The sequence below is a fragment of the Streptomyces sp. NPDC055287 genome (assembly GCF_053646035.1).
The window spans coordinates 1-57,671 of sequence record NZ_JBSHNE010000011.1 but is presented as its reverse complement, the minus strand read 5'-3'; the positions used below and the strand labels follow the sequence as shown (position 1 = coordinate 57,671).

Here is a 57,671-nt window from a genome sequence, read left to right as displayed (position 1 = left end):
GCGCACGGGACGGGGATTCGATCGGAACCCCCGTCGCCTGAACCGCCGAAACGGCCTCACCGTATCCGAGACCGACCCCCGCCCCCAGGGGTAGCGCACGACGGTTGTGCGAGCGATCGGGAACGGCTTCGATGCCTCCCGTACGCTGATGATCCGGATACGGCGATCAGCCGTATCCGCCGATTCCGGAGTGGATGCGCCCAGTGACCAGCCCAGTGACCAGCCCAGCCGGCTCATCCGACGCCCTCTGCCCCACCTGCCGCTTCCCCGTCCACACCCAGTTCGCCTCCCCCGGTCTGATCGAGCGGATCGTGTACGGCGGCCTGGACCCGGCGGCGGACCCGGCGTGGGAGTCCTCGGGTGCGGCGACGGTGGAGGAGTACGCCCAGTGGTGCGGGCACCTGTGCGGCGTGACATGCCTGCGCATGGCCCTTGGCGCCGATGCCCCGTCCCTCTTCGCGCTCCGCGACGGGGCGCTGAAGTACGGGGCGTACACGCAGGACGCCGGGGGAACGATCCGCGGTCTGATCTACGCCCCGCTGGCGGCGTACGCGGAAGAGGCACACGCCCTGCCCACCACGGTCCACCGCCATCTGACGGCGCCCGAGGTCCTCGGACTCCTGGACCGCGGCAGGACAGTCATGGCATCCGTCCACTACGAAATCCGCAATCCCGACCGCGAGCCCCCGGCCAGGGGCGGCCACCTGGTCCTGATCACGGCCCGTACGCCCGACGGCGAGGGCATCCACTTCCACAATCCGTCCGGCACGACCGCGGCCACCCGGGCCGCGAATCTCCCGCTCGCCACCTTCGAACGGTTCTTCGCGGGCCGCGGGGTTTCCTTCCGGACGGAAGCGGGCCCGGGGGCGTAGCCGGCCCCCGAGCCCTGTTCAGTGCCGCCCGTCTGGCACGCCGTCCAGTAAGGGGACCAGGTCAGTCGTTATGTCGCCGCGTCATGCCTTTAGACCACCGCGGACCGAGCTCCACGGGCCGGAATTGAACCGGCATCTCGACGTGCATGGGCCTGGGCCCGGTTGAACCGGCGATCGGCGGCGAATGCTGAGTCTGGAGCAAGAGTCTGAGATTGATCGCGGCCCGTAGCCGGCATCCGGCTGCGTACCGCGACAGTCACGACGAACTTCAGTTTCAGCTTGCGCTCCTCGCGCACCCCGACCGCACGATGGCGGCCGGGGAGTCATTGAAGCTACCCGACCGGTTACCCGAACAGGTAGCCGAAAAAGGCGTCTCCCACCCGCTGGTCCGTGACCTCGGCGCCGTTCGCCTCTTCCCGCGCGAACTTCACCGCCTGCTGGAGCTTTTCCACCCGCTCGAGCAGCTCGTTCACACGGCGGGCCGTCAGCGCGCCGGAGAACTTCACGGTCGTCCAGTACCCGACCGGAATGTCCTCGTAGTACACCTCGACCTGCGCCGGGTGCTTGTCGGTCGCCTCCGCCTTCACGTGGTTGCGCGGCACCTTCTTCGTACGAAGGGTCCGCACCGCGTCGGTCTTCCAGTCGTCGGTCGACGGATCCAGCGTCCACGCCTCGGAGGCGTCGAGCACCGGCAGCTTCCGCACGAAGGCACTGATGTCGGCCAGCTGCTTCTCCAGGAAGAGCAGATAGGAGACCGGCGCCCCGCTCACCAGCACCCGCCCGTCGACGGTCACGTCGGCGCGGGCGGTGCAGTTGGCCCAGTCCTTGGTGGCGGTCACGTCGAACAGCCGGGTCAGCGTCTTCGCGGTATCGCGCAGTACGTCCTCGGCCTTGACCTGGACGCGCGTGGACTCGGGCGGCAGCTGCTCACCCTCCTCGTCCTTCGCCTGGTACGTGCGCGAGATGCCCGCGAGCAGGGCGGGCTTCTGGAGGCTGTGCTGAGCCGCCGTCAGGTCCTGCTGCGCCTTGGACTTGACGCCTTTCTCGACTGCGATGATCTGATTGAGTTTCGCCACGTCCATGACGCTAGCAACATCAACTGGCCGAACTCGAACGATTATTCACACTGCACGGGGAGACACACCGCCATGGGGACAGCCCTCATCGCCGTCATAGGCACCCTGCTCGGCTCGGTCGCCACGCACCTCTTCCAGCGCCAGACGGCAGAACGGACCGCCGCCCTCGCCCGCGCGGAACAGCTCCGCCAGGAGCGGATCTCCGCGTACAGCCATTTCGCCGGCGCGCTCGTGGACTACCGCCGCGCGCAGAACGACCGCTGGCACCGCAAGGCCGAGGCGCCGGACAGCGCCGACGCCAAGAACTCGCGCCTCGACTCGTATCCGCTGCGCTCGGCCGCCCGGCAGGCTTTGATCCGCGTACAGCTCGTCTGCGCGGACCGCGACGCCGTACGACTGGCCCAGTCGGCGCTGGAGTTCACCCACAGCATGCACGGCGCGGGGGACGAGCCGGAACGCGCCCGCCGCTCCGAGCAGGCCAAGGAAGCCCTGGCGAATTTCATCGACGCGGCGGCCCCCAGCGTGCGCTGACAGCTGGGTACGCTCCCCCCATGGACCTGGTGGCGATCGAACCAGAACCACACAAGCGGAGACACTGCGCGGAGTGCCGCCAAGGCCCTCTGCGCTTCCACACCCTCGAGTTCAACGCCGTCATCTGCCTCGACTGCGCGGACCTGGCGCACCTGGTCTATCTCCCGCGGGGCAACGCGGCGCTGACGCGCAGGGCCCGTGAGACGAGCGCGCTCTGGGCGGTGGTCGTACGCCACAACCGACGCCGCAGCCGCTACGAACGCCAGGGCCTCCTCGTCGAGGCCCCGGCCCTGGCCCGCGCCGAGACCGCCTGCCTGGCCGACGCGGAGGCCCGAGCCCGCCGCCGCGCACGCGACGCGACGCGCCGCGCGGCCGAGGACGTACGCTTCACGACCGCCCTGACGGCCGAGATCCTCCGGCTCTTCCCGTCCTGCCCACCGTCCCGCGCCGAGTCCGTCGCGGCCCACACCGGCCTGCGCGGCAGCGGCAGGGTGGGCCGCAGCGCGGCGGGCCGGGCCCTGGACGAGAGCGCGGTAACGGCAGCGGTGAGAGCCGCCGTACGCCACGAGGACACGCCGTACGACGCGCTGCTGATGAGCGGCGTACCGAGGAACAAGGCGCGGGCGCGGGTGGCGGGCGCGATAGAGGCGGTCCTGACGGCTTGGCGCACTGCGCCGCAACCCTGAGTCCGACTCCTACGCCGACGGCAACGGGACCGCCTGCGTACCGAGGGGTGCGGAGGCAGAGTCGATCACATCGTCGTTGCGGCCCGCCCGGCTTCCCCCGTCTCACGGCGGATCTCTGAGGACATGCCCCCACCCGCAGGAGTCACTTCGTGCTGCCTGGGTGGGCATCCCTTGCTGTTCCGCGACTCCGCTGCCGCGGTCGCTGCCGAGACTCACTCGAGCGCCGTGTTCCTCCGACTGACTGAGCAGTTCGCCGGCTGATGCTCCGGAGTGTGTCGCACCCCCATACCGGGTCGAGACAGTTCGTGCAGACATATGCCGTAGGAACAGGTTCGGCCGATACGCTCTCATTCCGCTTCCGTGGGCATCCCGGAAGCGTTCAGGGAGGGCTGTCCTGGCTCAGCCGTTCAGCCCTTGCACCGCCTGGGGGGCTTCACGTGCACGAGATGACCAAGGGCGCCAACGTCGGTCTGGCAGCGCTCAGCGAGAACACCGGATCTGTCACCGTCAGCCTGGGATGGAGCAGCCCCGACGGCGACGGGGACGCCGACGTTTCCGTACTGCTGCTGGGTCCGGACGGGAAGGTGCGCAGCAATGCCGACTTCTTCTTCTACAACAACCCCGCCGCGGCCAACGGCAGCGTGCAGCTCCTCGGCCAGACGCCGACCAGCAACGGCAACGAGGACCGCATTCAGCTGGACCTCACCGCCTTACCCTCCGACGTCGAGCGGGCCGTGGTCGCTGCCAGCCGTCATCAGCGCGCCGCGTTCGGGCAGTTGGAGAACCTCCGGATCACGCTGACCGACGCGGGCGGCGAGCGGCTCCTCGGCTTCTCGATCTCCGGGGCGAGTGTGGAGAGCGCCTTCGTCTTCGGCGAGATGTACCGGCGCAACGACGAGTGGAAGTTCCGGGCGGTCGGGCAGGGTTACGAGACCGGGCTGGCCGGACTGGCCACCGACTACGGCATTGAGATCGACGATGACGACGAACAGGATGCCGGGTCAGCAGAGGTCGCAGGTGCCGCAGAGGCCGCAGAGGCCGCACAAGAGGAGACGGAGGACGTCTGCGGCGCGGCGCCGGTCCCGGCGGCTGTTCCGGCGCCGAGGCCGGCCGCGTGTACGCCCGTCGTGGACGTTCCGGTCGTCGCGGTTCCGGTGGTCGTCCCGGCTCAGGCCGCTCCTGCCCCCGCCGCTTCCGCGCGCCGGCTGCGTACCGCCAGGAAGAAGGTCACACTCCCCAAGGCGCCCAGGAAGTCGCTGGCGGAGAACGACTCCTGGCGCAGCGCCCGGCTGTTCCCCGCTTCCTCGCTCAAGAACGACAGGGAACGCGAGATCCGGGCGACCTCCATCCTGCTGTCCGTCATGGCCCACGTGCCGGAGTTCGGCCGGCGGCTCACTGCCGGATTCGGTGCGCCGTCCGGCCACATCGAGACCTTTACGGAAGTCACGCTGCCGAACGGCGACAGCCCCAGGCGCCCGGACGGCATCATCCGCATCGAGCGGGCGGGCAAGCTCTGGACAGCACTGGTGGAGACCAAGACCAACGGAAATCCGCTCAAGGACCAGCAGGTCCAGGACTACATGGACATCGCTGCCCGACGCGGGTACGAGGCCGTGATCACGATCTCCAACGATGTGGCACTCGAAGGCAGTCCCCTCGTCGATGTCAAGATCGACGGCCGCCGGAAACACAAAGTGGCCCTATGGCACCTTTCCTGGGCCGAAGTCACCCACCAGGCGCAGATGCTGATCCGCCACGAGGGCGTACGGAACGAGATCCGCGCCTGGATGCTCCAGGAACTCCTCCAGTACCTCCAGCACGAGAATTCCGGTTGTCACGGCTTCCAGAACATGGGACCTGCCTGGGTACCGGTACGCAATGGCATCGACCAGGAGACCCTCTGCCCGGGCGACCAGCGCGCCGTGCTCGTGGTCGAGAGCTGGGAACGGCTCATCCGGCAGGTCTGCCTGAGACTGGGCGGTGAGCTCGGCGAGAAGGTCATGCCGGTCCAGCGCGCCAAGCGGGGCACCGACCCGCAATCCCGGCGCACCGCGCTCGCGGAACGCTTCTGTGAGGACGGACGGCTGGACGCCGAAATCCGCATCGACGGGGCGGCCGGAGTCCTGGCTGTCACCGCCGACCTCCGGCTGGGCAAGCTGCGTACGTCCATCGACGTCGTGGCTCCCGACCAGGTGTACCCCCTCAGCAGGGTCAAGCGCCTGCTGAAGCAGCTCGTGGAAGCACCGGCCGACTTGCATGTGCAGACCCTTCTTGGCGGTCAGGGCGCAGGCCCGCGCGGCACGCTCGAGAAGCTCCGGCCCGAACCTGGAGATCTCGTTCCGAGGAATGCCGGACAGATTTCCGGTTTCCGGCTGTCCCTCTCCAAGAGCGTCGGCAGCACGCGTGGCAACGCCGAGTCCGGATTCATCCGCAGTGTCGACGACGCGGTGGACCGCTTCTACTCGAGTGTCATCGTGCACTTGGAGCCGCGGGCCGGTCGCCGGTCACCGGAGGGCGCGCCGGCCTGAGGCCGACGGGGCAGCGGGCATGGCTGAGCTACCCGTGCCAGACGCAGGCATGGCGGTGGCGGGGCGGGGGATGGTCGAGGTCCTCGGCGGTGGAAGGGGAAGCCCGGAGTTGCTTGCGGGCTCGGGTGGTGAACTGGTGGAGGGCGGCGCGGGCTCGGGACTCGTGTTCGGGGCGGCCGTTGATCGGGGTGCCCGAGGCGCGGGGGAAGGTGCAGGACGCGAGGCTGTGGGTCATGCGCTCCGGGGTGGGCCGGCGGCCTGCCCGGTGGGCGGCGCGGAGTTCCGCAGTGGAGTAGCGGAGGTCCGTGAGGGCGTGAGCCGTCCACGACGTGGAGACGGCGGATCCGGTGGACCACCAACTCGAGCCGCGGTGCTGTAGTGGAGTGTGGTGGGCGGTACGGGACATGAGGGCCTCTGGCGACGGGCCGCCGGTCGTCCCGGCATGGCCGTGTCGGCGGCCGTGAAGCGGCCGTATCGCTTGGTGTGCTCGGGTGCAGCCTGGTGCTCGCGGCCCGATGCTGTCGCGTGCTTTTCCGTCGGCGGGCTGCGGCTCGCGGGGCCAAGTGGGCTCCCGCCCGGTTCAGGCGTCGAGCAGCGCCGTCAGGGCGCCCACCGGGTCTTCGTCCGGGGTGCCCGTCGGCCACCAGTCGTCCGTGCCCGGGTCCGATTCGTAGGGGTACCAGCGGTCGTCGTGGCCCAGGCGGAGCTGGATGCCGCGTTCCGCGTCGGTGAGGTGGTTGCGGTGGGGGCGCAGGCGGGGGAGGTCGGCGGCGGACAGGGCCGGGCGGGCCCGGTCGAAGGGGCCCGCCGGGGGGTCCCAGGGCGTTTCGAGCACGGCGAGTCCGGTCAGGCCGCCCTGTTGCCAGGCTGCCACCGCGCGTGCCAGGTCGGTGGGGCTGCGGTCGTTCGCGGCGGCCAGGGTGGCATACAGCTTCCGGGTCGCGGCGGTCAGGCCCGAGCCCGGCTGGGCGGCGGCCAGGCGGACCGCGTCCTGCCAGGCGGTGAGCGTGGCGATGGGGTCCGTACCGGTGGTCAGGAGCGCGTGGGCGCGGGCCGCCGCGTCCGTCACCAGGAGGTCCAGCGAGAGGGGGTCCGGGGCGCCTCGCGTGCCCGGGTACGCGCCGGAGGCGTGACCGGGGTGCGGGGGAAGGGGAAACGGGCCCGGGAGCGGCGGGAGCGTATGCGGGGTCAGGGCGGTGTCGGCCGGTACGCCGGGGAAGGGCGGGGGTGCGGGCTTCTCGCGGGCCGAGTGGGCGGCGTTGCGACGGGCGAGGTCGTCGAGGAGGTCGCGTTCCGCCCGGCCGCGCATCAGGAGCAGGACGAACGGGTCGGCGTCCAGAAGGCGTGCCGTCTCGTAGCAGAGTGCGGCCGCGTGCTTGCAGGGGTGGCCGCGGTCCGGGCACGAACAGGACGGGACCAGGTCGCCCGGGGCCGGCAGCAGGTCGACGCCCACCCCGGACGCCGAATCCACCAGGGAGTGCGGCATGTCCTTGTCGAGCAGCGCCGCCATGTGGGACGGATTGGCCGCCGCCATGGCCAGGAAGCGGTCCCAGTCGTCGTCGGAGAGCGTGCGCAGGCGGATCTCCGTACGGTACGGACGGGAGCGGCTGCCCCGTACGTACGTGATGATCCGGCCCGGCGTCACACTGATCGCGCCGACGTTTCCCTCACTGGCGTACGTATGGCCGCGCGCCAGGCGGGCCGGGTCGAGTGAGAGGGCTTCCAGTGCCTCGACCCACGCGTTGCCCCACCAGCTGCTGCCGCTGACGGCGCCGCCCCTGCCGTTCGCGCTCATGACGGCCTCCGCAGGGAGACCAGGTCGGCCAGCTCGCGGTCGGTGAGTTCGGTCAGGGCCGCTTCTCCGCCGCCGAGGACCGCGTCCGCCAACGCCCGCTTGGAGGTGATCAGTTCGGCGATGCGATCTTCCACCGTGCCCTCCGCGATCAGCCGGTGCACCTGTACCGGCTGGGTCTGGCCGATCCGGTACGCGCGGTCGGTCGCCTGGTCCTCGACCGCCGGGTTCCACCAGCGGTCGTAGTGGATGACGTGGGCGGCCCGGGTGAGGTTCAGGCCGGTGCCGGCCGCCTTGAGGGAGAGCAGGAAGACCGGAATCTCGGCGGACTGGAAGCGGTCCACCATCTCCTCCCGCTGGGCGACGGGCGTTCCGCCGTGCAGGAGCTGGGACGGGACCGCGCGGGCCGTCAGGTGGTCGGCGAGCAGACGGGCCATGGTGACGTACTGCGTGAAGATCAGGACCGAGCCGCCCTCGGACAGGATCGTGTCGAGAAGCTCGTCGAGCAGTTCGAGCTTGCCGGAACGGCCGGTCAGGCGCCGCGTGTCCTCCTTCAGATACTGCGCGGGGTGGTTGCAGATCTGCTTGAGGGAGGAGAGGAGCTTCATGACGAGGCCTCGGCGTGCGATGCCTTCCGACTCCTCGATGGCCGCCATGGATTCGCGTACGGACGCTTCGTAGAGGGAGGCCTGTTCGCGGGTGAGCGAGACGGGGTGGTCGGTCTCCGTCTTGGGCGGGAGCTCCGGCACGATGCCCGGGTCGGACTTCTTGCGGCGCAGGAGGAAGGGGCGTACGAGACGGGCGAGGCGCTCGGAGGCCTCGTCGTCCTCGCCGCTCTCGACCAGGCGCGCGTGCCGGGCGCGAAAGGACTTGAGCGGGCCGAGCAGGCCCGGTGTCGTCCAGTCGAGGAGCGCCCACAGCTCGGAGAGGTTGTTCTCCACGGGCGTTCCGGTCAGGGCGATGCGGGCGGGGGCCGGGATGGTGCGCAGCGCCTTCGCCGTGGAGGAATACGGGTTCTTGACGTGCTGCGCCTCGTCGGCGACGACCATCCCCCAGGTGTGGGCCGCCAGTTCGGGCGCGCTGGTGCGCATGGTGCCGTACGTCGTGAGCACGAAGCCCGCGTCGCCTTCGTTCGTGTCGTCGAGCGTCCGGTCCGCGCCGTGGAAGCGGCGGACGGGGACGCCGGGGGCGAAGCGCGTGATCTCGCGCTGCCAGTTGCCGAGGAGGGACGCGGGGCAGACGACGAGTGTGGGGGCGCTGCGGGCTCGGCGGAGGTGGAGGGCGATGACCGTGATGGTCTTGCCCAGGCCCATGTCGTCGGCGAGGCAGCCGCCGAGGCCGAGGGCGGTCATCTGGTCCAGCCAGGCAAGCCCGCGCAGCTGGTAGTCGCGCAGGGTGGCGTCGAGGCCGGGCGGCTGGGGGACGGGCGGAGTGCCGGTTCCTGTACCTGCCGTGAGGCGGTCCCGCAGTGCGGCCAGGGCGCCCACGGGGACCGCTTCGACCTGCTCCCCGTCTACCTCCGCGCTGCCGGTGAGAGCCGCCGCCAAGGCGTCCACCGGCTGCAGAAGGCCCAGTTCGCGCTTGCGCGCCTTGCGTACGAGCGCCGGGTCGACCACCACCCACTGGTCCCGGAGCCGGACGACGGGGCGGTGTGCCTCGGCGAGCGCGTCCATGTCAGCCTCGCTGAGCGGCTCGCCGCCGACCGCCAGCTGCCAGCTGAACGCGAAGAGCTCCTGGGCGTCGAAGAACGGTGTGCCGTCGGTCGCGGACCCGGGCGCGGAGCGTACGACCGCGGTCGCCGTGAGCGTACGGGCCAGCTCCCTCGGCCAGTGGACCATGACGCCCGCCGCGCCGAGCCGGACCGCCGCTGGACCCAGCAGCTCGTACAACTCGTCCTCCGACAGCGGCAGTACGTCGGGAACCGTTCGCTCCAGGAGACGGCCGAGCGGGTCCCAGACCCGAGCCGCGCGGCGCAGCGCCAGCACCGCGTCGATGCGGGCACGCGGGCCGAAGCCTTCGCTGCCGCCGCCCGACCACAGGGCGGCCGCGTCGATGATGTGCGTGGGGTCGGCCAGGCTGTGCACCTGGACCAGGGCGGTGGCGGCCCGGCGCTCGTCCCCGCCGGTGCCGCTGCCGCCGTCGTGCGTTTCGTCGTCCCGCGTCTCGTTCGCCGCGCTGTCGAAGAGCTCGAACTGCGACAGGTCGAGGCGCAGCGACACGCGTACCCCCGCGTCCATCCCTGCCGCGACCTCCGCCGCCCACTCCCGCAGGCCCGGGAGGTGCTGCGCGGCGCGTGCCGCGAAGGGGGCGCCGACCGCGTACGCCGCTGAGGGCGTCCGGGGCAGGGTGTCCACGGCCGAGTCGAGAAACGCCTTCACCAGGGCCTCGGGGGCGGGGAGCTCGAGCGGCGTACGTCCGGGCAGCGGGACGGCGTGGCCCTCGGGGGGCATGGCTGCGGCGATGGCCCGTACCTGCGCGACGTCGTCGGCGTCGAGTGGTCCTGCCCGCCAGGCGTCGTGATCCCCGGCGGTGAGCCCGGGCAGCAGCCGGCCCCGTGCGGCGAGGTGCAGGGCGTGGAGCGCCGCAGCGCCCCAGCAGCGGGTGGCGGGGTGCGCGGCCGGGTCGTGACGGGCTCGGACCAGCAGGGGCAGGGCGTCGGAGACGGACAGGAGGACGGCGGCCACGGTGTGGCGGCTCACGGCCGTGCCGCCGGGGCCGTGGCGGCGTACGACGGTGATTTCGGTGGACGCGTCGGGCAGCGGACCGCCCTCGGGGTCCCAAAGGGCGACCCTGCCTTCGCGCGGCAGCTCGGCGGGAAGAAACACCGCGGCACGGCGTCCCGTATCCGTCATGACTTCACCCCCGTCCGCGCTGGTCGCATGGTCGTGCTCGTGCGCTCATGGCGCTTGTGGCCTTGTGTCCCTGTCCACGTGCGAGTCTACGGGCGGGGTCTGACACTGGCCGTGGATCACGCCCGGCGCGGGCTGGGGGGCGGCGTACGCATGCACCATGGCGAGGGCGAAGGCGAGGGCGGGAGCAGGAGCGGGAATGGGGACGGGGACGGGGAGCGATAAAGGGGGGCGGGGAGCAGGGTGGGGCTGGTGAGACCAGGACCCAGCGACCCCGCCAGCCTCACCCCTCGTCCCCGGCGCCCTACCGGCGCGCCTTCACCCCCAGGACAGGACGGAGGTGGTGCCGGCGGGCCCACGCGATGGCCATGAGCGGCACCAGCAGGATCAGCGGCGTCGCAGCGTTCTCACCGTCGAACACACCGAGTTGGGTGACGAACGCCCCGATCATCAGCGCACCGAGGGCGAGCGCCGCCACCCCGGACAGGACGGGAATCAGCAACGCGATCGCGCCCGCCAGCTCCAGGCCCCCGACGAGGTACATGAACCAGTCGCCGAAGCCGATCTTGTCGAAGGCCTCCGACGCCGACGAGTGCCCGACGAGTTTGGGGGACGCGCTCGGGACGGCGAAGAACACGGCCAGCAGGATCTGAAGGACGCGTACGGTGATCCGCGCCGCGCGAGAGGTCTCGTTGACGGTGGTGAGGGTGGTCGTGGCCTCGGACATCGTGGTCTCCCTGGGAAGCGGTACGCCTCGTGCTTTCACAGATACAGACCGCGCCGCGCCCCGGAACTCATCGCCGGATCACGACCAACTCACAGCCGGAGCCAGCCTTTTCCCCCGTACCAGTGCCCGCCGGCCCGCAGATGGTCCCCGATGGCCCTCTCCACGGCAGTACGGCGCGGCAGTTGGTCCACCGGCAGGTCCGGATCGCCGAAGACGAAGCCGACGGGCAGCGTGTCGTCCGCTGCCGTCACCGGGTCCAGGGGACGGAAACGGTCCTGAAAACGCACGATGCTGGAGTCCTCCCGCAGATACGCACGCAGTTGCGGATCGAGGAGCCACGAGCGGCACACGCCGACACGGAAGTCCTCCTGCGGACAGTGCCGCGCGAAGAATTCCCGGGCGAGCGCCAGCGATGCGTCGCAGGCGCTCGGCGTCATCGGCCCCCGACAGTCCGGTATGTGCAGGTTCAGGGCGGGGTCGCCCACCTCGACCGGCACCCCTGCCGCCGCCGCCCGTTCCGCCAGGTGCGCGCCGACCCTGGTCCGCTGGAACTGGAGGCGCCCCAGCTGGTAGATCTCGCCCCGGAAGTGCAGCCTGATCCAGAACGGCACCAGCAGCCCGCCCGTTCCAAGCCGGCGCCGGTGCAGGGCCATATTGCGGCCCAGATCGGCCAGCGTACGACGGGAGATCTCGTGCGGCACGGCGTGCTCGCGGTGGTACGCCTCGACGTACGGCAGGGCCGCGACGAACACGTACACCGGGAACAAGCGCCCCGGCTCACCCAGCTCCGCCGGCATCAACGGCAGCTCCAGGCCGCCGCCCTCCACTCCCATGTCCCGCAGCAGGCCCACGACACTCCGCCGGAGCAGCCAGTGCCACTCGGCATCCCCCACCAGAGTGTCCCGCAGCGCGACCAGCGGGTTGATGTCCTCGTGCGGTACGGCAAGGTCCAGCAGCACATCGGGCAGCTCGTCCGCCCCCGGGAGCGCGACAGGACCGAAGCCAAGCCGGTCGAGCTCCTCCGGCTCCTCCAGCTCCTCGAGCTCCTTCAGCCACGCCCCGAGCTTCTGGTCGGCTCGCAGCGTCTGCAGCACGGCCCCCACCGACACCCCCCCCGACGGCCCCTACCACAACTCACCACGGCTTCCGCACTACGCGAACGCGCCGGGCAGGCTACGAGTGCCCCAGCCGGGTAAATATCCACTGGAAGAGGGCGATTGGTCATGATCATGCGTACTGGGAGTGAACCGAAGACCGCACGCAGTCCCCTGCGCCTCCGGCTCGGGCTGGCCCTGTGGGGCCTGCTCTGGACCGTCGGCGGAACGCTCGCCTTCGCCGCCACCGGCCGCACCGGCTGGGCCATCGCCTGCGGCTGCCTCGCCGTCGTGGTCATCGTCGACCTGGTGATGGTCGTACGGCACATGCACCAGGGCCCGCACTACCAGCCCGGCCGCGACATCCCGCCGTACGAGCCACCGCGCCAGTAGCCTCTCCGGCCCCCAGGTTGTTCCCGGTCAACCCTCAGGTTGTTCCCGGTCAAGGAGCGGCCCCCGCAGGCAGCAGTCGCGGGCCGGGAGGCCGCCCACCAGGTCACTCGTCCGCGTCGAACCGCGCCGCCGCCAGGTACTCCGGCTTCGGATCGAGCGCCGCCGCCAGCCGGAAGTGCCGCTGCGCCCGGTCGGCGCGCAAGGCACGCTCGTACGTACGCGCAAGGGCGAAGTGCGCGAACGCGTTGTCGGGCTCCCGCTCCAGCACCAACTGGAATTCGAGTTCCGCCGAGCGCAATTGGGCGGACGCGAAGAAGGCGCGGGCCCGCAACAGCCGCGCCGCCGTGTTCTCCGGGTGGGCCGCTATGACCGAGTCCAGGAGCTTCACGGCTCCGCGCGGATCACGCGCGGCCAGCAAGTGCTCCGCCGCGCGGTAATCGATGATGTGGGTCTCCGGGCTGCTTTCGGGCACGCTGGCATCCTTCCGCTCGCCTCATTCTTTCCAACGGCCCCGGCAGCATGCCGTATTCCGCCAGGAAGACGCCGAGCAGCAACCCGCCGGACACCAGGTCCGAAGCCGGCCAGCTTCTCAGCCGGACGGCCGGTCCGAACAGCCGGACATCCGGACATCCGGACATCCGGACATCCGGACATCCGGACATCCGGTCAGGCGGTCAGGCGGTCAGGCGGTCAGGCGGTCAGGCGGTCAGGCGGTCAGGCGGTCAGGCGGTCAGGCAACCGTCGGCGCCGCCCGCTCGGTCAGTTCCGCCCAGACCTTGCGCACCTGCGGCTCCAGTGCCTCCAGCGGTCCGTCGTTGTCGATCACCAGGTCCGCGATCGCGAGCCGCTGCTCCCGGGAAGCCTGGGCACCCATTCTGGCCCGCGCCTCGTCCTCGGTCATGCCGCGGAGCCGTACAAGCCGGTCCAGCTGGGTCTGCGGTGACGCGTCCACCACGACCACCAGGTCGTACAGCGGCGCGAGGCCGTTTTCCGTAAGAAGCGGTACGTCGTGGATGACGACGGCGTCCGTGCCCGCCCCGCCCTCCAGCTCCGCCGACCGCGCGCCCACCAGCGGGTGGACGATGGCGTTCAGCGTCGCCAGGCGCGAGGCGTCGGCGAAGACGATCGAGCCGAGCTTCGGGCGGTCCAGGCTCCCGTCCGGGGCGAGGATGTCCTCCCCGAAGGCCTCGACGACGGCCGCGAGCCCCGGCGTTCCGGGCTCGACGACCTCCCTCGCGATCTTGTCGGCGTCGATCAGGACGGCTCCGTACGTGACGAGCAGCCGCGACACTTCGCTCTTACCGGCGCCGATTCCGCCGGTCAGGCCCACTTTCAGCATGCGCGGAAGCCTAGACGAGGGGCCCGGAGGGGCCTAGACATCACCCTCCCGCTCGGCGAGAAAGCGTTCGAATTCGAGACCTATCTCGTCCGCCGACGGCAGATCGACGGGCTCGGCGACGAGATTGCCCCGTGTCGCCGCGCCGGCCACCGCGTCGTACTGGTGCTCAAGGCCCTGTACGAGCGAGACGAGCTCCTCGTCGCCCTCACCGACCTGCCGGTCGATCTCGTCCTGCGTACGCCTGGCCTCCGTACGCAGCGAGTGTGCGACGCCCGGCAGCACCAGTCCGGTCGCCGCCGTGATCGCCTCCAGGGCGGTCAGCGCGGCGTCGGGGTACGAGGAACGCGCGACGTAGTGCGGTACGTGCGCCGCGACGCCGAGCACGTCGTGCCCCGATTCCTCGAGCCGGAACTCGACAAGCGACTCAGCACTGCCGGGCACCTGAGCCTCGTCGAACGGGCTGCGGTGGCCAGGCATGAGGTCGGTGCGGTTGCCGTGCGGCGTGATGCCGACGGGGCGGGTGTGCGGGACACCCATGGGGATGCCGTGGAAATTCACCGAGAGGCGCACACCGAGCCGCTCGACGATCTGCCGTACGGCGAGGGCGAACCGCTCCCACTCCACGTCCGGCTCGGGTCCCGAGAGCAGCAGGAAGGGCGCTCCGGTCGCGTCCTGGACGAGCCGGACATCGATCTCGGGCGCCTCGTACTCGGCCCACTTGTCGCGCCGGAAGGTCAGGAGCGGGCGGCGGGCCCGGTAGTCCACCAGCCTGTCGTGGTCGAAGCGGGCCACGACCTGGTGGGGCAGGGTGTCCAGGAGCTTTCCGACGATCTGCTCGCCGGTCTCGCCCGCGTCGATGTAACCGTCGAAGTGGTAGAGCATGACCAGTCCGGCCGACTCCTGCGCGAGCGCCATGTCGACGACGGCGAGGCCCTTCGGCTCCCACTCATACAAATCCTGCGGATCCAGCACGATTACCGCTCCTCCTCGTGTTCCTACGGAAGAACGTGCCGTGAGGCACGGGCATTCCCGCCCCGTGCGCCTTCTCCGGCAGCCTTTCCGGCCGTTCCCGGGAAGCGATGCGCGCCGGCCACGTGCGCGTGCGACATGGGCGGAAGCGGACGTCAGACGACCGTGTACGACCGTGAAGAGGACATGAGCAAGCGGACATGAGTAAGGCCCGCCCCCCATCGGGGAGCGGGCCTTACTTTCAGCCAGTTACCAGCTGGTGGTCAGAGCGTCAGCTCTGGCCGCCCGCCAGCTTCTCGCGGAGCGCGGCCAGCGCCTCGTCCGACGCCAGGGCGCCGGAGTTGTCCGCCGACTCCGAGGAGTAGGAGCCGCCACCGCTGCCGCCGGAGGCAGCCGGGGCGCCGGCGGCCGGGGCAGCAGCACCCTCGGCAGCGGCGGCCTCGTCGGCCTCGCGGGACTTGATGACCTGGGCCTGGTGCTGCTCGAAGCGCTGCTGCGCCTCGGCGTACTGGCCCTCCCACGCCTCGCGCTGGGTCTCGAAGCCCTCGAGCCAGTCGTTGGTCTCGGGGTCGAAGCCCTCGGGGTAGATGTAGTTGCCCTGGTCGTCGTACGACGCGGCCATGCCGTACAGCGTCGGGTCGAACTCGACCGAGGCCGGGTCGGAACCGAACGACTCGTTGGCCTGCTTCAGCGAGAGGCTGATGCGGCGACGCTCGAGGTCGATGTCGATGACCTTGACGAAGATCTCGTCGTTGACCTGGACGACCTGCTCCGGGATCTCCACGTGGCGCTCGGCCAGCTCGGAGATGTGGACCAGACCCTCGATGCCCTCGTCGACGCGCACGAACGCACCGAACGGAACGAGCTTCGTGACCTTACCGGGAACAACCTGCCCGATCTGGTGCGTACGGGCGAACTGCTGCCACGGGTCTTCCTGCGTCGCCTTGAGCGACAGCGAGACGCGCTCGCGGTCCATGTCGACGTCGAGGACCTCGACGGTGACTTCCTGGCCGACCTCGACAACCTCGGAGGGGTGGTCGATGTGCTTCCAGGAGAGCTCGGAGACGTGCACGAGACCGTCGACGCCACCGAGGTCCACGAACGCACCGAAGTTGACGATCGAGGAAACGACGCCGGAGCGGACCTGGCCCTTCTGCAGGGTCGTGAGGAAGGTCTGACGGACCTCGCTCTGGGTCTGCTCGAGCCAGGCACGGCGGGACAGGACCACGTTGTTGCGGTTCTTGTCCAGCTCGATGATCTTGGCCTCGAGCTCCTTGCCCACGTAGGGCTGGAGGTCGCGGACACGACGCATCTCGACGAGGGAGGCCGGCAGGAAGCCACGGAGGCCGATGTCGAGGATGAGACCACCCTTGACCACCTCGATGACGGTGCCGGTGACGATCCCGTCCTCTTCCTTGATCTTCTCGATCGTGCCCCAGGCGCGCTCGTACTGTGCGCGCTTCTTGGACAGGATGAGACGGCCTTCCTTGTCCTCCTTCTGGAGAACAAGAGCCTCGATCTCATCGCCCACGGCGACGACCTCATTGGGGTCGACGTCGTGCTTGATGGAAAGCTCGCGGGAGGGGATGACGCCTTCGGTCTTGTAACCGATGTCGAGCAGGACCTCGTCCCGGTCGACCTTCACGATGACGCCGTCGACGATGTCGCCGTCGTTGAAGTACTTGATCGTCTCGTCGATCGCGGCGAGGAAGGCTTCCTCGTTACCGATGTCGTTGACCGCTACCTGCGGGGTGGTGGAAGCGGTGGTCTCGGTGCTGCTCGTCATGTGGGTAAGGGCTCCGGTACGGACAGTAAGTCGTAGGTACTGCTACGCCGGGAGCCCGTGTCGGCACCTGCTGAAGCCGGGCAGCCTAGGAGGCGCGATTCCGGGGAACGGAAACGCCTCGACAACCGAGGGGACATACAACCGGTGCAAGCGCAGCCTGCTCTGTCTGAGGTGCGCAGGCTCGCAGCGCAACTTGTAGCATACGGGGGCAGCCGGGCAGGGTCAATGCGCGAAGGCGCCCACCCGGGGCGGATCGCCCCATACCCGGCACAACTAAGGTTTGGCGAGGCCGCAACGGCCGCACCGCACTCTGCAGCTACAGGCTCGAGCGGAGCCTACGCAGACGAGACAGACGGGCGCAATGAGCCAGGGTAAAGACGCCACAGATGCTTTCGAGGCCCTCGACAGCTACGTCCCGGACGACGGGGACGAGGGCGAGGCGACCCGCCGCGAGGCCGGCGAGGCGGAGAGCAGCAGGGCGAGCCGGGGCTGGTGGGACCGGAACGCGGACGAGTACCAGAGCGAGCACGGCGCGTTCCTCGGTGACGACCGCTTCGTGTGGGGTCCGGAGGGGCTGGACGAGGCGGACGCCGGCCTGCTGGGTCCGGCGGCGTTCCTGAAGGGACTGGACGTTCTGGAGATCGGCGCCGGCGCCGCGCAGTGCTCGCGCTGGCTCGCCGCGCAGGGCGCGCGCCCTGTGGCCCTGGATCTCTCGCACCGGCAGCTCCAGCACGCCCTGCGGATCGGCGGTGAGGTCCCCCTGGTGCAGGCGGACGCGGGAACGCTGCCCTTCAAGGACGCGTCCTTCGACCTCGCGTGCTCGGCGTACGGGGCGGTGCCCTTCGTCGCCGACCCGGTGGAGGTCTTCCGGGAGGTACGGCGTGTCCTGCGCCCCGGCGGCCGCTGGGTCTTCTCCGTCACGCATCCCGTCCGCTGGGCCTTCCCCGACGAGCCCGGCCCCGAGGGCCTGTCCGTCGCCGCCTCCTACTTCGACCGCACCCCGTACGTCGAGCAGGACGAGGAGGGGCGCGCGGTCTACGTGGAGCACCACAGAACGATCGGCGACCGTGTACGGGACGTGACGGCGGGCGGCTTCCGGCTGGTCGACCTCGTCGAGCCGGAGTGGCCCTCCTGGAACACGCAGGAGTGGGGCGGCTGGTCCCCGTTGCGCGGAAACCTGATCCCGGGAACGGCGATTTTCGTGTGCGTACGAGACTAGGGGCGTGATCCGCACCGACGCCCTCGGGCAGCTTCCCGTACGCACCGCCGTGCCCGCCCTGGAGCGCGCCCTGGACGCGCACGGGACCGCGGTGCTGTGCGCACCGCCGGGGACGGGCAAGACGACGCTGGTGCCGCTCGTGCTGGCCGGGCTGCTCGATCAGGGGCGGCCCACGCGGAAGGTCGTCGTCGCGGAGCCGCGCCGGATCGCGGCACGGGCCGCCGCCCGGCGGATGGCGTGGCTGCTGGGCGAGAGCGTCGGCGTGCGCGTGGGCTTCACCGTGCGCGGGGAGCGCGTGGTGGGGCGCGAGACGGTCGTGGAGGTGGTGACGACCGGCGTACTCCTCCAGCGTCTCCAGCGGGACCAGGAACTCGCCGGGGTCGATGTCGTCGTCCTCGACGAGTGCCATGAGCGGCACCTGGACGCGGACACCGTCGCCGCGTTCCTCCTCGACGTACGGGCCACCCTGCGACCGGAGCTGCGGCTGCTCGCCGCCTCCGCGACGACGGACGCCGAGGGCTGGGCGCGGCTGCTGGGCGACGCGCCGGTGGTGGAGGCTCGGGGCGTCTCGCACCCCGTGGAGACGGTGTGGGCGCCGCCGGCCCGTCCGGTGCGGCCGCCGCACGGGATGCGGGTCGATCCGGCGCTGCTGACGCATGTGGCGGCCGTGGTGCGCAGGGCGCTCGCCGAGCGGGAGGGCGATGTGCTGTGCTTCCTGCCCGGCGTGGGCGAGATCGCGCGCGTGGCGGGCCGGCTGTCCGGGGTGGGGGCCGAGGTGCTCCAGGTGCACGGGCGGGCGCCGGCGGCGGTCCAGGACGCCGTACTGGCCGGCTCCGCCGGGACGCGCAGGGTGGTGCTGGCGACCTCGGTGGCCGAGTCGAGCCTGACGGTGCCCGGTGTACGGGTCGTGGTGGACGCCGGACTCGCGCGTGAGCCCCGCACGGACCACGCGCGGGGCCTGAGCGCGCTCACGACCGTACGGGCGTCGCAGGCGGCCTCCCGGCAGCGCGCCGGGCGGGCCGGGCGGGAGGCGCCGGGAGCGGTCTATCGGTGCTGGGACCAGGCCGACGACGTACGGCTGGCGCGTTTTCCCTCCCCCGAGATCAAGGTTGCGGACCTGACGGCGTTCGCCCTCCAGGCGGCGTGCTGGGGAGATCCCGACGCGAGCGGTCTGGCCCTGCTGGATCCGCCGCCGGGCGGCGCGATGGCGGCGGCCCGTACGGTGCTGGCCGCGATCGGCGCAGTGGACGACTCCGGCCGGGCGACGGACAGAGGCGTACGGCTGGCACGTCTCGGGCTGCACCCCCGGCTCGCGCGGGCGCTCGTCGACGGCGCGCGGGAGGTCGGCTCACGCCGCGCGGCGGAGGTGGTCGCCCTGCTGAGCGAGGAGCCCCCGAGGGAGTACGGCGACGACCTGGCCGCGGCCTGGCGGGCGGCCCGCCGCGGAAACGACGCCTACGGGGCGCGCTGGCGGCAGGAGGCGAGGCGACTGGCTTCGGCGGCGGGCGACTCCGGCGCCCGGGCCCCCGAGGGTGTGGGTGACGATGCCGCCGCCGGCATCGTGGCCGCCTTCGCGTTCCCCGAGCGGGTCGCCAGGGGGCGGGGGGACGGGACCTTCCTGATGGCGTCCGGTACCGGGGCCGAACTGGGCGAGGGGTCGCGGCTGCGCAGCGCGCCGTGGCTGGCCGTCGCCGTCGCCGACCGCCCCGTCCAGGCCGCCTCCGCGCGCGTACGCCTCGCCGCCGTCATCGACGAGGACACGGCGAAGCTGGCCGCCGAGCACCTGCTCGTCTCCGGCGAAGAGGTGCGCTGGGAGGACGGTGACGTCGTGGCGCGGCACGTGCGGCGCCTCGGTGCGGTCGAACTGACCGTACGGGCGCTCAAGAAGCCGGATGGGGAGCGCGTACGGGAAGCGCTGCTCGACGGTCTGCGGCGCGAGGGGCTCGGGCTGCTGCGCTGGACACGCGACGCGCAGGCGCTGCGGGAGCGGCTCGCCTTCCTGCACAAGGTGCTGGGGACGCCCTGGCCGGACGTGTCCGACGCAGCGCTGGCGGACCGTACCGACGATTGGCTGGAGCCGGAACTGTCACGGGCGCGCCGGAGGGCCGACCTGGGCCGGATCGAGGCGGCCCAGGCGCTGAACCGGCTGCTGCCGTGGGCGTCCGGCGACGGGGCCCGGCTGGACGAGCTGGCACCGGAACGGATCGAGGTGCCGAGCGGGTCGCGGGTCCGGGTGGAGTACGGCGGGGAGCAGCCCGTACTGGCGGTGAAGGTCCAGGAGATGTTCGGGCTGGCCGAGACGCCCCGTGTGGCCGGGGTGCCGGTGCTGGTGCACCTGTTGTCCCCGGCGGGGCGCCCGGCGGCCGTCACCGCCGATCTGGCGTCCTTCTGGCGGGACGGGTACCGCGCGGTGCGGGCGGAACTGCGGGGGCGTTACCCGAAGCATCCGTGGCCGGAGGACCCGGCGGCGGCCGTGCCGACGAAATACACGAAGGCGCGCCTCGGGCGCGGCTGAGTACCCACGCGCTGCTCGGGAACGGGCAGAGTTCGTGGCGGTTCCCGAGCGCGTCAGGCGCTGACGGCTGCCTCCGGACGGGGCGCTTCACCGCCGGCCCGCTCCCTCGGCCGGCGGCTCCGCGCCTCCAGGTAGAGGGCGAGCCCGAAAAGGGCCCCGCCCAGGCACAGGAAGCCCCAGGGGAGGTATGACGTGAGCATGAGGACCGCGACACGGTTCGTCCTGACCAGCTCGACAGTCGATTCGATGTAGTCCTCGCGCATCTTCACGTGACCGGCGAAAGCGGTGACCTTGTCGCGGCCGCCCAGGAGGCTGCCGCCGCGCAGCTCTTCCCGGTGGATCTCCTCGCCGTTCACGGGAGCGCCCGTAACGGGGTCGACCCAGAACATCCGCTTGGTGGTGTACCAGCGGGTCGTGCCGGTCTGCTTCTCCAGCTTCGTCGCGTCGATCCCCGGCATGGGCATCTTCTTCGGGTACTTGACCTTGGTCCAGGGGATGGTCTGCTCGAAGTAGTAGACGTCCATTCCGCGGAACGACCGTTCGCCCCTGTAGTGGATCGGGGCGGAGGTGCGGGTCTGCGCGTCGAAGTACTCGTAATCGCGCTTCTCCGTGAGGAAGGGCCATTTGAATTCGATGCCCTCGCGCCTGACCCGGTCGCCGTCGACCATCTCGCCGGTGGCGTGCACCGGGGCCTGGCTGTGCGCGTCGAAGATGTAGCGCTCGGGAATGGCCGAGACCATCTTGCCGTCGGGGCCCTGGACGTACGAAAGGGAGTCCCAGACGACCACGTCGCGGCCGGCGCTGCGCTCGATCTTCTCGGACTCCTCGACGTTGCCCTTGAGGGTCTGGACGATGGTGACCTTCTCGACTTTCTTCGCCTTCATCGAGCCGTACTCGAGAAGCGTCGCGGGTTTCGCCTCGAGCACCATCTCCTGGTACTGGCCGGCCGGGATCTTGGCGAGGCGCGGGAAGGCGTACCAGCGCAGCAGCGGGGACAGGGCGGCGAAGAAGACCGCGAACGCGAGCAGGACCAGGCTGGCTTTACGGCGCACGGCGGGGCCCCTCTACTTCTTCGGCCCGGGAACGGTTGTCAGCAGGGGCTTGGGCGAGGTCTCCCCCGGCGGGGCGCCGACGGCCGTGACGGTGAGGACGAGCGCGAGGGCGGCGGCCAGCCCGATGGCGGCGGCGACGAGAGCACGCATGCCCGGCCTCCCGGAATCTGATACGGCGTCAGGGCGAGGGCACCGTAGCAATGCGGCCGCGAGATGAGAACACGTCGCACCGATGCGCCGCTGCCCCGCCCGGAACGGTCCGGGTGGGGCAGCGGCGGCAGGCCGGTGAGAGGAGCGGGGTTACGCGGTGGGTGTGGGCGAAGGGGACGTCGACGAGTCGGCCGGCGGGGTGGTGGTGGCCGCGGTGACGGTCAGTTCGATGGTGAGGACCACACCGTCGGCGGTCGTCAGACGCAGCTTGTAGGTTCCCGTATTGCCGTCGGTGTAGATCTCGGGAAGCTTCAGCACCCCGTCGGCGTCGGTCTTGAGAGCGGTCAGGGTACGGACCGTCTTGCCGTCGGCGTCCTTGAAGTACGGCCCCTTGTCGTTCTCGACGGGCTTGTCCGCGTCAGCCGTGACCATCGTCGCGGTCACTCCGACACCTGCCGCGGCCTTGCCCTTGTACGTCGCCCTCACCTCGACCGTGTCGGCGAAGGAACCGCCGACGGAGGCCGTGAGCTCCTTGTCGGACGTGCGGGCCAGCGCGTCGGACTGCGGCGCGGGCGCCGGCTCGGCCTTGACGGCGGCGCCGAAGTCGATGGCCGGGGCACGGGTGCCGAGCGCCTGGACGTGGACCATGAACCGGCCGGGCCGGCCGCCCGCGCTGAGCGTGGGAGCGGTGGCGATGCCGTCGACACCGGTGGTGACGACGATGCGCGTTTCGGCGCCCGGGAAGCGCGCCGCCGTGTCACCGACGATCTGGAACTGGACCTTGGCACTCGCGACCGTCCTGCCCGCGGCGGTCTTGGCCCGGACACGCAGCCGGTCGGTGAATTTCTTCCCCTCGGTGGCGGTTACGGTCGCGCTGCCGAGTCGCTCGAGCGTGGCGACGGGCGACTGGGCCGGGGGCCGTGTGGGCGGCGGCGTCGTGGCCGGAGGTGTGGTGGGAGGCGGGGTGGCCGGGGGCTTGGTGCCGTCGCCGTCGTCCGGACTTCCGGGGCGGTTGGGCTTGCCGGGTCGCGGGGTGTCCGGAGCGGACGGCGGAGTTGTCGCACCCGGAACGTCGGGGAGGCCGTTGCCGCTTCCGCTCCCTCTGCCGTGGCTGTCGGGTTCGCCGCTGCCGGGCAGGACCCCGGAGCCGTCCGGCACCTCGTGGTTGCCGCGCCGGTAGAAGTCGAGCCACGACATGACCGTACGCAGGTACTCCCGCGAGCGGTTGTAGCCGAGGATCGCCTGGTCGAGATCGCCCTGGACCGAAAGGTCGCGGTTGTGGGCGCAGAGGTAACGGCCCGCGGCGAGCGCGGCGTCGAAGACGTTGTTCGGGTCCTTCCGGCCGTCGTCGTTGCCGTCCTGCCCCCAGGTCGCCCAGGTGGACGGGATGAACTGCATCGGGCCGACCGCGCGGTCGTGCGTCGAATCCCCGTCGTACGCGCCGTTGTCGGTGTCGGAGATGTTGGCGAAGCCGACGCCGTTGAGCTGCGGGCCGAGGATCGGTGTCAGAGTCGTGCCGTTGGCGTCGACCCGGCCGCCGCGCGCCTGGCCCGACTCGACCTTGCCGATGGCGGCGAGCAGCTGCCACGGGAGGCGGCAGCCGGGCTGGGAGCCTCCGACCGCCTCTTCCGCCCGCTTGTACGCGGCCAGGACAGTCGCCGGTATGCCGGCCTCGGCCGGGCCGGCCACGACGGGGAGGTCTATCGAAGTGCCCGGTTTGTTCGGTGTGTTCAGGGGCGGAAGGTCCGTGAAGTACGGCGAGTTGCCCGTGACCGGGGTGCCGGGCGGCTCGGTCGCCTCTGCGGCTCTCTCGTCGGCGGGCAACGACGTACTGCCCGGCGCCTCGGAGGCGGAGAGCGCTGCCACTACGAGCGCTGCCACCGTGGTGGCTGTGGCCCCTTTGCGCAGCCTGCGACCGAATTGCGCTGCCATACGTCTGGCCCCTCCCGTCAACGGCCGTCCGCGCTCCCCAGCGCGAGGACTCAGGTGACACTACGACAACTCCGGGCGCCGGAACACCGGCCGCTGTCGGCTTATTGCCGCTTGTTCACCGAAATTCAACTCGGAACCATCGACGGCATACTGATCGTCATTGACCAGAAGCGGTCCGAGGGGGATTTTTGCCGTTCACACTGAGCCATGCGGCGGCGGTACTGCCAGGCATACGACGCGACGGTACCGCGCGCGGACCGCTGCTCGCATCCGCCCTCGTCGCAGGGTCGTTCGCGCCCGACATGACCTACTTCGCGGCCACCGCCGCGCCGGCCGCGATGAGCTTCGGGGACGTCACCCACTCCCTCCCAGGCCTCGTCACGGTCGACGTACTCATCACGGCGGCGCTCGTCGGCCTGTGGCTGCTGATGCGCGAACCCCTGCTGGCGCTGGTGCCACGGCGCAGGCAGGCCCGCTTCCACGGCTTCGTACGCGGCCAGCACTGGAACGGGATCCAACTCCCTTCGCTGGCCTGGCGCTTCTCTCTCTCGGCCGCCATCGGCAGCTGTACGCACGTCATCTGGGACAGCTTCACGCATCTCGACCGGTGGGGCATGAGGGTCCTCCCGGTGCTCGGCGAGATCGTCGCGGGCTTCCCGATGTACCTGTACGCGCAGTACGGCGGCTCGGCGGTGGCTCTCGCGGTGATCGTGTGGTTCACGGTCTCCGCCCTGCGGCGCCGGCCGGACGGCCCCGCCCCCGCCTCCGTACCGCTGCTGGATACGCGGGGGAAGTGGACGGCCGGGGGGCTGCTCGCGCTGTGCGTGCTGGCCGGCGTCGTACACCGGTGCGTGCGCTGGTACGCCGCCCAGAGCGTGCCGCTGAAGCCGCTCGACTTCGTCCCGACGGCGTGCTTCGGCGCCGGCGCGGGGCTCGCCGTGGGGCTTGTCCTGTACGCCGTGGGCGTGCGGCTGTGGCTGCGCGGCGCGCCGCACCAGGGCGCCGCGGCCACGGACAGCGGCCCTCAGTCGCCGGGCGGGCACGAGGTGCCTGTCCGGGCCGGAGGGATCATCCGGCCCGGCGACTGAGGGCGCTCCCGCGGGAAGCGGGCCCGGGTGTCAGTGCGCGGCGGACTCCCAGTCGGAGCCCACTCCCACGGACACGTCGAGCGGGGCGCGCAACGACACAGCGCCGGCCATCTCGCGGCGGACGATCTCCTCGACCCGCTCGCGCTCGCCCGGGGCCAGTTCCAGGACGATTTCGTCGTGGACCTGGAGCAGCATCCGGGTCTTCAGGCCCGCCTCGGTCAGTGCCCGGTCGACATTCAGCATGGCGACCTTCACGATGTCGGCGGCCGTGCCCTGGATCGGAGCGTTCAGCGCCATCCGCTCGGCCGCCTCACGGCGCTGGCGGTTGTCGCTGTTCAGGTCCGGCAGGTAGCGGCGGCGGCCGAGCATCGTCGCCGTGTACCCGGTGGCCCGCGCCTCGTCGACGGCACGCCGCAGGTAGTCGCGCACCCCGCCGAACCGCTCGAAGTACGTGTCCATCAGGACCCGGGCCTCGCCCGGGTCGATGTTCAGCTGCTGCGACAGGCCGAAGGCGGACAGGCCGTAGGCCAGGCCGTACGACATGGCCTTGATCTTGCGCCGCATCTCCGCGTCGACCGCCGACCGTTCCACGCCGAACACCTGGGAGGCGACGGTGGTGTGCAGGTCCTCGCCGGAGGTGAACGCCTCGATCAGGCCCTCGTCCTCGGACAGGTGCGCCATCACACGCAGCTCGATCTGGCTGTAGTCCGCGGTCATGAGCGACTCGAAGCCCTCGCCGACTACGAAGCCGCGGCGGATGGCGCGGCCCTCGTCCGTACGCACCGGCACGTTCTGCAGGTTCGGGTCGGTGGAGGAGAGGCGGCCGGTCGCCGCGACCGTCTGGCTGAAGGTGGTGTGGATCCGGCCGTCGCCGGCGATCGTCTTGATCAGCCCCTCGACCGTGGACCGCAGCCGGGCCTGCTCACGGTGACGCAGCATGATCACCGGCAGTTCGTGCTCGGTCTGGGCGGCCAGCCAGGCCAGCGCGTCCGCGTCCGTGGTGTAACCGGTCTTGGTCTTCTTCGTCTTGGGCAGGTTCAGCTCGCCGAAGAAGACCTCCTGAAGCTGCTTGGGCGAGCCGAGGTTGAACTCGTGGCCCACCGAGGCGTGCGCCTCCTTCACCGCCTGCTGCACCGCGCCGGCGAACTGCTGCTCCATCGCCTCCAGATGGGCGCGGTCGGCCGAGATGCCGTAGCGCTCCAGCCGGGCCAGCAGCACGGACGTGGGCAGTTCCACGTCGTGCAGCAGCTCGGTGGCGCCCACCTCCTCGAGCTTCACGCCGAACGCGTCGCCCAGGTCCAGGACCGCGCGGGCCTGCGCCATCAGCGCGTCGGCCTCGGCCTGGTCGTCCTCGTCGGAGCCGAAGGCCAGCTGACCGTCGGCGGCGGCCGGGGCGAGCTCACGGTGCAGGTACTCGACGGACAGGGCGTCCAGCGCGAAGGACCTGCGGCCGGGCTTGACCAGGTAGGCGGCGAGGGCGGTGTCCATCGTGATGCCCTCGATGTGCCAGCCGTGCTCGGGGAAGACCCGCAGCGCGTCCTTTGCGTTGTGCATGACCTTCGGCCTGGCCGGGTCGGCGAGCCAAGCGGCGAAAGCGCGCTCGTCGGACTCGTCCAGCTCGGTCGTGTCGAACCAGGCCGCCTTGCCGTCGGCGGCCGCCAGCGCGACCTCGCCGACATTGCCGACGCCCAGCGCCCAGGTCGCGACGGTGGAAACACCGAGCGGCTGCCCGCCGTGCTGCTCCAGCCACGCCGCCAGTCCGCCGGCGCGCAGTACCGTGCCGTCCAGCTGGACACCGGCGTCCGGGGCCGGGGCCTCTTCCTCCTCGGCGCCCGGATCGACGGCGAGCAGCCGCTCCCGCAGGCTCGGGTTGCGGATCTCCAGGACCTCCAGGAACCCCTTCAGAGCGGCCCTGTCGTACGGCGCGCGCTCCAGGTCCGCCACGGCCTTCGGCAGCTCCACGTCACGGACCAGCTCGGTCAGGTGGCGGTTGAGCTTGACCGACTCCAGGTGGTCGCGCAGGGCCTGCCCGACCTTGCCCTTGACCTCCTCGGCGCGCTCGACCAGATCGGCGAACGTACCGAACTGGTTGATCCACTTCGTGGCGGTCTTCTCACCGACACCGGGGATGCCCGGCAGGTTGTCCGAAGGGTCGCCGCGCAGGGCGGCGAAGTCGGGGTACTGCGAGGGGGTCAGCCCGTACTTCTCCTGGACCTTCTCCGGGGTGAACCGGGTCAGCTCGGAGACGCCCTTGGTCGGGTACAGCACGGTCACATGGTCGGAGACCAGCTGGAAGGAGTCCCGGTCGCCGGTGACGATCAGCACGTCGAAACCGGCCGCCTCCGCCTGGGTGGCAAGGGTGGCGATGATGTCGTCGGCCTCGAAGCCGTCCACCGCGAACCGTTCCGCGTTCATGGTGTCCAGCAGCTCGCCGATCAGCTCGACCTGCCCCTTGAACTCGTCGGGGGTCTTCGAGCGGTTCGCCTTGTACTCCGGGAAGTCGGCCGAGCGCCACGTCTTGCGCGACACGTCGAAGGCCACCGCGAAATGCGTGGGCGCCTCGTCGCGCAGCGTGTTCGCCAGCATCGACGCGAAGCCGTAGATGGCGTTCGTCGGCTGGCCGCTCGCGGTCGTGAAATTCTCCGCGGGCAGCGCGAAGAACGCTCGGTACGCCAGGGAGTGCCCGTCCATGAGGAGCAGGCGGGGACGGTTTTCTGCGGTCTTCTTCGATGCTGTCTCTGACACGCCCACGATCCTAGGCCGCGCCACTGACAATGCGGGCCCGCGCCCTCGCACTGTCGGCGCAGCGTGACAGGATCGGAGATGTACGTAACAGAACCGCACGCTCAAAGGGGAGCGCCATGGCTACCAAGCCGCCCACAGGTGACCCGGTCCAGGACGCGCCGCAGGTCGCCGCTCCCCAGCACGCCGCGGCAGGGCTCCCCGCCATCGGGCACACGCTGAAGATGGCCCAGCAGCAGATGGGCGTGCGCCGCACGGCGCGAACCCTCCTCAAGGTCAACCAGAAGGACGGCTTCGACTGCCCCGGCTGCGCGTGGCCCGAGGAGGACAAGCGGCACACGGCGGAGTTCTGTGAGAACGGCGCGAAGGCGGTCGCCGAGGAGGCGACGCTGCGCCGCGTCACCCCCGACTTCTTCGCCGCGCATCCCGTGGCCGACCTCGCCACACGCAGCGGGTACTGGCTGGGGCAGCAGGGCCGGATCACCCAGCCGATGTACCTGGCGGAGGGCGCCGACCGGTACGACGCGGTGACCTGGGAGCGGGCCTTCGAGATCGTCGCGGAGGAGCTGGGGGCGCTCGGCTCCCCCGACGAGGCCGTCTTCTACACCTCGGGCCGCACCAGCAACGAGGCGGCGTTCCTGCTCCAGCTCTTCGCGCGCGAATTCGGCACCAACAACCTGCCGGACTGCTCCAACATGTGCCATGAGTCGTCGGGCTCGGCCCTGGTCGAGACCATCGGCATCGGCAAGGGCAGCGTCTCCCTCGAAGATCTGCACCGGGCCGACCTGATCATCGTCGCCGGACAGAACCCGGGCACCAACCACCCGCGGATGCTCACCGCCCTGGAGAAGGCCAAGGCCGCCGGCGCGAAGATCATCTCGGTGAACCCGCTGCCCGAAGCCGGACTCGAACGCTTCAAGAACCCGCAGACCCCCCAGGGCATGATCAAGGGAGCGGCTCTCACCGACCTCTTCCTCCAGATCCGCCTCGGCGGCGACCAGGCCCTCTTCCGGCTGCTCAACAAACTGATCGTCGAATCGGACGGCGCGGTCGACGAGGAGTTCGTACGCGAACACACGCACGGGTACAAGGAGTTCGCGGCCGCCGCACGCGAAGCCGACTGGGAAGAGACGCTCGCCGCCACCGGTCTGGAGCGCGCGAAGATCGAGCAGTCCCTCGCGATGGTCCTCGCCTCCCGGCGCACCATCGTGTGCTGGGCCATGGGCCTGACCCAGCACAAGCACGCGGTGCCGACCATCCGTGAAGTCGTCAACTTCCTGCTGCTGCGCGGCAACATCGGCCGCCCCGGCGCCGGAGTGTGCCCCGTGCGCGGCCACTCCAACGTGCAGGGCGACCGCACCATGGGCATCTTCGAGCGCCCCGCCCCCGCGTTCCTCGACGCCCTCGACAAGGAATTCGGGATCACCTCGCCGCGCCACCACGGCTTCGACGTCGTACGGTCCATCCAGGCGCTGCGCGACGGCGAGGCCAAGGTCTTCTTCGCGATGGGCGGCAACTTCGTCGGCGCCACCCCGGACACCGACGTCACGGAAGCCGCGATGCGCAAGGCCCGCCTGACGGTCCACGTGTCGACGAAGCTCAACCGCTCGCACGCCGTCACCGGCGCCCGCGCGCTGATCCTGCCCACCCTCGGACGTACCGACAAGGACGTACAGGCGGGCGGCAAGCAGTTCGTCACCGTCGAGGACTCCATGGGCATGGTGCACGCCTCGCGCGGCAACCTCGCCCCCGCGAGCCCGCACCTGCTGTCCGAGCCGGCCATCGTCGCCCGTCTGGCGCGGGCGGTCCTCGGCCCCGCGTCCCACACGCCCTGGGAAGACTTCGAGAAGGACTACGGCACGATCCGCGACCGGATCGCCCGGGTCGTTCCCGGCTTCGAGGACTTCAACGCACGCGTCGCGCGCCCCGGCGGGTTTACCCTGCCGCACGGCCCGCGCGACGAACGGCGCTTCAACACCGCCACCGGCAAGGCCAACTTCACCGCGGCGCCCGTCGAGTACCCGACGCTCCCCGAGGGCCGGCTGCTGCTCCAGACCCTGCGCTCGCACGACCAGTACAACACCACGATCTACGGCCTCGACGACCGCTACCGGGGCATCAAGGGCGGCCGCCGCGTCGTCCTCGTCAACCCCGACGACGCCCGCGAGCTGGGCCTCGCCGACGGGGCGTACACCGACCTCGTCAGCGAGTGGAAGGACGGCCTCGAGCGGCGCGCCCCCGGCTTCCGCGTCGTGCACTACCCGACCGCGCGGGGCTGCGCCGCCGCCTACTACCCCGAGACCAATGTGCTGGTGCCTCTCGACGCCACCGCGGACACCAGCAACACCCCCGCGAGCAAGTCCGTCATTGTGCGTCTGGAACAATCACCCACCGCCTAAGCGTTCGCTTAAGGACGATGGATGCCGTACGACGATCGGAGCAGGGCCCCATGGGCGAGCAGACCGCAGCTGTGAAGTTCCCGCAAGAGGTCATCGACGAGTACGCCCAGCTGGGCGTCGACCTGCCCGCTCTCTTCTCCGCCGGAGATCTCGGCACCCGCATGGGCGTGCGGATCATCGAGGCCTCCGCGGAGCGCGTGGTCGGCACCATGCCCGTCGAGGGCAACACCCAGCCGTACGGGCTCCTGCACGGCGGGGCCTCGGCCGTGCTCGCCGAGACCCTCGGTTCCATCGGCTCGATGCTGCACGGCGGCGCCGGCAAGGTCGCTGTCGGCGTGGACCTCAACTGCACACACCACCGGGGAGCCCGCAGCGGCCTGGTGACCGGGGTGGCCACCCCCGTCCACCGCGGACGCTCCACCGCGACGTACGAAATCGTCATCACCGACGAGCAGGACAAGCGGGTCTGCACGGCCCGCCTGACCTGCCTGCTGCGCGACGCGGACGGCCTCAAGGGCTGATCGGCGGCCGGCGCATGTGACCGGCGGCTGCCAGCCGTTGATCACGGAGCGACCGGCAGCGTCACACTGCTGACCCCGGCCCGGACCGTCATCCACGTCCCGGCCGGGTAGCGCAGCGTGTAGTCGTAATCCGTCGAGATCAGCACCACGCCCAGCCGGTGCCCCTTCCTGACCACGTACTCCTGCGGCTGCATGTCCCACTGCAGCCGGTACTCCCGGCCCTCCACGACCCGGTCCTGGCGCGCCTCGGAGTTCCGGTTGCGGGCGTCCAGCCACCCACGCGACACGATCTTGAAGTCGGCGGTCTCCGTACGGTGCCTCGTCCGGTACGCGCACCCCGTCTCCGCCGTGCCCGGGATGCCCTCGCCGTAGCAGACCTGCTGCGAGGTGTCCGTCACGGTCCCCGCCGTCGCCCGGCTGTCCGTGCCGTAGTCGACCAGCAGCGCCGTCACATACGGCGAGGTCCCCCTGAACGAGGCGCGGACCGAGACCCGCGGCACACCGTTGACCCGCAGGTCCCGCGCCAGCGGTTCGCTCGTGTACGCCAGCCGGTTCGCGTTCGCCACGTCCGGCGCGGCCACCAACTGCTCGGCCCTGACCGTACGCCCCGCGTCCGTCAGAGCCTGCCGCACCGGGAGCCCCGGGCTCGGTGACAGGCCGGCGTCCGCGTTCAGCCGCAGCTTCATCTTCCGCGTGCCGCGCGCGGGCCACTGCGACTGCCGCTTCCAGCTGAAGTCGGCCTGCTCCACATCGACCGCCGGCTCGTCCGGGGCGCCGTTGTCCAGCCCGTACAGCCAGTAGTCGAACCACTGGTGCGTCTGGTGCAGCCACTCCTCCATGCGCAGCGGCATCGGGTTGCTGTGACCCGCCTGGTGCAGCCACATCTTGCGCGGCACACCGTGCTTCTTCAGCGCGTCCCACAGGGCGACGGAGTGCTTCGTCTTCACGTTCCAGTCGTTGAAACCATGGACGACGAAGACCCCGGCCTTGATCCTGCCGACGTCCTTGAGGTAGTCGCGTTCCTCCCAGAACGGCCCGAAGTCTCCTGATTTCCGGTCCTGTTCGGCGGTCAGTCCGTCCAGCACCGGCTCGCAGATCTCCTGATCCGCCCTGCTGTACACACCCTTGGCCAGGATGTCGGTGTCCTCGCCCTGATAACCGCCGGGCGCCACGACGCCGCCGTTGGCCCGGTAGTAGTCGTACCAGGAGGAGATCCCTGAGATCGGCACGATCGCCTTCAGGCCCTCGACGCCCGTAGTAGCCACCGCCGTCGGCAGAGTCCCGTTGTACGAGATCCCCATCATGGCCGCGTTGCCCGTCGACCAGCCCGCGCCGACCGGCTTCCCTTCCAGGTCCCAGCCCTTCGCCCGCCCGTTCAGCCAGTCCACGGCGGCCTTCGCACCGAGCGTCTCGTTGCTCCCGCCCGATGTCGAACAGCCGGTCGCCCCGCCCGTCCCCACACTGTCGAGCTGCGCCACCGCGTAGCCGCGCGGCAGGAAGTAGTTGTCGTAGTAACCGGAGTACGGAACAGCGGGCCCGACCAGACCGGGCGTACGCACCTTCGGGCCCGGCCTTCCGGCGCCGCCGTCCGGCAGCCCGTCCTCGTCCAGGTCGACCGGGTGGAACGGGACATCGGGCCCGCCGCCCCAGTACGGACTGGCCTCGATGATGGTGGCGACCTTCAGCCCGGTGTCCGTCTCCTTCGGCCTCAGAATCCGCATTCGTACGGTGTCCCGCCTGCCGTCGCGGTCGCTGTCCGCCTCCGTCTCGATGTCCACCTGCTGGTAGACGGCGTCCGCACGGGAGAACACCGGACGGGTCTCATCGCCGACGATCTTCAGCGCGGGCGTCGACGCGGACCCGGACGCGCGTACGGGAGCGGGTACGGGAGCGGGCTCGTCGTACGCCTGCGCGGCGGGCGCGGGAAGCGCTGCGAGCAGGGAGACGGCCAGTGCCGCCGTGCCGAGCCCGCGTGCCGACGTACGTATACCGGTGGATCTCGCCATCGTGGCTGCCTCCAAGGGGCCCGGAACTGACGATCACATGAAGAGCGCGCACACATTCCACCGCGCCGACCCCTCCGGCACCAGACCGCAACGCCCCTCTCCCCCAGCCCTCTTGCCCCTCCACCAACGCAACCGGTTCGCTGACCCCACCCCCACAGGAGAGCGCCCGTCCCACCACACCCAAGGGCTTGACCGCAGTACGCGTCATGATCGACGCGGATACGTTCCTGACCGCCGCGCACTGCACCACCGACTGGCCCGACAACGTGAAGTTCTACGTCTCCCTCGACCAGGACGTGCAGGCCGGCCTCGACAAGGCCGCGGCCCAGTACCCCGGCGATCCGGCAGCCGTCGCCGAAGCGGTCGCCGTCCGGGGTTCGGCCCACAACCACCCCGCCTACCGGGGCCCTGAACGCCCTCGGCCCCCAGGGCCTCGACGACGCCGCCTTCACCGTCGCCGGGTACGGCACCCAGGAAGCCCTGCGCGGACCCGGCGGCCACACCCACCCGGCGGCGGCGTACGCATGAAGGCCCCCGTCACGTACAACGCACTCAACGACGCGTGGCTGCGGCTCTCCATGACCGCACCCCAGGGCAACGGCGGTGCCTGCTACGGCGATTCGGGCGGCCCGAACTTCGCCACGCTCGCCGGTCGGCGCACCCTGGTCGCCACCACGATCACCGGCGACACCCCCTGCTACGCCACCAACGTCACCTACCGGCTGGACACACCCGGGGCCCGCGCCTCCCTCTCCCCCTTCACGAAGCTGCCGTAAGGACCGGCCTCCCCTTCCCGACCGGCCTCCGCCTGTTGTGTCACAGATCGTGACGGCCTAGCGTTTCCCCATGGGGACCAGACCGCACGCTCCGGCCAGGTACACCGCCTGTGCGCTCCTGGCCGCACTGGCCGTCGCGGGCTGCTCGGCTTCCCGCCCGGCCGCCCGGCCCGCGACACCCTCCCCCACTCCCCACAAGACCTCGCCCGAGGAGATATGCACAGAACTCGTCTCGTACTGGGCCGAAGAGACGCTCAAGGGCAGTAAATGGTCAGGCCTCGACTGGGAGCAGAAGGGGCTGTCCAATGAGCAGTACACCCTGCACGAGGAGATCGTCGCCGCAGGTCGCGCCGAGGCGAAGCGCCGAGGCCGCGCGGCAGGGCTCAGGCTGATCGACCGACTGGCCAAGCAGGAATGCGCCGCCCGGAACGGCGCCACCGGCAGCTCCGAGAACTGGCGCGCACCCCGATAGGCCCCACAACAGCCCCCGTCCGCGCGAACACCCTTCGCACACAAGGCCGTTGACGATCCCACCGCCCCCTCACCGCCGCGGCACCACACGGCAGGCCGGATCAGGCAACGGCACCGGGCGGAAACAAGCCACCCTCCCCTGATGTAACACTGCGTAACGGGATCGCAATCAAACTCCGCGCATCGCGCTCAACATCGACTACGGCGACGATCCCGCCAGTGCCCTTCAGGCCATCCATCGGCCGCCGGACCCAAGATCAGCACAGGCGCCGCAGCGGAACTGCACGTTCTCAGCATGTGGTCATTTCCGCCGCCGAAGGTATCGCCCGATCCGTCCGCACTGCCCTACCCAACGTTGGCCTTGGCATAACAAGAGAGTCACATCCTGACTTCACACCTCCACGACCCCTCCACCTCCGCCTAGAGTCACGGCCAGTCACCGCGCCGCCGGGCGCGTCTGCTGCACGGCCCTAGTACCAAACCAGTACGGCCCGGCGATCGTCACGGCACCTCAGCAGAGGAGGCCGCGCCAGGGAAAGGACTTTTCGTGCGACACCGTTCTTTGCTCATCATCACCACAGCGCTCACGACCGGAGCACTGACTCTCACCGCTTGTGGGTCGCGCGACGACAACAAGGGCGGCGAGGACAGCAGCAAGAAGACCACCGTCGTCATCGGTGTCGACGCACCACTGACCGGCTCCCTGTCCGCACTCGGCCAGGGAATCAAGAACTCGGTGGACCTCGCGGCCAAGACCGCGAACAAGAACAACGAAGTCCCCGGCGTCGAGTTCAAGATCGAAGCCCTTGACGACCAGGCCGTACCCGCCTCCGGCAAGGCCAACGCGGCCAAGCTCGTCGGCAACAAGGACGTCATCGGAGCCGTCGGCCCGCTGAACTCCGGCGTCGCCCAGTCCATGCAGGGCGACTTCGAGAAGGCCGGCGTCGTCCAGGTCTCCCCGGCCAACACGAACCCGGCCCTGAGCCAGGGCGACAACTGGGGCAAGGGCGAGTTCAAGCGCCCGTTCAAGACCTACTTCAGGACCGCCGCCACTGACGTCGTCCAGGGCAAGTTCGCCGCCCAGTACCTCTACAACGACGCCAAGAAGCGCAAGGTCTACGTCGTCGACGACAAGCAGACCTACGGCGCCGGCCTCGCCGCGATCTTCTCCGCCGAATTCAAGCGCCTCGGCGGCAAGATCGCCGGCACCGACCACGTCACGGTGAAGGAGACCGACTTCTCCAGCACCGCCGACAAGGTCAAGGCGTCGAAGGCCGACTCCGTCTACTTCGGCGGCCAGTACCCCGAGGGCGGCCTGCTCTCCGACCAGATCAAGAAGACCGGCGCCAAGATCCCCACCATGGGCGGCGACGGCATCTACGACCCGGCCTTCATCAGCGCCTCCGGCGTGGCGAACGACGGTGACTTCGCGACCTCCATCGGCTACCCGGTCGAGAAGCTCCCGACGGCCAAGAAGTTCATCGCCGACTACGCGGCCGCAGGCTACAAGGACCCGTACGCGGCATACGGCGGCTACTCCTACGACGCCGGCTGGGCCATCATCCAGGCCGTCAAGTCCGTCGTGGCCGCCAACGACGGCAAGCTGCCCGACGACGCCCGCGCCAAGGTCGTCGAGGCCATGGCCAAGGTCTCCTTCGACGGCGTGACCGGCAAGGTCGCCTTCGACGAGTACGGCGACACCACGAACAAGCAGCTCACCGTCTACAAGGTCGAAGGCAAGGTCTGGAAGGACGTCAAGTCCGCCACCTTCAAGGACTGATCCACCCCAGCACAGCCCCCGCTCCACAGCACAACCTGACCCACACCGCGCGAGGGCGCAACAGCGCCCTCGCGCGGAGTCATATCCGACAAGCTCATCGGAGGCCCTGCGGTGCACGAACTGCCGCAACAGCTGGCCAACGGCCTTGCCCTCGGCGCCCTCTATGGCCTCATAGCCATCGGGTACACCATGGTGTACGGCATCGTCCAGCTCATCAACTTCGCCCACGGCGAGATCTTCATGATCGGGGGCTTCGGCGCCCTCACCGCCTACATCGCGCTCCCCAGCGGAACGTCGCTGCTCGTGGCCATCCCCCTCATGATCGTCGGCGGTGCCATCGCATCCGTCGCCGTCGCCACCGCCGCGGAACGCTTCGCCTACCGCCCGCTGCGCAGCGCGCCACGGCTGGCCCCGCTCATCACCGCAATCGGCCTCTCGATTGTTCTCCAGCAGCTTGTCTGGGGCCTCTACCCCGACGCGAAGAAGCCGCGCAGCTTCCCCGAGTTCCAGGGCGAGTCGTTCAAGATCTTCGACAACCTGTACCTCCAGCGCGCCGACGCCTTCGTCCTCGTCCTCGCCCCCGCGTGCATGCTCGCCCTCGGCCTCTTCGTAGCCAAGAGCCGCAGCGGCCGCGCCATGCAGGCCACCGCGCAGGACCCCGACACCGCGAAGCTGATGGGCATCAACACCGACCGCATCATCGTCATGGCCTTCGCCATCGGTGCCGCGTTCGCCGCCGTCGCAGCCGTCGCGTACGGCCTCGACAAGGGTCAGATCAACTTCGAGATGGGCTTCATCCTCGGACTCAAGGCCTTCACCGCCGCCGTCCTCGGCGGCATCGGCAACATCTACGGAGCCATGGTCGGCGGAGTCGTCCTCGGCCTCGCGGAATCCCTGTCGATCGCCTACATCGAAGAGATTCCCGGGATGCAGCAGCTCGGCGGCGGCGCTTGGGCCAACGTCTGGGCATTCGTACTTCTCATCGTCGTGCTCCTCGTCAGGCCACAGGGCCTGCTCGGCGAGCGCGTCGCGGATCGGGCGTGAGAGCCATGACAACCGACACCACGACAGCCGAGACGGCGGCCGCCGACACCGGCGCCCGGGCCGACCTCTTCCGTTGGCTGACCGCAGCGGGTGGCCTCGCCACCGTCGCCAGCACCTTCATGTCCTGGACCTACACCGACGAGTTCCCCGGCGACCTCACCGTCTACGGGTACCCCGGCGGCCTCCAGGTCCTCACTCTCGTCGCGGGCCTCCTCACCACCCTGTACGCCCTCGTCGCACTGGACCTCAAGGGCCTGGGCTGGCTGGCCCCCACCGGCACCACCAAAGCCCTGCGGCTGCTCGCCCTCGGTGCCCTCGGCACCACCTGGTTCACGGTCATCGCCATCGCCGTCGAACTCGGCGGCGTGGTCAACCTCGAACCCGGCGGCTTCGTCGCAGCCGTCGCCTCCCTCATCCCCGTCGCCGCGGCGTTCCAGCTCCCCGACGACACCCGCAAGGCGCACCGACCCAAGGAACTCCCCTCCTGGGCCGAGATCCTGATCATCGTCGCCGCCTTCGCGATCGGCCTCTTCGTCGTCACCTACGGCATCGACACCGAGTACGCCGAACTCTTCACCGGCTACATGATCACCGCCGGCTTCGCCATCACCGCCCTCTTCAAGGCCGGCCTCATGGCACGGCTCTCGGCGCTCACCACCAAGTACCGCTCCATCGCGGTGGCAGCCGCCTTCGTCGCCGCAGCAGCCTTCCCCTTCACCCAGAACACCGACCAGTTCACCCTCATCGCGGTCAACATCCTCATCTTCGCGACCGTCGCACTCGGGCTGAACATCGTCGTCGGCCTCGCCGGACTCCTCGACCTCGGATACGTCGCCTTCCTCGGCGTCGGCGCCTACACCGCCGCGCTCGTCTCAGGCACCACCGCATCCGCCTTCGACGTCCAGTTCCCCTTCTGGGCATCCGTCCTCACCGGCGGCGCCGTCTCCCTGATCTTCGGCGTCGTCATCGGAGCCCCCACCCTGCGCCTGCGCGGCGACTACCTCGCCATCGTCACCCTCGGCTTCGGTGAGATCTTCCGCATCACCGTCGGCAACCTCGACGGCGTATCCGGCCCGCAGGTCACCAACGGCCCCAACGGCGTACCGAACGTCCCCGACCTCGTCTTCTTCGGATACGACTTCGGCGAATCCCACACCATCGCCGGCTTCGAACTCGGCTCGTACGCCAACTACTACCTGCTCATGCTGCTCGCGATGATCCTCGTGATCCTCGTCTTCAGCCGCGCAGGCAGCTCCCGCATCGGCCGCGCCTGGGTCGCCATCCGCGAGGACGAGACCGCCGCCACCGCCATGGGCATCAACGGCTTCCGGGTCAAGCTCATCGCGTTCGCCCTCGGCGCCACCCTCGCCGGCCTCGCCGGCACGGTCCAGGCACACGTCCAGAGCACCGTCGTACCGGAGATGTACGTCTTCGCCGGACCCGTGCCGCCCAACTCCGCCTTCCTCCTCGCCGCCGTCATCCTCGGCGGCATGGGAACCATCAGCGGACCGCTCATCGGCGCCACGCTCCTCTACATGATCCCCGCCAAGCTGCAGTTCCTCCAGGACTACCAGCTGCTCGGCTTCGGCATCGCGCTGATCCTCCTCATGCGCTTCCGCCCCGAAGGCCTCATCGCCAACCGGCGCGCCCAGCTCGAGTACCACGAGACCGACCAACTCGACGTACCGGACAAGGGCCTGACCGACTCCGGCGTCGGCATCACGAAGGCGGGGGCGTGAACGACATGACGACCACCACCGAGAACACCACCGGGACCACCGAGACCACCGCGGTCCTGGACGCCAGCGGCGTCACCATGCGCTTCGGCGGCCTCACCGCCGTACGCTCGGTCGACCTCAAGGTCAACGCCGGCGAGATCGTCGGTCTCATCGGCCCCAACGGCGCCGGCAAGACCACCTTCTTCAACTGCCTCACCGGGCTCTACGTGCCCACCGAAGGCAAGGTCTCCTACAAGGGCACCGTCCTGCCGCCCAAGCCCCACCTCGTCACCCAGGCAGGCATCGCCCGTACCTTCCAGAACATCCGGCTCTTCGCCAACATGACCGTCCTGGAGAACGTCCTCGTCGGACGCCACACCAGGACCAAGGAAGGCCTCTGGTCCGCCCTCCTGCGGGGCCCCGGCTTCAAGAAGGCCGAAGCCGCCTCCCACAAGCGGGCCATGGAACTGCTCGAGTTCATCGGCCTCCAGCACAAGGCCGACCACCTCGCGCGCAACCTCCCCTACGGCGAACAGCGCAAGCTCGAAATCGCTCGCGCCCTCGCCAGCGACCCCGGCCTGCTGCTCCTCGACGAGCCCACCGCCGGCATGAACCCGCAGGAAACCCGCGTCACCGAAGAACTCATCTTCGCGATCCGGGACCAGGGCATCGCCGTACTCGTCATCGAGCACGACATGCGCTTCATCTTCAACCTCTGCGACCGCGTCGCCTGCCTCGTCCAGGGCGAGAAGCTCGTCGAAGGCACCGCCGCCGTCGTCCAGGGCGACGAACGGGTCGTCGCCGCCTACCTCGGTACGCCGTTCGAAGGCGCACCGGGGGCGGAGGAGGCCGCCGAGGTCGAAGCGGCCGAAGTCGCCCAGAGCGCGGTCAGTACCACCAAGACCGCCGGTGCTGACAGCGCGGAGAGCACGGACGAGAGCACGGAGAGCACCGTCGGCTCCGACGCCACGGACGGCGCTGCCGACACTGCCGACACAGACAGTGCCGACGACGCCGGCGACTCTGACAGCTCTGACAGCTCTGACAGCTCCGAAGGCACGGACAGCACCACCAGCACCACCAGCACCACCAGCCCGGAAGGGGAAACCCAGTGACCGCTCTCCTCGAGGTCGAGGACCTCAGGGTCGCCTACGGCAAGATCGAAGCCGTCAAGGGCATCTCCTTCAGCGTCGAAGCCGGCCAGGTCGTCACCCTCATCGGCACCAACGGTGCGGGCAAGACCACCACCCTGCGGACACTGTCCGGGCTCCTCAAGCCCTCCGGCGGCCGCATCACCTTCGACGGGAAGCCCCTGAGCGGGGTCCCCGCCCACAAGATCGTGTCCCTCGGACTCGCCCACTCCCCCGAGGGCCGGCACATCTTCCCCCGCCTGTCCATCACGGAAAACCTCCAGCTCGGAGCATTCCTGCGGACGGACAAGGCGGGCATCGAGAAGGACATCCAGCGCGCCTACGATCTCTTCCCCATCCTGGGCGAACGCAGAAGGCAGGCCGCCGGAACCCTCTCGGGCGGTGAGCAGCAGATGCTCGCCATGGGACGCGCGCTGATGTCCCAGCCGAAGCTCCTGATGCTGGACGAGCCCTCCATGGGCCTCTCCCCGATCATGATGCAGAAGATCATGGAGACCATCGTCGAGCTCAAGGCACAGGGCACCACCATCCTGCTCGTCGAGCAGAACGCCCAGGCCGCGCTGTCGCTGGCGGACGAGGCACACGTCATGGAAGTCGGCACCATCAAGCTCTCCGGCCCCGGCCGCGAGCTGCTCCACGACGAGTCCGTCCGCAAGACGTACCTCGGCGAGGACTGAGCCGCACCAACCACAGGAGGCCCGCACCCCGAAACGGGGGTGCGGGCCTCCTGCCGTGTCTCTTCTCCTACTGGTCCTTCGCGGCCTTCTTCTCCTCGGCGTCCTCGATGACCGCCTCCGCCACCTGTTGCATCGACAGGCGGCGGTCCATCGAAGTCTTCTGGATCCACCGGAACGCGGCCGGCTCGCTCAGCCCGTACTGCGTCTGCAGCACCGACTTCGCCCGGTCCACCAGCTTCCGCGTCTCCAGCCGCTGCGTAAGATCCGCGACTTCGTTCTCCAGCGCCTTCAGCTCGGTGAACCGCGACACCGCCATCTCGATGGCCGGAACGACGTCACTCTTGCTGAACGGCTTCACGAGGTACGCCATCGCACCGGCGTCCCGGGCCCTCTCGACGAGATCGCGCTGCGAGAACGCGGTCAGCATGAGGACGGGGGCGATCGACTCCTCCGTGATCTTCTCGGCGGCGGAGATCCCATCCAGCACGGGCATCTTCACGTCAAGGATGACGAGGTCGGGCCGGTGCTCACGGGCGAGCTCGACGGCCTGCTGCCCGTCACCGGCCTCGCCCACGACCGCGTAGCCCTCTTCTTCGAGCATCTCTTTGAGGTCGAGGCGGATGAGGGCTTCGTCCTCGGCGATGACGACGCGGGTCGTCAGCGGCGGGACGTGCGACTTGTTGTCGTCGTCGGCGACGGGCTGGGGCGACTCGGGGGTGGTCACGGGGCTCCTCGTTCCACGGCAGGTACAGCTCTCCATGAGCCTACCTAGCTGCGGTATGGTGGACGCGCAGCGGGTCGAGATCAACCTTCGATTCACTAAGCCCCGGTAGTCCAATTGGTCAGAGACAATGGATTCAAAACCCATCCAGTGTCGGTTCGAGTCCGACTCGGGGCACTTTTCCTTAGATTCAAAGGCCGCACGAGGATGGTCGAAGTTCACGTGAACGCGTGAACGCGACATCACTCCGGCGCCGGGCCGTCAAGATCGCCCCGGGCTGGGCCGTATGTACGACCTCAGCACGCGCGAGCGGGCCCTTGCACTCGCCGCCGAGGGCCGAAGCCTGAACTTCGTGAGCAAACAGACCGGCATATCCCCGGTCCGCGATCCGTGGATGGCAGGGCCGGATCGAACCGCTGCCGCGCATGCTCGGGCAGGCCACACCTTGCCCCAGATGCCTGCCTGTACCGGGCCTTCCTTCCGACACCGCCGCGTACGCCTACCTGCTGGGCCTCTACCTCGGTGACGGCTGTATCAGCCCACACCGTGGCGGCGGTTACTACCTGCGCATCGCAGGCGCCGATTCCTGGCCCGGGCTCATCGACCTGTGCCGTCAGGCCATCACAGCGGTCCGCCCCGAAGACGCCGTCTGCGTTCTCCAGCGCAAGGGCTGTGTGGCGGTCACCAGTTACGGCCGCCATTGGCCGTGTCTCCTCCCCCAGCACGGTCCCGGCAAGAAGCACGCACGCTCCATCGCGCTCGCGCCCTGGCAGGAGTCCGTTGTGAACACCCGCCCTTGGGAGTTCATCCGGGGGCTCATCCATTCGGACGGATGCCGCATCGTCAACTGGACCACCCGGATGGTCGCCGGTGAGCGCAAGCGGTACGAGTACCCCCGCTACTTCTTCAGCCAGACGTCCGATGACATCCGCACACTCTTCTCCGACACGCTCACCAAAGGCGGCGTGGAGTGGACCTCACTCGCCCGCGGCAGCGATCCGTTCACCATCTCGATCGCCCGCAAGGCGTCGGTCGCGCTGATGGACGCTCACGTAGGACCCAAACACTGACCCCGCAATATGACCCGTCACAGCTCCGCGCCCCCGCCTCGGGGACCCCTCCCAAATCTTCGCCGGAGCATTGACCCACCCGTACCCACCTGCGATTTTCGCTGGCACAGCCGTCAGTCAGCCGATCACCGCCGCGCGAGGTACGTATGAGTCCGATCAGCCGCCGCCGCTTCGTCACCGCCACCGGGGCCGCCGCCGCGGCCGTCGCCGTCAATCCGCAGACGGCGGCCCACTCCGTCGGCGGGACGGCGGAGCCCACCCGTGGTGACTTCGCTGACGCGGACCGGGGGTTCGTCGCCACGCTCGTGCCGGGGGTCGTGAAGGATGACGCCGGCAAGGTGGTGTGGGACAGCGACGCGTACGCCTTCATCAAGGGGGACGCGCCCGAGACCGTGAACGCCAGTCTGTGGCGGCAGTCCGCGCTCGTGTCGAAGCAGGGGCTCTACAAGGTCACCGACCGCGTCTACCAGGTCCGTGGGCTCGATCTGTCGAACATGACGATCGTCGAGGGCGACACCGGGGTCATCGTCATCGACCCGCTCATCTCCGCCGAGACCGCCGCAGCGGCCATCGGGCTCTACCGCGAGCACCGGGGGAACCGGAAGGTCACCGGGCTCATCTACACCCACCCCCACGTCGACCACTTCGGCGGCTGCCGTGGCGTGCTGCCCGACGGGGCGGGGGACGTTCCCGTGCTCGCGCCCGAGGGCTTCATGGAGCACGCCGTGTCCGAGAACGTCTACGCCGGTACGGCGATGACGCGTCGCGCGTCGTACATGTACGGCTCGCTGCTGCCGAAGTCGGCCAGGGGGCAGGTGGGTTGCGGTCTCGGGCAGGGCGTGTCCGTGGGGACCATCGGGCTGATTCCGCCCACCGAGTACGTCACGAGGACCGGCCAGACGAGGACGCTCGACGGGGTGCTGATCGAGTTCCAGATGACGCCGGGGACCGAGGCCCACGCCGAGATGAACTTCCTCCTTCCCGGGCTGCGGGCCGTGTGCATGGCGGAGAACGCCACACACACGATGCACAACATCGTCACCCTGCGCGGCGCCCAGGTGCGTGATGCCCGCCAGTGGGCGCACTGCCTGGGCGAGTCGATCGAGCTGTTCGACGGTCGGGTGGATGTCGCCTTCGCCTCGCACCACTGGCCGACGTGGGGCGGTGAGGAGATCGGTGAGCTTCTGGGTCAGCAGCGGGATCTGTACGCGTACATGCACGACCAGACGCTGCGCCTGATGAACCAGGGGCTGACGGGCCGGGAGATCGCCGAGGAGATCGAGTTGCCACCGGCGCTGGCGCGCGTGTGGGCGAACCGGGGGTATTACGGGTCGCTCAGCCACAACGTGAAGGGGATCTACCAGCGGTACATGGGGTGGTTCGACGGGAACCCGGCTCATCTGTGGGAGCACCCCCCGGTGGAGGAGGCGAAGCGTTACGTCCGTGCGATGGGCGGCGTACGGGCGACGGTCGCCAAGGCGAAGTCGTTCGCCCGGGACGGTGATCTGCGGTTCGCGGCGACGCTGTTGAACCACTGTGTGTTCGCGCGGCCGGAGGACCGTCGGGCGCGCCGGGAACTGGCGTCGGTGTACGAGAGGTTGGGGTATGCCACAGAGAACGCCGTGTGGCGGAACTTCTGTCTCACCGGGGCTCTGGAGCTGCGCGAGGGGGTGAGGCCTCCGTCGGCTTCCACGTCCGGTGCGGACCTGCTGACGGCGCTGACCGTCGACCAGTTGATCGATTCGGTGGCGATCCGGGTGAACGGTCCGAGGGCGTGGGATGTGCGGGTGGCGATGGACTGGGCGTTGCCGTCGTTGGGCCGGGTGTGGCACCTGTCGCTGGCGAACGGGGTGCTGACGTATCGCAGCAGTGGTGAGCGGAGTCCTGGGGCCGGGGTGACGTTGACGATGACCAAGGCGCAGTTGTTGGCGTTGCTCGGTGGCAAGGGGCTGGGGGACATCCGGGCGGAGGGTGATCCGGCTTTGTTGCAGCGGGTGTGGGGTGTGCTGGACAAGCCGGATCCGGCGTTCGAGATCGTCGCACCGTAGGGGTGGTGACCTGGGTGGCTGCCGGGGTCGGCCCCCTGGGGTGTGGGGGCCGTTTGCCCGTGTCGCCAGGTCGGCAGGTGGGTTGCCTCAGGTCGGCAGGTGGTTACCTGGGAACGTCGTCTTCGCCGATGTGGTGGACACGGACGAGGTTGGTGGAGCCTGCGATGCCGGGCGGGGACCCGGCGGTGATGATCACGACGTCGCCCTTCTGGCAGCGGCCGATGCGCAGGAGGTGTTCGTCGACCTGGGCGACCATGGCGTCGGTGGAGTCGACGTGGGGGCCGAGGAAGGTCTCGACGCCCCAGGTCAGGTTGAGCTGGGAGCGGGTCGCCGGGTCGGGAGTGAAGGCGAGCAGCGGGATGGGTGAGCGGTAGCGGGAGAGGCGTTTGACGGTGTCGCCGGACTGGGTGAAGGCGACGAGGAATTTGGCGCCGAGGAAGTCGCCGATGTCGGCCGCGGCGCGGGCGACGGCTCCGCCCTGGGTGCGGGGCTTGTTGCGTTCGGTGAGGGGCGGAAGTCCCTTGGCGAGGATGTCTTCCTCGGCGGCTTCGACGATGCGGCCCATGGTCTTGACCGTCTCGATGGGGTATTTGCCGACGCTGGTTTCGCCGGAAAGCATGACGGCGTCGGTGCCGTCGATGACGGCGTTGGCGACGTCGGAGGCTTCGGCGCGGGTGGGGCGGGAGTTCTCGATCATGGAGTCGAGCATTTGGGTGGCGACGATGACCGGTTTGGCGTTGCGCTTGGCGAGTTTGATGGCTCGCTTCTGGACGATCGGGACTTGTTCGAGGGGCATTTCGACGCCGAGGTCGCCGCGGGCGACCATGATGCCGTCGAAGGCGGCGACGATGTCGTCGATGTTTTCGACGGCTTGCGGCTTCTCGATCTTCGCGATGACGGGGAGGTGGCGGCCTTCCTCTCGCATGATGCGGTGGACGTCTTCGATGTCGCGTCCGCTGCGCACGAAGGAGAGGGCGATGATGTCGGCTCCGGTGCGCAGGGCCCAGCGGAGGTCTTCGATGTCCTTTTCGGAGAGTGCGGGTACGGATACGGCGACGCCGGGGAGGTTGAGGCCTTTGTGGTCGGAGACCATGCCTCCTTCGATGACGAGGGTGCGGACGCGGGGTCCTTCGATGCCGGTGACTTCGAGGGTCACTTTGCCGTCGTCGACGAGGATGCGTTCGCCGGTGGTGACGTCGGTGGCGAGGCCGTGGTAGGTGGTACCGCAGGTGTGGCGGTCGCCTTCGGCGGGTTCGACGGTGATGGTGAACTCGTCGCCTCGTTCAAGGAGTACGGGTCCCTCGCGGAAACGTCCGAGGCGGATCTTCGGGCCTTGAAGGTCGGCGAGTACGCCGACGCTGCGGCCGGTTTCGTCGGAGGCTTTGCGTACGCGCTGGTAGCGCTCTTCGTGTTCGGCGTAGGTGCCGTGGCTGAGGTTGAAGCGGGCGATGTCCATTCCGGCTTCGACCAGTGCCTTGATCTGGTCGTATGTGTCGGTGGCGGGCCCCAGGGTACAAACGATTTTGGCTCGGCGCATATGTCGAGCCTAGGGCTTACCAGTCAGTAGGTAATTGGCTGCACGTGACTGTCCAACAACCTTTGCATGAAAGGTTATTGACAAGTGTTGAATTGTGCACGGGGGTGCTCTGATGAGCATTCGGTGGGTGTTCCCGTGCGCGGTTTCTCCCGGGGTGTCAGAGCTGGGGCGGGGTCATGGTGAAGCGGGCGTTGACGAGGGCGTGGAGGGTCTGGCGCTGAGGTTCGAGGTCGAGGGCGGGGGCGTCCTCGGCCATTTCGGAGCTCATGGCCCGGCGCGCGACGCCGCCGGCGTAGCCGACGTGCAGCGGGTGGGCGTCTTCCGCTCCGGGGTCGGCCAGTTCGACGAGGGCGGCGAGGTCGGCGCCGAGGGCCTGGGCGTATTCGCGGGCGCGTTTGACGGCTTCCCGTACGGCTTGGCGGCGCACTTCACCGTGGGCGGGTGAGTCTGGGCGCATGGACCACCAGGGGCCGTCGACCTGGGTGAGGTCGAGGTCGGCGAGGCGGGTGGTGAGTTCCCCGAGTGCGGTGAAGTCGGTCAGTACGGCGGTGAGGTGTACGCGTCCGTGGTAGGCGCGGACGCGGTCGCCGCGGCCGTGCCTGGTGAGTTCGGGGCTGATGGAGAAGGCGCCGGTTTCCAGCTTTTCCACGGCGTCGCCGTAGCTTTTGACGAGGTCGAGGGCGAGTGCGTTGCGCCGGGTGAGGTCGTCGAGTGCGGTGCGGCGGTCCGTACCGCGGGCGCTGACGGTGATGCCGATGTGGGCGGTTTCGGGGTCGAATTCGAGGCGTGCTTCGCCCTGGACGGCGAGGCGGGGGGCTTCGGGGGTGCCGTAGGGGACGGAGTGGCCAGGTGTGGGGTTCGTTCGTTCGTCGGTCACGTTCTCCACTGTCGCACCCGGGTGGGACAGCGGGTGGTCATCAGATCGAAACGCAGGAGGGGTGTTGCGCGTGTGGCTCACTGGGCCAGAATCTACGCGCGTCACGTTGCGCACCCCGTAGTTACGACCCAAGTCGCCACCGCAGTACGGAACGAGGAGACAAGAGATGCCGCTGAACCGTAGGACGTTCCTGGGCCGGTCGGCCGCCGCCGGAGCCGGTGTGGCCGTGGCCGGCGGGGCCATGGCCGCTCCCGCTGAAGCACACGGGCAGGGCCATCGTTCCGGGCGTCCGCCGAAGCGGTACTCCTTCACCGTCATGGGCACGACGGACCTGCACGGCAATGTCTTCAACTGGGACTACTTCACGGACAAGGAGTTCGACGACAAGGCGCACAACGATGTGGGCCTGGCGAAGATCTCCACTCTGGTGAACCAGATCCGCGAGGAGAAGGGCCGCCGTAACACGCTGCTCATCGACGCGGGCGACACCATCCAGGGAACGCAGCTGTCGTACTACTACGCCAAGGTCGACCCGATCACCGCGAAGCACGGCCCTGTGCACCCGATGGCACAGTCGATGAACGCGATCGGGTACGACGCGGCCGCTCTCGGGAACCACGAGTTCAACTACGGCATACCGGTGCTGCGGAAGTTCGAGGAGCAGTGCGACTTTCCGCTCCTCGGCGCGAACGCTCTGGACGCGAAGACGCTGCGCCCGGCGTTTCCTCCGTACTTCATGAAGAGGCTGCGTACGCCGCACGGCCGTGATGTGCGGGTGGCGGTGCTCGGTCTGACCAACCCGGGTATCGCGATCTGGGACAAGCAGAACGTGCAGGGGAAGATGACGTTCCCGGGTCTCGAGGAGCAGGCGGCGAAGTGGGTGCCGAAGCTCCGTTCCATGGGCGCGGACGTGGTCATCGTGTCGGCGCACTCGGGTTCGAGCGGCACGTCGTCGTACGGTGACCAGCTTCCGTACGTCGAGAACGCGGCCGGCCTGGTGGCCGAGCAGGTTCCCGGGATCGACGCGATCCTGGTGGGGCACGCGCACACGGAGATTGCCGAGTACTTCGTGGAGAACAAGGAGACAGGCAAAAAGGTCGTCCTGTCGGAGCCGCTGAAGTGGGGGCAGCGGCTGACGCTCTTCGACTTCGACCTGGTGTGGTCGAAGGGCCGCTGGACGGTGGAGAAGGTCGGGGCGAAGGTCCTGAACTCCAACACGGTCGCGGAGGACCCGGAGATCACGAAGCTGCTCGGTGACGAGCACGCGAAGGTCGTGGCGTACGTCAATCAGGTCATCGGTACGTCGACGGCGGCGATGACGACGGCGCAGGCGCCGTGGCAGGACGAGCCGCTGATCGACTTGATCAACCATGTACAGGCCGAGACGGTGAAGGCGGCGCTGGCGGGCGGGGCGTACGCAGCACTGCCGGTGCTGTCGCAGGCGTCGTGTTTCTCGCGGACGGCGGCGGTGCCCGCGGGCAAGGTGACGATCAAGGACGCGGCGGGTCTGTACCCGTTCGAGAACACGCTTGAGGCGCGGCTGCTGACCGGTGCGCAGCTGAAGGAGTACTTGGAGTTCTCGGCGCGGTACTACGTGCAGACCGCTGCGGGGGCTCCGGTGGACACGTCGAAGCTGACGAACGCGGGGAACACCCCTGACTACAACTACGACGTGGTGTCGGGGGTGACGTACGAGATCGACATCGCGAAGCCGGCCGGTTCGCGGATCGTGAATCTCGCTTTCGAGGGCAGGCCGGTGGAGGCGGCGGCGGAGTTCGTCCTGGCGGTCAACAATTACCGGGCGAGTGGCGGCGGGGCGTTTCCGCATGTCGCGGGCGCGAAGCAGTTGTGGGCCAATTCGGAGGAGATCCGCAACACGATCATCACGTGGGTGAAGGCGAAGGGGACGCTGGATCCGGCGGAGTTCGCGGTGGTGGGCTGGAAGCTGACGCGGGACGGTGTGCCGGTGTTCTAGGCGGTGGGAGGTCTTGGGGAGCGGTGTCCTCATTCCCCGGGCGGCCTGATGGTGCCGGTGTACGGTCGTCGCGACGACAGCGGGGCGGAGGCCGGGGCGGGGGATGACCAGCGGCCTTCGCCGCCGGCCGAGCGGATGGCGTTCGCCCCCATGACCACGGTCGGCATCGCCGTTCTGCTCGGGTGGCTGGACAAGCTGGCTCCCCGTATCGCGCTCCCCAAGATCACGTTGCTGATCCTGAGTACGGTCGCCTTGTTCCTCCTGCTGGAGGCCGACTCCGCTTTCCGCATCACGTGCACGACGCCGAGGCGAACTCGCTCGCGGCAGTGTCCCGGCTGTCGACGACTCCGATCGCCTGGCCACGCGGTTGAGCCAGTTCTCGTCGCCGAGAGGGCGGCCGACTGTTTCAGGAAGGTGGAGGAGCGGGCCTTCCGGCTCAAGGTGAGCTTCTACGACCAGTTCCGGCCGGCCCTGGAGCATGTCGGGAGCTGAAGCGGTCACCGCGCCGCCGCCTGCTCGTGGCGCGGAAAGTCAGTGGCCCTGGGCCAGCGGGGTGAGGGCCGGTTTCTGGGCGGGGACCCGGGGCGCCTCGCGGCGTTCGAGGCCGAAGCTGGTGAAGGCCGTCCGGCTCGGCAGCGGGTAGGGGTCCATGCCGGTGAGGGAGTTGAGGATCGTCGCGCTGCGCCACGCGGCGAGGCCGAGGTCGGGTGCGCCGACGCCGTGGGTGTGCCGTTCGGCGTTCTGTACGTACACCGATCCGGTCACGGCGGGGTCGAGGACGATACGGAACTGGTCGTCGATCCGGGGCCGCTCGGCGGCGTCGCGGCGGATGTGGGCGTCGAGTCCGGCGAGGAGCTGTCCCAGGGGACGTTCGCGGTAGCCGGTGGCGAGAACGACGGCGTCGGTGGTGAGGCGGGAGCGGGTGCCCTGCTGGAGGTGCTCGAGGTGGAGTTCGACCTTGGTGGTGCCGACGCGGCCGGCGGTGCGTACGGAGACTCCGGGGGTGAGGACCGCGTCGGGCCAGCCGCCGTGGAGCGTGCGCTGGTAGAGCTCGTCGTGGATGGCCGCGATGGTATCGGCGTCGATGCCCTTGTGGAGCTGCCACTGGCGGGGGCCGAGGTCGTCGCGTACGGACTCGGGCAGGGCGTGGAAGTACCGGCTGTAGTCGGGGGTGAAGTGCTCCAGGCCGAGCTTGGAGTACTCCATGGGGGCGAAGGCCTCGGTCCTGGCGAGCCAGGTGATCTTTTCGCGGCACGCGGGGCGGGCGCGCAGCAGGTCGAGGAAGACCTCCGCGCCGGACTGTCCTGAGCCGATGACGGTGATGTGCTCGGCGGACAGGACCCGTTGGCGGTGATCGAGGTACGCGGACGAGTGGATGACGGGGACCGTGGGGGCTTCGGCGAGTGGTTTGAGGGGTTCGGGGATGTAGGGCTGGGTGCCGACGCCGACAGCGACGTTGCGGGTGTAGGCGCGGCCGAGGGCTTCGGCTTCGCCGTCGGCGTCGAGCTGGGTGAAGTCGACTTCGAAGGCCTCGCGTTCGGCGTTCCAGCGGACGGCGTCGACCTGGTGGCCGAAGTGGAGTCCGGGGAGGCTGTCGCTGACCCAGCGGCAGTAGGCGTCGTACTCGGCGCGCTGGATGTGGAAGCGCTCGGAGAAGTAGAAGGGGAAGAGCCGTTCTCGGGTGCGCAGGTAGTTGAGGAAGGACCAGGGGCTGGCGGGGTCGGCGAGGGTGACGAGGTCGGCGAGGAAGGGGACTTGGAGGGTGGCGCCGTCGATGAGGAGGCCGGGGTGCCAGTGGAAGGCGGGGCGTTGTTCGTAGAAGGCGGTGGCCAGGCCGCCGTGTACGCCGTCGGCGAGGGCGGCGAGGGAGAGGTTGAACGGGCCGATGCCGATGCCCACCAGGTCGTGGGGCTGTTCGGGTTCATGGTGCTGGCGGGCGGCGGTCATCGGTGGGTGCTGCCTTCCGGAAGTGGCATGGGTGCGGGGTGGGAGACGTGTGCGAGGAGTGCTTCTAGGTCGCCGCGGGTGGTGTGGGGATTGAGCACGGTGGCTTTGAGCCAGAGGCGGCCGTCGGCGCGGGCGCGGCCGAGGACGGCGCGTCCTTGGGTGAGGAGGCCGCGGCGGACGGCCGCGATGTCGTCGTCCGTGGCGCCGGTGGGGCGCAAGAGGACGGTGCTGATGGTGGGTCGGTCGTGGAGCTCGAGGCCGGGGGTCTTCTCGACGAGGTCGGCGAGGTGCTGGGCGGCGGCGCAAGTGCGGTCGACGAGGTCGGCGAGTCCTTGGCGGCCGAGGGCGCGGAGCGTCACGGCGATCTTGAGGATGTCGGGGCGCCTGGTCGTGCGCAGGGAGCGGCCGAGGAGGTCGGGGAGGCCCGCTTCGGTGTCGTCGTCCGCGTTGAGGTAGTCGGCCTGGTGGCCGAGGGGGTCGAGGCCGGCCGCGGTGGGGACGGCGAGGAGTCCTGCGGCGACGGGCTGCCAGCCGAGTTTGTGCAGGTCGAGGGTGACGCTCTGGGCGCGGTCGAGGCCGTCGAGGCGGGAGGTGTGTACGTCGCTGAAGAGGAGCGGGCCGCCGTATGCGGCGTCGATGTGGAGTTCGGCGCGGTGGCGTGCGCAGAGGGCCGCGATTTCGGGGAGCGGGTCGATCTGGCCGGTGTCGGTGGTCCCTGCGGTGGCGGCGACGAGGAGGGGGCGGCGCAGGTCGGTGAGGGCTTCGTCGAGTGCGGCGAGGTCGATGACGCCGGTGGGGGCGGGGACGGTCACCGGATCGGGAAGGCCGAGGAGCCAGGCGGCGCGGGGCAGCGAGTGGTGGGCGTTGGCGCCGTGGACGAGCTGTACGGGGCCGTGGCGCTCGCGGGCGAGGAGGAGGGCGAGCTGGTTGGCTTCCGTGCCGCCGGTGGTGACGAGGGCGTCGGGTGCGGGAGCTTGGGGGTAGACCTCGGCGGCCAGCGTGCGGGTGACCTGGGCTTCGAGGGCGGAGGCGGCTGGGGCCTGGTCCCAGGAGTCCATGGACGGGTTGAGTGCGGACGCGGCGAGGTCGGCGGCGACGGCGACGGCGAGCGGCGGGGTGTGCAGGTGTGCGGCGCACAGCGGGTCGGCCGGGTCGGCGGCGCCGTGGGCGAGGGCCTGGACGAGGGTACGGAGGGCTTCTTCCGCGCCGGTGCCGGTGCCGGGGAGTACGGGCCGGGCGGTGTCGAGGAGTCGCGCCGTGACGGCGTCGGGTCCGCCGGCGGGGAGCGGGCCGCCGCGGGCGAGGGCGCCTTCGCGGAGGGCGTCGAGGACGGTGTCGAGCAGGGGCCGCAGGGCAGCGGGCCCGCCTGCGCCGCCTGCGAGGGGCGGGAGGGGGGTGCCGGGGGGCGGCGTACTCATGCGAGGTCCTTCGGTGCGCTTGGCTGGCACACCAGCGTGTACAGGAAGGAGCCGGCGCGTCCGGAGTGCTCAACGATCTCAACCCGAAAGTGGTACTGCCCCGCGAGTGGGTGGAGTGGCGTTCGGCGCAGGTGATACGGGGGCCCGGCCCGGGTGGCGGCGGTGACGCCGCTGCGGGCCGGGCCCCCCGGGGGTGGTTGTCAGTTCTCCCGTACCGCGATGGCCCGGCGCAGGTCGTCGAGCTGGTCGGTCAGTTTGCGGCGCAGGGACGGGATCATCTCGGCGCCGCTCAGGAAGTCCTCGCCGAGGCGCAGGGAGTCATTGTCGACGGCGTAGTGGGGGAAGGCGTAGCGGCCCGCGGCTTCGGCGATGGCGGGGCCCCGGCGGTCGGCGACGGCCTTGGCGTCTCCGTAGAAGCGGGGGATGTAGTCGCGTACGAGATCGGTCTGTTCGGGCTGCCAGAAGCCCTGGGCGGTGGCGGTGAACAGGTAGTTGGACAGCCTGTCGTCGCCGAACATGCGGGTCCAGGCCGCGGCTTTGGCCTCCGGTGCGGGCAGGGCGGCGCGGCAGCGGGCGGCGCCTTCCTGGCCGGTGGCGCTGGGGTCGCGGTCGAGTTCGGCGGCGATGGCGGCTTCGTCGGTGGCGCCGAGTACGGCGAGGCGGCGCAGGATGCGCCAGCGCAGTTCGGGGTCGAGTTCGGGGCCGCCCGGGACGCTGCCGCCGTGGAGCCAGTCCTGGATGCCGTCGGGCTGGGAGGCGGCGTCGATGAAGTGGCGTACGGCGGTGAGGCGCAGGCCGGTGCCGTTGCCGTCTTCGGTGCGGCGGATGAGGTCGCGGCAGATGCTTCTGAGGGTGGTGAGTGCGGTGGGGCGTTCGGCGGCGGGGAGGTAGCGGTCCGCGATCTGGGTGTGGGCGAAGGCGAGTACGCCCTGGACGATCGCGAGGTCGGTTTCCTCGGGGAGGTGGGTGAGGGCCGTCTCCAGGTAGGTGCGGGGTTCGAGTTCGCCGTCGCGGACCATGTCCCGCAGGGAGTTCCACAGGACGGCGCGGGTGAGCGGATCCGGTACGGCGGAAAGGTTGCGCAGTACCACCTCTTCGGACTCCTCGCCGAGGCGGATCTTGGCGTAGGTGAGGTCACCGTCGTTGAGGACGACGAGCGCGGGGCGGCGGCCGGGGCGTACGGTCACGGACTCGCCCTGCGGCACGTCCAGTTCGAACCGCTCGCGCAGGACCAGGCTCCGGCCGTCGAGGGGGTCGCGGTCGTAGGCGCCGACGGCGAGGCGGTGGGGCCGGCTCCCCTGCTGGTCGACGGTGACGTGCCACATGCCTTCGGTCTCGCCCGTCGCGGGGACGAGGGTGTCGACTCCGCTCGTACGGAGCCATTGTTCGGCCCAGGCGTGGACGTCGCGGTCGGTGGCGGAGGCCAGGTTGTCGATGAAGTCGGCGAGGGTGGCGTTGGCGAACTTGTGGCGGGCGAAGTGGGTGTTGATACCGGCCAGGAAGTCCTTCTCGCCGAGCCACGCGACGAGCTGGCGCAGTGCGGAGGCGCCCTTGGCGTACGAGATGCCGTCGAAGTTGAGCATGGCGGACGCGGTGTCGGGGACGGCGTCCGGGTCGGGGGCGACGGGGTGGGTGGAGGGGCGCTGGTCGGCGTCGTACCCCCAGCCCTTGCGGGCGACGGCGAAGTCGGTCCAGGTGTCGGTGAAGCGGGTGGCCTCGGTGAGTGTCTGGTATCCCATGTACTCGGCGAAGGACTCGTTGAGCCAGATGTCGTCCCACCACTGGAGGGTGACGAGGTCGCCGAACCACATGTGGGCCATTTCGTGGGCGATGACCATGGCGCGGGTCTGGCGTTCGGTGTCGGTGACGGCGGAGCGGTAGATGAACTCGTCGCGGAAGATGACCAGGCCGGGGTTCTCCATGGCGCCGGCGTTGAATTCGGGGACGAAGGCCTGGTCGTAGGAGTCGAAGGGGTAGGGCTCTTCGAACTTGTCGTGGTAGCGGTCGTAGCAGGCGCGGGTGATCTCGAGGATCTCCTCGGCGTCCGCGTTCAGGTACGGCGCGAGGGAGCGGCGGCAGTGGATGCCGAAGGGCAGGCCGGCGTGCTGGGTGCGTACGGAGTGCCAGGGGCCCGCGGCGACGGCGACGAGGTAGGTGGAGATGAGGGGGGTGGGGGCGAGTGTCCAGCGGCCCGCGCCCTGGTGTTCGGCGACGCCGTTGCCGAGGACGGTCCAGGCTTCGGGGGCGGTGACGGTGAGGGCGAAGACGGCCTTGAGGTCCGGCTGGTCGAAGGCGGCGAAGACACGCTGGACGTCTTCCAGGAAGAGCTGGGTGTAGACGTACGTCTCGCCGTCGGTGGGGTCGGTGAAGCGGTGCACGCCTTCGCCGGTGCGGGAGTAGCGCATGTCGGCCTCGATGCGCAGCTCGTGCTCGCCTGCGGTGAGGCCGGTGAGGGGGAGACGGTTCTCGACGAGCGTTTCGGGGTCCAGTGGCTGTCCGTCGAGGGTGGCGGTGCGCAGGACTGCGGGCTTGAGCTCGACGAAGGTGTTCCCGGCCGTGCGGGCGGTGAAGTGGACAACGGTGCGGGAGTCGAAGGTCTCGTCGCCGCGGTTCAGATCGAGTGCGATCGTGTACCGGTGGACGTCGATGAGCTGGGCTCGGGTCTGCGCTTCGTCGCGCGTCAGTACGGACATGGGGACATGCTGCCCGATGGTGTGCGGGTGGCGCAGCGGGTGGTCGCAACACCCGGTCCCGTCCGGCAGGCACCCCTGCGGCGGGCCGGGGTTCGCAGGGCGTCGCCCGGCGGAGACCGCGCGAAGCCCAAGGGACCGGCCGGTCTGCCGGAGGCCGGCGCTAGGACTTGGCGATCGTTTCGTGGTGGCGGATGACCTCCGCGATGATGAAATTGAGCAGCTTCTCGGCAAAGGCCGGATCGAGTTTGGCGTTTTCGGCGAGTTCGCGCAGGCGGACGATCTGGCGGGCCTCGCGGGCCGGGTCGGCGGGGGGCAGCTGGTGCTGCGCCTTGAGGTGGCCGACCTGCTGGGTGCATTTGAAGCGCTCGGCGAGCATGTGGACGACGGCGGCGTCGATGTTGTCGATGCTGTCGCGCAGCCGGCCCAGTTCGGCGATGACGGACTCGTCGATTTCGCTGGATTCGCTGGAGGTCATGGTCAGCGAGCTTACGTCGGTCGGGTCGCGATGGTCGGAGGGTGTTCGGGATCTGGGATCTGGTGGCTCCAGCCGCCGTGGACGGCCCGCCCCTGCTGCTCGCGGAAGCGCACGGGAGCTGTGCCGACGCGGCGGGTGAAGAGGCGGGAGAAGTAGGCGGGGTCGTCGTAGCCGACGCGGCGGGCGACGGCGGCGACGGGGAGTTCGGTGGCGGCGAGGAGTTCCTTGGCGCGGCCGAGCCTGATGCCGAGGAGGTAGTCCTTGGGGCTGCATCCGGCGCCGCGGCGTACGGCGGCGCGCAGCTCTGCGGGGGTCATGCCGTTGCGGGAGGCGTGTTCGGTGACGGACAGGGGCTGGAAGGCGTCGCGGGCGAGGGCCTGGAGTACGGGGTCTCCGTCGGCTCCGAGGTCGGCGCGGGCGCGGCGCAGGGCGACGAGGAGCTCGTGGACGGCGGCGCCGGTCTCGACTTCGAGGAGCGGGTTCCCGCGGCGCGCGGCGCGGGCGATGCGGCCGACGGCGGCGCGGGCGGCCGCGGTGTCGGCGAGGGGGACGACGGAACGGTCGGGCTCTATGTAGCCGAGTTCGGTGTAGGTGGTGGTGGCGGGGCCGGTGAAGTCGACGAAGCTCTCGTCCCAGCCGGTGGCCGGGTCGGGTCCGTAATGGTGCGGTACGCCGGGGATGAGCCAGATCAGGGCGGGGGCGGTGACTGCGACGCGTCGCCCGTCGGGGCCGCGGTACCAGCCGCTGCCGGCGCTGACGACGACGGCGACGTGGTGGTCGAGGGTGCGGGGGCCGACGGTCGGCAGTGTGCCGTGCTGGAGGCCGACTCCGAGGCAGACGAGGCCCAGCTTGTGGTGGGTGGGGCTGGGGGTGAAATAGCGCATCCAGGTGTGGTACATCCGCTTCGTTTCCTCCCTGCCCGCTCGGGTGGCTGCCCGGTCGGCGTTACGCCGCCCGTTCCGTCGGCTTCCGGTCGTCCGTTCTCCGTCTGCTGCCCGTCGTCCGGACCGTCCGCTGCCCGTCCGTTCCGTCGGTTCGCCGTTGTGTCCAACCAGCGCTGATCTTTGTCCATGGACCGCTCGGCCGCCAGAGGGTGAGGTGGAGGCGCTGGCAGTGGAGCGAGAGGCGGGGACCGTGGCTGACTTCACGGTGGGTGAGAAGGATTTCTTGGTGGGCGGGCGGCCGGTGCGGCTGCTGTCGGGCGCTTTGCACTATTTCCGGGTGCACGAGGGGCAGTGGGGGCACCGGCTGGCGATGCTGCGCGCCATGGGGCTGAACTGTGTGGAGACGTACGTTCCCTGGAATCTGCATGAGCCGGAGCCCGGGCGGCTGCGTGACGCGGACGCGCTGGGCCGGTTCCTGGACGCGGCGCGGGAGGCGGGGCTGTGGGCGATCGTCCGTCCCGGGCCCTACATCTGTGCCGAGTGGGAGAACGGCGGGCTGCCGCACTGGCTGACGGGGACGCTCGGCACGCGCGTGCGCACGCGCGACGCGGAGTATCTGGGTCATGTGGAGCGGTGGTTCCGGCAGTTGCTGCCCCAGGTGGTGGACCGGCAGATCGACCGGGGCGGCCCGGTGATCATGGTGCAGGTCGAGAACGAGTACGGCAGTTACGGCTCGGACCAGGTGTACCTGCGGCATCTGACGGAGTTCCTGCGGGAGTGCGGTGTGAGCGTCCCGCTGTTCACGTCCGACGGGCCCGAGGACCACATGCTGACGGGCGGGTCGGTGCCGGGGGTGCTGGCGACGGTGAACTTCGGGTCGGAGGCGCGTAAGGGCTTCGAGACCCTGCGCCGCTACCAGCCTTCGGGTCCTCTGATGTGCATGGAGTTCTGGTGCGGGTGGTTCGACCACTGGGGCGCCGAGCACGTCGTACGGGATCCCGCCGACGCGGCGGCGGCGCTGAACGAGATTCTTCAGTGCGGCGCCTCGGTCAACATCTACATGGCGCACGGGGGCACGAACTTCGCGGGCTGGTCGGGGGCGAACCGCTCCGGGCAGCTCCACGGGGGTGAGCTCCAGCCGACCGTGACGTCGTACGACTACGACGCGCCCATCGACGAGTACGGCCGCCCCACGGAGAAGTTCTGGCTGTTCCGGGACGTCCTGGCGCGCTACCAGGACGGCGGGGCTCCGCTGCCCGATGTGCCGGCCGCGCCCGGCGCGTTGGGAGGGCCGGTCGTCGCACGGATCACGCGGTGGGCGCCGCTCGGCGACGTACTGGAAGCGCTCGGCGGGCCGGAGACGGAGCGTGCGATGCCGCCGACGTTCGAGGACCTGGGGGTGGACCGGGGGCTTGTCCGCTACCGGGTGCAGGTGCCGGGGCCGCGGCAGGCGTATCCGCTGGGCGTGACGGGGCTGCGGGACCGGGCCGTGGTGTACGTCGACGGGGTGCGGGCGGGGGTGCTCGGCGCCGGTGCGGGCGACTACGCGGCGCTGGACGAGCCGGTGGCGGGGCCCGCTGCGGTGGAGCTGTGGGTGGAGTCGTTGGGGCGGGTCAATTACGGGCCTCGTGTCGCCGAGTCGAAGGGCATCACGGGGGGCGTCCTGCATGAGCGGCAGTACCTGCACGGCGTACGGGCGCGGGGGCTGTCCCTGGACGCGTTCGACGCCCCGGACGCACTCGTGAAGGTCGCGTTCCGTTCCCCGGAAGCGGGCGCTTCGGGGCTGTTCCGGGGAACGTTCGAAGTGCGCGGTGCGGGCGATGCCTCGCTGAGGCTCCCTGGCTGGGAGCGCGGCTTCGTGTGGGTGAACGGCTTCTGCCTGGGACGGTACTGGGCGGCGGGTCCCCAGAAGGCCCTCTATGTTCCCGGGCCCGTTCTGCGCGAGGGGTCCAACGAGGTGTGGGTACTGGAACTGGAGGGCTCGGGCGAGCGCTCCCCCGAGCTCGGCTGACGGACGCGGTACGCCAGGGAGGGCCGGTCCGTAGTAAGGACGCTGTTGGTTAATTCGGCCCTTCGCGTGACGTCGGCCTTCAGGACCCGGTTGTGGTCTTGAAGGCCGACGTTGTTGTTTGGGGTGGGTGCG

At 69.9% G+C, this 57,671-nt stretch carries 44 protein-coding genes, 1 tRNA gene and 1 pseudogene; 23 read left to right on the top strand and 23 right to left on the bottom strand.

Translation table 11 applies throughout. The features are described 5' to 3' along the window. Positions 1-203 precede the first annotated feature (203 nt). Positions 204-872 carry a peptidase gene (locus ACWIHY_RS19095; RefSeq protein WP_454376806.1) on the top strand — a complete coding sequence of 223 codons (669 nt, stop codon included), beginning with the start codon at positions 204-206 and terminating at the stop codon, positions 870-872. Positions 873-1,216: 344 nt separating this feature from the next. Here ACWIHY_RS19095 and ACWIHY_RS19090 read toward each other — a convergent pair whose 3' ends face one another. Next, positions 1,217-1,948: a DUF7873 family protein gene (locus ACWIHY_RS19090; RefSeq protein WP_454376805.1), complete on the bottom strand. Its 732-nt coding sequence runs from the start codon at positions 1,946-1,948 to the stop codon at positions 1,217-1,219. A 72-nt stretch (positions 1,949-2,020) separates the two neighbouring features. On the opposite strand from ACWIHY_RS19090, the gene ACWIHY_RS19085 reads away from it, so the two are divergent. From ACWIHY_RS19085 to ACWIHY_RS19075, 3 genes are all read left to right on the top strand, one after another. Then, positions 2,021-2,479, top strand: a complete 459-nt coding sequence (locus ACWIHY_RS19085) for a hypothetical protein (RefSeq protein WP_454376804.1) — start codon at positions 2,021-2,023, stop codon at positions 2,477-2,479. 20 nt (positions 2,480-2,499) lie between these two features. After that, on the top strand, positions 2,500-3,165 hold the full coding sequence (locus tag ACWIHY_RS19080; RefSeq protein WP_454376803.1) for a DUF2293 domain-containing protein: 666 nt from the start codon (positions 2,500-2,502) through the stop codon (positions 3,163-3,165). Positions 3,166-3,611: 446 nt separating this feature from the next. After that, positions 3,612-5,693 (top strand): TerD family protein, encoded by a 2,082-nt coding sequence (locus ACWIHY_RS19075; protein WP_454376992.1) that lies wholly within the window; start codon positions 3,612-3,614, stop codon positions 5,691-5,693. Positions 5,694-5,721: 28 nt separating this feature from the next. Here the strand turns inward: ACWIHY_RS19075 and ACWIHY_RS19070 are convergent, their stop codons facing one another. The 5 genes from ACWIHY_RS19070 to ACWIHY_RS19050 all read right to left on the bottom strand — a co-directional run bounded on the left by ACWIHY_RS19070 (position 5,722) and on the right by ACWIHY_RS19050 (position 12,155). Further along, entirely contained in the window at positions 5,722-5,928 is a 207-nt protein-coding gene (locus tag ACWIHY_RS19070) for a hypothetical protein (RefSeq protein WP_454376802.1), read from the bottom strand. Between the two features lie 345 nt (positions 5,929-6,273). Then, a complete protein-coding gene (locus tag ACWIHY_RS19065; protein ID WP_454376801.1) occupies positions 6,274-7,488 on the bottom strand; it encodes an SWIM zinc finger family protein in 1,215 nt (404 codons plus the stop codon). Then, positions 7,485-10,337 (bottom strand): SNF2-related protein, encoded by a 2,853-nt coding sequence (locus ACWIHY_RS19060; protein ID WP_454376800.1) that lies wholly within the window; start codon positions 10,335-10,337, stop codon positions 7,485-7,487. Before ACWIHY_RS19060 ends, ACWIHY_RS19065 begins: the two co-directional genes overlap by 4 nt. A gap of 301 nt (positions 10,338-10,638) precedes the next feature. Continuing rightward, positions 10,639-11,061, bottom strand: a complete 423-nt coding sequence (locus tag ACWIHY_RS19055) for a DoxX family protein (RefSeq protein ID WP_454376799.1) — start codon at positions 11,059-11,061, stop codon at positions 10,639-10,641. Between the two features lie 89 nt (positions 11,062-11,150). Beyond that, positions 11,151-12,155 (bottom strand): acyltransferase domain-containing protein, encoded by a 1,005-nt coding sequence (locus ACWIHY_RS19050; protein WP_454376798.1) that lies wholly within the window; start codon positions 12,153-12,155, stop codon positions 11,151-11,153. 135 nt (positions 12,156-12,290) lie between these two features. On the opposite strand from ACWIHY_RS19050, the gene ACWIHY_RS19045 reads away from it, so the two are divergent. Next, on the top strand, positions 12,291-12,548 hold the full coding sequence (locus ACWIHY_RS19045) for a DUF6343 family protein (RefSeq protein ID WP_454376991.1): 258 nt from the start codon (positions 12,291-12,293) through the stop codon (positions 12,546-12,548). 103 nt (positions 12,549-12,651) lie between these two features. Here ACWIHY_RS19045 and ACWIHY_RS19040 read toward each other — a convergent pair whose 3' ends face one another. From ACWIHY_RS19040 to rpsA, 4 genes are all read right to left on the bottom strand, one after another. After that, positions 12,652-13,020: a tetratricopeptide repeat protein gene (locus ACWIHY_RS19040; RefSeq protein ID WP_454376797.1), complete on the bottom strand. Its 369-nt coding sequence runs from the start codon at positions 13,018-13,020 to the stop codon at positions 12,652-12,654. Between the two features lie 258 nt (positions 13,021-13,278). Then, complete coding sequence (coaE, locus tag ACWIHY_RS19035) at positions 13,279-13,887, bottom strand: dephospho-CoA kinase (RefSeq protein ID WP_454376796.1); 609 nt, start codon at positions 13,885-13,887, stop codon at positions 13,279-13,281. 33 nt (positions 13,888-13,920) lie between these two features. Then, the gene (locus ACWIHY_RS19030; protein ID WP_454376990.1) at positions 13,921-14,802 is read right to left on the bottom strand and encodes a PAC2 family protein; all 882 of its coding nucleotides are present in this window, start codon (positions 14,800-14,802) and stop codon (positions 13,921-13,923) included. Positions 14,803-15,127: 325 nt separating this feature from the next. Beyond that, positions 15,128-16,642 carry a 30S ribosomal protein S1 gene (gene rpsA, locus ACWIHY_RS19025; protein WP_138903527.1) on the bottom strand — a complete coding sequence of 505 codons (1,515 nt, stop codon included), beginning with the start codon at positions 16,640-16,642 and terminating at the stop codon, positions 15,128-15,130. A 361-nt stretch (positions 16,643-17,003) separates the two neighbouring features. Between rpsA and ACWIHY_RS19020 the strand changes: the two genes are divergently transcribed. Both ACWIHY_RS19020 and hrpB read left to right on the top strand, forming a co-directional pair. Continuing rightward, entirely contained in the window at positions 17,004-17,861 is an 858-nt protein-coding gene (locus ACWIHY_RS19020; RefSeq protein WP_454376795.1) for a class I SAM-dependent methyltransferase, read from the top strand. 4 nt (positions 17,862-17,865) lie between these two features. Continuing rightward, on the top strand, positions 17,866-20,376 hold the full coding sequence (gene hrpB / locus ACWIHY_RS19015; protein ID WP_454376794.1) for an ATP-dependent helicase HrpB: 2,511 nt from the start codon (positions 17,866-17,868) through the stop codon (positions 20,374-20,376). A gap of 53 nt (positions 20,377-20,429) precedes the next feature. Here hrpB and ACWIHY_RS19010 read toward each other — a convergent pair whose 3' ends face one another. The 3 genes from ACWIHY_RS19010 to ACWIHY_RS19000 all read right to left on the bottom strand — a co-directional run bounded on the left by ACWIHY_RS19010 (position 20,430) and on the right by ACWIHY_RS19000 (position 23,510). Beyond that, positions 20,430-21,428 carry a DUF3068 domain-containing protein gene (locus tag ACWIHY_RS19010; RefSeq protein ID WP_454376793.1) on the bottom strand — a complete coding sequence of 333 codons (999 nt, stop codon included), beginning with the start codon at positions 21,426-21,428 and terminating at the stop codon, positions 20,430-20,432. 12 nt (positions 21,429-21,440) lie between these two features. Further along, positions 21,441-21,578 carry an SPW_0924 family protein gene (locus tag ACWIHY_RS19005; protein WP_454376792.1) on the bottom strand — a complete coding sequence of 46 codons (138 nt, stop codon included), beginning with the start codon at positions 21,576-21,578 and terminating at the stop codon, positions 21,441-21,443. A 150-nt stretch (positions 21,579-21,728) separates the two neighbouring features. Then, positions 21,729-23,510, bottom strand: coding sequence for a lytic transglycosylase domain-containing protein (locus ACWIHY_RS19000; RefSeq protein ID WP_454376791.1), 1,782 nt, complete (start codon positions 23,508-23,510; stop codon positions 21,729-21,731). 188 nt (positions 23,511-23,698) lie between these two features. Between ACWIHY_RS19000 and ACWIHY_RS18995 the strand changes: the two genes are divergently transcribed. After that, positions 23,699-24,598, top strand: coding sequence for a DUF4184 family protein (locus tag ACWIHY_RS18995; protein ID WP_454376790.1), 900 nt, complete (start codon positions 23,699-23,701; stop codon positions 24,596-24,598). A gap of 30 nt (positions 24,599-24,628) precedes the next feature. Here the strand turns inward: ACWIHY_RS18995 and polA are convergent, their stop codons facing one another. Beyond that, positions 24,629-27,289 (bottom strand): DNA polymerase I, encoded by a 2,661-nt coding sequence (gene polA / locus ACWIHY_RS18990; protein ID WP_454376989.1) that lies wholly within the window; start codon positions 27,287-27,289, stop codon positions 24,629-24,631. A gap of 170 nt (positions 27,290-27,459) precedes the next feature. On the opposite strand from polA, the gene ACWIHY_RS18985 reads away from it, so the two are divergent. Both ACWIHY_RS18985 and ACWIHY_RS18980 read left to right on the top strand, forming a co-directional pair. Further along, positions 27,460-29,739, top strand: coding sequence for an FdhF/YdeP family oxidoreductase (locus tag ACWIHY_RS18985; RefSeq protein ID WP_454376789.1), 2,280 nt, complete (start codon positions 27,460-27,462; stop codon positions 29,737-29,739). 50 nt (positions 29,740-29,789) lie between these two features. Beyond that, the gene (locus ACWIHY_RS18980) at positions 29,790-30,260 is read left to right on the top strand and encodes a PaaI family thioesterase (protein ID WP_454376788.1); all 471 of its coding nucleotides are present in this window, start codon (positions 29,790-29,792) and stop codon (positions 30,258-30,260) included. Positions 30,261-30,301: 41 nt separating this feature from the next. Here the strand turns inward: ACWIHY_RS18980 and ACWIHY_RS18975 are convergent, their stop codons facing one another. Continuing rightward, on the bottom strand, positions 30,302-32,266 hold the full coding sequence (locus tag ACWIHY_RS18975) for a Xaa-Pro dipeptidyl-peptidase (RefSeq protein WP_454376787.1): 1,965 nt from the start codon (positions 32,264-32,266) through the stop codon (positions 30,302-30,304). Positions 32,267-32,454: 188 nt separating this feature from the next. Between ACWIHY_RS18975 and ACWIHY_RS18970 the strand changes: the two genes are divergently transcribed. The 7 genes from ACWIHY_RS18970 to ACWIHY_RS18940 all read left to right on the top strand — a co-directional run bounded on the left by ACWIHY_RS18970 (position 32,455) and on the right by ACWIHY_RS18940 (position 39,883). Beyond that, complete coding sequence (locus ACWIHY_RS18970; RefSeq protein ID WP_454376786.1) at positions 32,455-33,042, top strand: hypothetical protein; 588 nt, start codon at positions 32,455-32,457, stop codon at positions 33,040-33,042. A gap of 70 nt (positions 33,043-33,112) precedes the next feature. After that, positions 33,113-33,514: a hypothetical protein gene (locus tag ACWIHY_RS18965; RefSeq protein ID WP_454376785.1), complete on the top strand. Its 402-nt coding sequence runs from the start codon at positions 33,113-33,115 to the stop codon at positions 33,512-33,514. A 546-nt stretch (positions 33,515-34,060) separates the two neighbouring features. Further along, on the top strand, positions 34,061-35,293 hold the full coding sequence (locus ACWIHY_RS18960) for a branched-chain amino acid ABC transporter substrate-binding protein (RefSeq protein ID WP_454376784.1): 1,233 nt from the start codon (positions 34,061-34,063) through the stop codon (positions 35,291-35,293). A 111-nt stretch (positions 35,294-35,404) separates the two neighbouring features. Next, a complete protein-coding gene (locus tag ACWIHY_RS18955; protein ID WP_454376783.1) occupies positions 35,405-36,337 on the top strand; it encodes a branched-chain amino acid ABC transporter permease in 933 nt (310 codons plus the stop codon). A gap of 5 nt (positions 36,338-36,342) precedes the next feature. Next, positions 36,343-38,076 (top strand): branched-chain amino acid ABC transporter permease, encoded by a 1,734-nt coding sequence (locus ACWIHY_RS18950; RefSeq protein ID WP_454376782.1) that lies wholly within the window; start codon positions 36,343-36,345, stop codon positions 38,074-38,076. A 5-nt stretch (positions 38,077-38,081) separates the two neighbouring features. Further along, the gene (locus tag ACWIHY_RS18945) at positions 38,082-39,170 is read left to right on the top strand and encodes an ABC transporter ATP-binding protein (RefSeq protein WP_454376988.1); all 1,089 of its coding nucleotides are present in this window, start codon (positions 38,082-38,084) and stop codon (positions 39,168-39,170) included. Further along, the gene (locus ACWIHY_RS18940; protein WP_454376781.1) at positions 39,167-39,883 is read left to right on the top strand and encodes an ABC transporter ATP-binding protein; all 717 of its coding nucleotides are present in this window, start codon (positions 39,167-39,169) and stop codon (positions 39,881-39,883) included. The genes ACWIHY_RS18945 and ACWIHY_RS18940 overlap by 4 nt, the downstream gene beginning before the upstream one ends. Before the next feature lie 67 nt (positions 39,884-39,950). Here the strand turns inward: ACWIHY_RS18940 and ACWIHY_RS18935 are convergent, their stop codons facing one another. Continuing rightward, complete coding sequence (locus tag ACWIHY_RS18935) at positions 39,951-40,607, bottom strand: ANTAR domain-containing response regulator (protein WP_454376780.1); 657 nt, start codon at positions 40,605-40,607, stop codon at positions 39,951-39,953. Between the two features lie 99 nt (positions 40,608-40,706). On the opposite strand from ACWIHY_RS18935, the gene ACWIHY_RS18930 reads away from it, so the two are divergent. From ACWIHY_RS18930 to ACWIHY_RS18920, 3 genes and pseudogenes are all read left to right on the top strand, one after another. Beyond that, a tRNA-Leu gene (locus ACWIHY_RS18930) sits at positions 40,707-40,781 on the top strand. A 109-nt stretch (positions 40,782-40,890) separates the two neighbouring features. Next, positions 40,891-41,674 (top strand): annotated as a pseudogene (locus tag ACWIHY_RS18925) (transcriptional regulator). A 146-nt stretch (positions 41,675-41,820) separates the two neighbouring features. Beyond that, the gene (locus tag ACWIHY_RS18920) at positions 41,821-43,722 is read left to right on the top strand and encodes an alkyl/aryl-sulfatase (RefSeq protein WP_454376779.1); all 1,902 of its coding nucleotides are present in this window, start codon (positions 41,821-41,823) and stop codon (positions 43,720-43,722) included. Between the two features lie 103 nt (positions 43,723-43,825). On the opposite strand, the gene pyk is transcribed toward ACWIHY_RS18920, so the two are convergent. Together pyk and ACWIHY_RS18910 are read right to left on the bottom strand one after the other, a co-directional pair. Next, positions 43,826-45,259, bottom strand: coding sequence for a pyruvate kinase (gene pyk / locus ACWIHY_RS18915; protein WP_454376778.1), 1,434 nt, complete (start codon positions 45,257-45,259; stop codon positions 43,826-43,828). A 157-nt stretch (positions 45,260-45,416) separates the two neighbouring features. Beyond that, the gene (locus tag ACWIHY_RS18910) at positions 45,417-46,136 is read right to left on the bottom strand and encodes an SIMPL domain-containing protein (protein ID WP_454376777.1); all 720 of its coding nucleotides are present in this window, start codon (positions 46,134-46,136) and stop codon (positions 45,417-45,419) included. Positions 46,137-46,302: 166 nt separating this feature from the next. On the opposite strand from ACWIHY_RS18910, the gene ACWIHY_RS18905 reads away from it, so the two are divergent. Together ACWIHY_RS18905 and ACWIHY_RS18900 are read left to right on the top strand one after the other, a co-directional pair. Continuing rightward, on the top strand, positions 46,303-48,111 hold the full coding sequence (locus tag ACWIHY_RS18905; protein ID WP_454376776.1) for a bifunctional metallophosphatase/5'-nucleotidase: 1,809 nt from the start codon (positions 46,303-46,305) through the stop codon (positions 48,109-48,111). Between the two features lie 48 nt (positions 48,112-48,159). Next, positions 48,160-48,603, top strand: a complete 444-nt coding sequence (locus tag ACWIHY_RS18900) for a hypothetical protein (RefSeq protein ID WP_454376775.1) — start codon at positions 48,160-48,162, stop codon at positions 48,601-48,603. Positions 48,604-48,642: 39 nt separating this feature from the next. On the opposite strand, the gene ACWIHY_RS18895 is transcribed toward ACWIHY_RS18900, so the two are convergent. The 5 genes from ACWIHY_RS18895 to ACWIHY_RS18875 form a co-directional block, all read right to left on the bottom strand. Then, positions 48,643-50,058 carry a lysine N(6)-hydroxylase/L-ornithine N(5)-oxygenase family protein gene (locus ACWIHY_RS18895; protein ID WP_454376774.1) on the bottom strand — a complete coding sequence of 472 codons (1,416 nt, stop codon included), beginning with the start codon at positions 50,056-50,058 and terminating at the stop codon, positions 48,643-48,645. After that, a complete protein-coding gene (locus ACWIHY_RS18890; protein ID WP_454376773.1) occupies positions 50,055-51,476 on the bottom strand; it encodes a pyridoxal phosphate-dependent decarboxylase family protein in 1,422 nt (473 codons plus the stop codon). Before ACWIHY_RS18890 ends, ACWIHY_RS18895 begins: the two co-directional genes overlap by 4 nt. Before the next feature lie 200 nt (positions 51,477-51,676). Then, complete coding sequence (gene pepN, locus ACWIHY_RS18885) at positions 51,677-54,169, bottom strand: aminopeptidase N (protein WP_454376772.1); 2,493 nt, start codon at positions 54,167-54,169, stop codon at positions 51,677-51,679. A 160-nt stretch (positions 54,170-54,329) separates the two neighbouring features. Beyond that, positions 54,330-54,644: a chorismate mutase gene (locus tag ACWIHY_RS18880; RefSeq protein WP_454376771.1), complete on the bottom strand. Its 315-nt coding sequence runs from the start codon at positions 54,642-54,644 to the stop codon at positions 54,330-54,332. Positions 54,645-54,655: 11 nt separating this feature from the next. Further along, entirely contained in the window at positions 54,656-55,543 is an 888-nt protein-coding gene (locus ACWIHY_RS18875) for a helix-turn-helix domain-containing protein (protein ID WP_454376770.1), read from the bottom strand. 235 nt (positions 55,544-55,778) lie between these two features. On the opposite strand from ACWIHY_RS18875, the gene ACWIHY_RS18870 reads away from it, so the two are divergent. Continuing rightward, positions 55,779-57,539 carry a glycoside hydrolase family 35 protein gene (locus tag ACWIHY_RS18870; protein WP_454376769.1) on the top strand — a complete coding sequence of 587 codons (1,761 nt, stop codon included), beginning with the start codon at positions 55,779-55,781 and terminating at the stop codon, positions 57,537-57,539. Positions 57,540-57,671: the final 132 nt, after the last annotated feature.

Bases quoted from the DNA above. Each gene is read 5' to 3' on its own strand.
- ACWIHY_RS18950 (WP_454376782.1), top strand. From the start codon at position 36,343: ATGACAACCGACACCACGACAGCCGAGACGGCGGCCGCCGACACCGGC.
- ACWIHY_RS18920 (WP_454376779.1), top strand. From the start codon at position 41,821: ATGAGTCCGATCAGCCGCCGCCGCTTCGTCACCGCCACCGGGGCCGCC.
- ACWIHY_RS19045 (WP_454376991.1), top strand. From the start codon at position 12,291: ATGCGTACTGGGAGTGAACCGAAGACCGCACGCAGTCCCCTGCGCCTC.
- ACWIHY_RS19075 (WP_454376992.1), top strand. From the start codon at position 3,612: ATGACCAAGGGCGCCAACGTCGGTCTGGCAGCGCTCAGCGAGAACACC.
- ACWIHY_RS18975 (WP_454376787.1), bottom strand. From the start codon at position 32,266: ATGGCGAGATCCACCGGTATACGTACGTCGGCACGCGGGCTCGGCACG.
- ACWIHY_RS19065 (WP_454376801.1), bottom strand. From the start codon at position 7,488: ATGAGCGCGAACGGCAGGGGCGGCGCCGTCAGCGGCAGCAGCTGGTGG.
- coaE (WP_454376796.1), bottom strand. From the start codon at position 13,887: ATGCTGAAAGTGGGCCTGACCGGCGGAATCGGCGCCGGTAAGAGCGAA.
- ACWIHY_RS19085 (WP_454376804.1), top strand. From the start codon at position 2,021: ATGGGGACAGCCCTCATCGCCGTCATAGGCACCCTGCTCGGCTCGGTC.
- ACWIHY_RS18945 (WP_454376988.1), top strand. From the start codon at position 38,082: ATGACGACCACCACCGAGAACACCACCGGGACCACCGAGACCACCGCG.
- ACWIHY_RS19060 (WP_454376800.1), bottom strand. From the start codon at position 10,337: ATGACGGATACGGGACGCCGTGCCGCGGTGTTTCTTCCCGCCGAGCTG.
- ACWIHY_RS18980 (WP_454376788.1), top strand. From the start codon at position 29,790: ATGGGCGAGCAGACCGCAGCTGTGAAGTTCCCGCAAGAGGTCATCGAC.
- ACWIHY_RS19080 (WP_454376803.1), top strand. From the start codon at position 2,500: ATGGACCTGGTGGCGATCGAACCAGAACCACACAAGCGGAGACACTGC.
- ACWIHY_RS19005 (WP_454376792.1), bottom strand. From the start codon at position 21,578: ATGCGTGCTCTCGTCGCCGCCGCCATCGGGCTGGCCGCCGCCCTCGCG.
- ACWIHY_RS18875 (WP_454376770.1), bottom strand. From the start codon at position 55,543: ATGTACCACACCTGGATGCGCTATTTCACCCCCAGCCCCACCCACCAC.
- polA (WP_454376989.1), bottom strand. From the start codon at position 27,289: ATGGACGGGCACTCCCTGGCGTACCGAGCGTTCTTCGCGCTGCCCGCG.
- ACWIHY_RS18880 (WP_454376771.1), bottom strand. From the start codon at position 54,644: ATGACCTCCAGCGAATCCAGCGAAATCGACGAGTCCGTCATCGCCGAA.
- pyk (WP_454376778.1), bottom strand. From the start codon at position 45,259: ATGCGCCGAGCCAAAATCGTTTGTACCCTGGGGCCCGCCACCGACACA.
- rpsA (WP_138903527.1), bottom strand. From the start codon at position 16,642: ATGACGAGCAGCACCGAGACCACCGCTTCCACCACCCCGCAGGTAGCG.
- ACWIHY_RS19055 (WP_454376799.1), bottom strand. From the start codon at position 11,061: ATGTCCGAGGCCACGACCACCCTCACCACCGTCAACGAGACCTCTCGC.
- ACWIHY_RS18985 (WP_454376789.1), top strand. From the start codon at position 27,460: ATGGCTACCAAGCCGCCCACAGGTGACCCGGTCCAGGACGCGCCGCAG.
- ACWIHY_RS18965 (WP_454376785.1), top strand. From the start codon at position 33,113: ATGGGGACCAGACCGCACGCTCCGGCCAGGTACACCGCCTGTGCGCTC.
- ACWIHY_RS19020 (WP_454376795.1), top strand. From the start codon at position 17,004: ATGAGCCAGGGTAAAGACGCCACAGATGCTTTCGAGGCCCTCGACAGC.
- ACWIHY_RS18890 (WP_454376773.1), bottom strand. From the start codon at position 51,476: ATGAGTACGCCGCCCCCCGGCACCCCCCTCCCGCCCCTCGCAGGCGGC.
- ACWIHY_RS19030 (WP_454376990.1), bottom strand. From the start codon at position 14,802: ATGGCGCTCGCGCAGGAGTCGGCCGGACTGGTCATGCTCTACCACTTC.
- ACWIHY_RS18900 (WP_454376775.1), top strand. From the start codon at position 48,160: ATGGTGCCGGTGTACGGTCGTCGCGACGACAGCGGGGCGGAGGCCGGG.
- ACWIHY_RS19070 (WP_454376802.1), bottom strand. From the start codon at position 5,928: ATGACCCACAGCCTCGCGTCCTGCACCTTCCCCCGCGCCTCGGGCACC.
- ACWIHY_RS18895 (WP_454376774.1), bottom strand. From the start codon at position 50,058: ATGACCGCCGCCCGCCAGCACCATGAACCCGAACAGCCCCACGACCTG.
- ACWIHY_RS18905 (WP_454376776.1), top strand. From the start codon at position 46,303: ATGCCGCTGAACCGTAGGACGTTCCTGGGCCGGTCGGCCGCCGCCGGA.
- ACWIHY_RS19000 (WP_454376791.1), bottom strand. From the start codon at position 23,510: ATGGCAGCGCAATTCGGTCGCAGGCTGCGCAAAGGGGCCACAGCCACC.
- pepN (WP_454376772.1), bottom strand. From the start codon at position 54,169: ATGTCCGTACTGACGCGCGACGAAGCGCAGACCCGAGCCCAGCTCATC.